Genomic DNA, 42,425 nt, shown 5'->3' on the forward strand with positions numbered 1-42,425 from the left:
CATGATTCGACCATACAGCCTACACCAACAAGGTCACCGACCTCATATTTTGTCACATTTGGCCCTACGGCCAACACACGTCCAATAATTTCATGACCAGGAACTACGGGGTAATGAGGCTGTCCCCATTCTGCTCTTGCTGTATGAATGTCACTATGGCAAACACCACAATATTCAATATCAATAAAAACATCCTTATCCTGCAAATCCCGGCGTTGAATCTGATGTGGTTTTAAATCTTCGGCCTCCGAAAAGGCTGCATATGCTTTTGTACTCATCTTAGTTTGTTTTAAGTAAAAGTAGCTCTTTTAATAAAAAATCCACTCTTGTCAGGAGTGGATTTACTTTGAAATGATATTTATTTTAGTGCTTTAATTCCCATATTCCACAGGGTAAAAGCATATTTATCAGCTGTTTCATTAATCACCACTTCTGTAGAACGGCCTGCCCCATGCCCAGCTTTTGTTTCAATCCGAATGAGAACAGGACGATCACACTTCTGTTTTGCCTGTAGTTCTGAAACAAACTTATAAGAATGTGCAGGCACTACACGGTCATCATGATCTCCGGTGGTAACCAAAGTCGCAGGATAACAAACACCTTCTTTAACATTATGTACAGGTGAATATCCCTTCAGATAATCAAACATCTCTTTGCTGTCATTAGCAGTACCATAATCATATCCCCAACCTGCTCCTGCTGTAAATGTATGATAACGTAACATATCCAGCACGCCTACTGCTGGTAAAGCTACTTTTGCAATAGTTGGATCTAACGTAATGGTTGCCCCAACGAGCAATCCTCCATTTGAACCTCCAGATAGTGCAGTATAATCAGGAGAAGTATAGCCATTGCTCTGTAAATACTTTGCTGCGGCAATAAAATCGTTAAACACATTCAGCTTATTAAACTGACGGCCACCATCATGCCATTTTTGACCATATTCACCTCCACCTCGTAAGTTTGCAACAGCATATACGCCACCATTTTGAATCCAATTGGCTGTAGATACACTAAAACCAGGAGTCAAACTGATATTAAAGCCACCATAACCGTAAACAATGGTCGGATTTTTACCATCCAGCTTCAATCCCTTTTTATGCGTAATGATCATTGGAACTTTTGTTCCATCTTTTGATGTGTAGAAAACCTGTTTAGATTCAAACTCATCTGAATTGAACTTCACTTTAGGTTTAATATAAACCTCAGATTGTCCATTGTCTACATTAAATGTAAAACTTGTAGATGGGGTGATGTAATTTGAAAAACCGTAATAGATTGTTTTTTCCTTTTTCTTGCCGGAGAAACCTGCAGCAGTTCCTACACCCGGTAATTTGATCTCACGGATTTTTTTTCCTGTATAATCGTATTGCTCAATAACTGAGATTGCGTCTTTAAGATAATTAGCAAATAAATAACCGCCACCAGTCGAAACTTCAAGAACATTTTCCGTTTGAGGAATAACATCAATCCAGTTCTTCGATTCAGGTTGACGAATGTTCATCTTCACCAATTTATTATTTGGTGCATTTAAATTTGTTTGAACATAAAAAGTATCGCCATCATTATCAATGATACTTGTGTTACTGTCAAATCCACTTAAGATGTTGATGATCTTACTTCCAGGCTTAGATAAATCCTGTACATACAATTCATTGCCGGTCGTTGTATTTGCGGCAGAAATGATTAAAAACCGCTCATCATCCGTTAAGTTGGCACCGATATAACGGCGTTGAACAGCAGCTCCACCGAAAATCATTTTATCTTTTGCCTGAGCGGTACCTAGTTGATGAAAATAAACTTTATGCTGATCTGTTTTCTCCGATAATTCTGAGCCTTTCGGTTTATCATAGCTGGAGTAATAAAATCCAGTATTCCCCTTCCAGGCAATACCTGAGAATTTGATATCAATTAACGTCTCACCAATTTGTTTTTTATCAGCAGTATTCAAAATAATTACTTTTCTCCAATCTGAGCCTCCTTCTGAAATAGAATAAGCCATCAAACTACCGTCTTTTGAAAAACTTACATCTGACAAAGAAGTTGATCCATCTTTAGAAAATGTATTTGGATCTAAAAAGACCTCTTCCTTTCCACCTTTATTTGATTTTCTATATAGAACGGCGTGTTGCTGCAAACCATCATTTTTATAAAAATAAGTATAAGCACCCTCTATAAAAGGAGTTCCAACTTTCTCATAATTCCAAATATCTGTCAATTGTTGTTTCAGCTGATCGCGATATGGAATCTGAGCTAAATAATCATACGTCACTTTATTTTGCGCAACAACCCAAGATTTTGTATCCGCTGCTAAGTCATTTTCCAACCAACGGTAAGGATCTGGCACTGATTCGCCAAAGAACTGATCAACTACCTGACCTTTTTTTGTTTCTGGATATTTCAATTCTTGTGCGTTTCCAAGATGTACGGACGACATAGCTATTACTGTTAAAATTAAACTCAGTTTTTTATTCATGTTTTTTTCAAATGAGGTTATAAACAAATTTAATAAATTATAACGTGTTTCAGCGTCGCTTAAATAATTAGATTAGGCAAACATTTTTTCAACAAAATTCGTTTACTACAGAAAATATCGCAAATTGCCTAAGTATAAATTAACATCGAATGATTCATAAAATATTTTTAACGCTAAGTGTACTAACTGCTGCCAGCTTAACAACAGTATTTGCACAACCTAATCAAGCGTTACCGATCAATCAATACCGGGCCACAGAGACTAAAATCAATGATTTGGTCCATACTAAACTGAATGTAAAATTTGATTACGGAAAACGCTACCTATATGGAGAAGAATGGTTGACGCTAAAACCTCACTTCTATCCGACCGACTCTTTACGCTTAGATGCCAAGGGGATGGACATAAAAGAGATTGCATTACAAGAAGGTAATCAAAAAACACCGCTCAAATATGATTATGATGGCGAATCGCTATTCATTAACTTAGGAAAACCATTTCAAGGGACCGAGAAATACACCATTTATATAGCCTACACTTCTAAACCAGATGAATTAAAAGCCAAAGGCAGTGCGGCAATTTCCGATGCAAAAGGATTGTATTTTATCAACCCGGATGGAAAAGTTCCAAATAAACCGATCCAGATATGGACACAGGGTGAAACGGAGGCCTCTTCGGCCTGGTTTCCTACCATAGATAAACCAAATCAAAAAACTACTTCTGAAATCTCCATTACGGTGCAGGACCACTATACAACCCTTTCTAATGGAGCGTTAACAGCACAGCATAAAAATACGGATGGTACCCGAACAGATACTTGGGAAATGACCCAAGCTCATGCTCCATACTTATTTATGATGGCCGTTGGTGATTTCAAAATAACAAATGATCACTACAAATCCATTCCGGTGGATTATTACCTCGAACCAAAATACGCTCCATATGCGAAAGATATATTCGGCAAAACACCAGCAATGATGGCTTACTACAGTCAAATTTTAGGCGTAGAATATCCCTGGAATAAATATGCCCAAGTAGTTGCGCGAGACTATGTATCGGGAGCTATGGAAAATACAACTGCAACTTTACATGGTGAACCGGTACAAAAGACAACACGGGAATTACTAGATGATAATGAGGAAGGAACTATTGCCCATGAGCTATTTCATCAATGGTTCGGTGATTTAGTAACAGCCGAATCATGGTCAAATCTGACCATGAATGAATCTTTTGCAACATTCGGAGAGGTGATATGGCGCGGTCACGATGGCGGACAAGATAAAGAAGATAAATCTCGGTTTGAAAAACTGCAAAGTTATTTAAGATCGACCAAAAATGGAATAAGCCCTACCTTAGCACGCTTTCATTATAACGATAAAGAAGATATGTTTGATAATATCTCCTATTCAAAAGGATCGGTAATTCTCTATGCATTAAAAAATCAGATGGGAGATGCTGCTTTCTATAAATCGTTACAAAAATATTTAACAGACAATGCCCATAAAACAGGAGAAACGCACCAGCTTCGACTTGCTATGGAAGAAATAACAGGTAAAGATTGGAGTCCATATTTCAATCAATGGTATTATAAAGGCGGTCATCCTATTTTAAATATCCAATATACTTATGAAAATGGGACGCAGAAATTAGCCATTAAGCAGATGCAGGATGTCAGCGTACAAACGTTCACTTTACCTTTAAGCATCGATTTTTATACGGCAAATGGAAAAGAGACTAAAACTATTCTTATTAATCAGCGATCACAGGAATTTAGTTTTCCTTTTGAACAAAAGCCTGATTTTATCGATTTTGATCCTGCTAAAATATTGGTTGGTGAGGTCATCGATAATAAAACAATGTCCGACTATACGTATCAATATCAAAATGTACCGACCTATTATAACCGTATTAAAGCAATTGGATATGCCTTACACAATAAAAATACGGAAACAACAAAATTGTTAATAGAAGCATTAAACGACAAAGAAGAAGATCTTAGAGCTGCTGCAATTCAAGGATTGGATTTAACAGATCCATCCGTTAAAAATAGTGTTGAAGCAAAAATTATCTCCATGGCGCAACAGGATCCCACAACGAAAGTAAGAGCTTCAGCATTGGTCGCATTAGGAAATAGCGGTAATCATAAATACTTGCCTATTATTGAAAAAGGTCTAAAAGAACAATCCTATGCTGTATTAAGTGCATCATTGCTGGCCATAAAAAAAATCGTTCCTTCAAAATTGAATAAATCAATTGAATCATTGGATTCCGAAGCAAAAGCATATTTAGCACCATTTATCAAACAACTTAAAGAAAAACGCTGATGGTAATTTTTAATGGATGTTATTTCCATTAAAAATTAGAATTGTAAAAAACAAATTTATTGAAGTTTGAAATCCGAAGTGATTTAGGTAGTTTTGACCACATGTCAACAGGAAAAAATATCTATTTCGCTTCGGATTTTCATTTGGGATCTTATCCACAAAGTAAATCCAAAGAAAGAGAACGTCTTATTATATCTTGGCTTGATCATATTAAAGATGATGTTGCTGAATTATATTTAGTAGGTGATATTTTTGACTTTTGGTTTGAATACAGTACCGTTGTACCAAGAGGATATATTCGTTTTCTCGGAAAACTGGCAGAATTGGTGGATAAAGGAGTCAAATTAACCATCTTTAAAGGAAATCATGACATGTGGATGTTCGATTATTTTAAAAACGAACTGCAAGCAACTATTGTCGATAACGAACTACTCATAAACCGAGATCAAAAATCTTTTTATCTCCATCATGGTGATGGCTTAGGTGCGGGAGATCGTAAATATAAAATCTTAAAAAAATTCTTCCGAAGTAAGACCTGTCAATGGCTATTTGCAAGATTGCACCCAAATTTAGGAATCGGCATTGCCACACGCTGGTCAAAACACAGTCGACTTGCTAATAATGAAGATGAGCATTTTTTAGGTGAAGATCAGGAATGGCTCATTGGTTATGCAAAAGAAATGGAAGCCAAGCAGCACCATGATTTCTACATTTTCGGACATCGTCATTTACCTTATGACATCAAACTTTCGGATCAGAGCCGAGTGATAAACTTAGGTGAATGGATGAATTACCAGACCTATGCAGTCTGGGATGGTCATAAACTAAAACTTGAAAAATGGTCGAAATAAAAAAAAGTTTACGCGATTGCCTTTTGAGTTACTACCCCTTAGAAGCAGATGACATTGAGGCTATAGAAGCTATTACGACCGAAGTCCACATCCCTCGGAATACCATCATTATACAACAGGACAAACTGCAACATGATATCTACATACTATCATCAGGATTAGCACGCGTCTATTATGAAGTTCCTAATAGAGAAATCACACTTGATTTTAATGATGCAGGCTGTATGCTGATGTCGATCAATACCTACGCCCGAAATGAGCCTGGATATGAAAACATTGCTATTGTAGAAGATGCTACTTTATTTAAAATAAACTCTCCCGCCCTTTTCAGGTTATATGAAGAAAATATTCGCATTGCTAACTTAGGGAGAAAAATTGCAGAGTACGAATTTATTAAAATTGAACAGAGAGCGATGTCCAAACTTTTCAATACTGCACAAAGTAGATATATGGATCTGCTCGATAAATACCCCACTTATATCAACCGTATCAAATTAGGTTACATTGCCTCCTATTTAGGAATTTCCCAAGTCACCCTAAGCCGTATCCGCGCCAACATTCGGTAATTTTTTAACATTAGTAAAAAATAATTACGCTAATTGTATCCATCTTTGCAAAAAAAAAGGCTATGAATTGGATATTATTAATTTTAGGTGGGTTATTTGAAATTGGGTTTACCACCTGCTTAGGAAAGGCAAAACAAAGCGAAGGTTCTGCCATGTATCTTTGGTATTTCGGATTTGTCCTTTCCCTGTTTTTAAGCATGGGTTTACTAATCAAAGCAACGCAAACATTACCGCTCGGTACTGCGTATGCAGTTTGGACAGGAATTGGTGCCGTAGGAACAGTTTTAATCGGAATCTTCTTCTTTAAAGAACCTGCAGATTTTTGGCGCATATTCTTCATTTTCACTCTTATCGCATCTATTGTAGGCTTGAAGGCAGTTTCTTCACATTAAGCAATAGAACTATTATTAAATCGACAAAATTTCTTTACTTTTGTAAGCTTAAAAGCTCTTGCGCATGTCGCAGGGTTTGAATAATGTGAATTATGTTAGAAAAATTACAGGCGATAAAAGAAAGATGGGAAGAAGTGGAGGCTGAATTAAGCAATCCAGAGACCATCAAAGATATGAAGCGTTTTGCCAAATTAAATAAAGAATACAAAGATTTAGGCAAAATCGTAGATCAGTACCATATTTACAGAAATATGGTAAGCAATATCGATACCAATAAAGATATTATCAGCAATGAGAAAGATCAAGAACTTCGCGATATGGCGAAAGAAGAACTTGATGAATTATTAGTTGCAAAAGAAGAGAAGGAAGATGAAATCCGCATGATGCTGATTCCGAAAGATCCGGAAGATGACAAAAATGCAATTTTAGAGATTCGTGGTGGTACTGGTGGTGATGAAGCGGCATTATTTGCAGGTGATTTATACCGTATGTATACCCGATTCTTTGAAACCAAAGGCTGGAAAGTTGAGGTTATGGATGTAACGGAAGGAACTTCTGGTGGCTATAAAGAGGTAATCTTGAAAGTAATGGGTGAAGATACTTATGGGCAATTGAAATATGAATCAGGTGTACACCGTGTACAACGTGTTCCTGATACAGAAACGCAAGGTCGTGTCCATACTTCTGCGGCATCTGTTGCTGTTCTTCCAGAAGCTGAAGAAGTGGATGTTGACATCAACCCAGGAGATGTTGAGATGCATACGTCACGTTCAGGTGGTGCCGGTGGTCAGAACGTCAATAAGGTAGAAACAAAAGTACAGTTGACTCACAAACCTTCTGGTATTGTAGTGGTATGTCAAGTAGAACGTTCTCAATTAGCGAACCGTGAATTGGCAATGGAAATGCTTCGTACTAAACTTTACGAGATCGAATTGAACAAAAAGAACGGCGATATTGCAGCAAAAAGAAAAACTTTAGTCTCAACCGGTGACCGTTCTGCAAAAATTCGTACTTATAACTACCCTCAGGGAAGATTTACAGAGCACCGTATTGGAATGACAACATACAATTTACCAGCTATTTTGGACGGTGATATTCAGCCGATTATCGACGCATTACAGTTCGCTGAGAATGCAGAAAAGATGAAAGACGGAGCCGTAGACTAGTTTTTTTTAAAATAATATTAGCAAATAAAGAAATAAACGCTATATTTGCACACCTTCAAGAGAGAAGGTAAACGGTCTGGTAGTTCAGCTGGTTAGAATACATGCCTGTCACGCATGGGGTCGCGGGTTCGAGTCCCGTCCAGACCGCCAGAAATAAGAGAGTAATCTCGAATAGTTCTTTAACAACATTTAAAATTTGGTCCGGTAGTTCAGCTGGTTAGAATACATGCCTGTCACGCATGGGGTCGCGGGTTCGAGTCCCGTCCGGACCGCCAATTTTAAATAACATTTTACATTTTTCGGTCTGGTAGTTCAGCTGGTTAGAATACATGCCTGTCACGCATGGGGTCGCGGGTTCGAGTCCCGTCCAGACCGCCAAAAAAAGTAAAAACGGTCCGGTAGTTCAGCTGGTTAGAATACATGCCTGTCACGCATGGGGTCGCGGGTTCGAGTCCCGTCCGGACCGCTGGAATAAAAAAGCTTTCAATGCAAATTGAAAGTTTTTTTTGTTTATTAGGACTTCTCCCTAATTCACCTGTTCTTTTTTATTACATTTTCTATAGATAGCTTTTAGTATAGCTATACGAAATATGCATAACGCAAAACATGTTCAACATCTTGAACATCTAAAACCCTATTATTTTAACGCTTTTAATCTATTTTTCAAACTCAGAGATAGATCTAGCAGATTATTGTGTTAACTCGTCCCTAAATATCATTTTTGACTCATAATAGCGCAAGAAAAGCTTATCATTGGCTAACTGTCCAAATTAAATGTACAATCTAAAATTCCTATCAATATATAGATACTGACAAAAAAAGAAGCCTTAATATGCAAGGAATACGAAGGCTTCTATTTTGTTTTATTATAAAGCTATTATTCTGCGCTCACAGAGAATTCCGCAGCTGCAGCAAAGTCTTGTCCATTTTGCGAACTTAATGCTGTAAAACGAATAAAACGACCTTTTACTGACTTAGCCAAAGTTACTGTCTTCGGCTTTCCGTTATTTTCGAAATTACCTTCAGCAACTGGCTCGCTCCAATTCTTACCATCTGTACTCACTTGCAATTTATAGCCTTTAATGGTACCATTACCACCACCTTGACGTGGGGTATAGGTAAAAGCTTTAATGGTTTTAATTGCATTCGCATCAAAATCTACCCAATGCGGATATTGTGCCACAGTAACAGAATACATCGAATGCCAAATTGTACTTGGATCACCATCTAATAAATTAGAAGCTTCACCTTCCCCTGTTTCTTCACTCGAAGCAAATACAACTTGCATCGGGATACTTTCTATTTTAGGAAATTGGAAGGAAGCTTTCAATTTCTCATTGCCCTTTGCCCATGCTGTCACAATACCACCTTCACGTAAGTTAACAGGAGCTTTGTATATTTGTGGTTTTCCTTTACCAATGGTATAATATAGTTCCGCACCTACCTGCTCACTTGCGATATGCAAGTCACCGTTACGGCTTCTTGACACCGAGATCGGCACATCACCCGCTAGAGATACCTGAGACTTCTGACGATAATCCTGATTAGCAACAGGACGGATAATAAAGCCAAACGAAGTTGATTTTGCTTTCACACGATCTTGTTCCAATGGAGGTCCTTGCCCACAGCTATTTCCACCCAAACCGGTAACTGCCGCATCCACATGTAAATGTGTACCTGAGCTTTTTGGTAATTTATAGGGATGACTTGCTAAGGTAACTTCCATCTCGCTCCACGGTAGTGCAGATGTCGACATATGATCTTTGGCAATAAAGACCACACCAGACCCCGACTCATCCGTTAAAGCTGTCCAACGCACCTCTTCATTATTACTCATACTTTGAGGATTGGGCCATGGAACAAATTGGTCTTTAACCGTACTCGTATGTAACTCTATATTCTGTGCAGTTTTACGGTCTGCATAGTTATTGATCGGTCCTCTTCCGTAATACGTATAGTTGCTATATTGTTCTGGTAGCTGCAAACCATAACCTAATCGGGCTAAAGCTAACGTTTCATCATTGGATGTTACATTAGCGGCTAATTCGAGCGAACCATCTTGATATACTGTCCAGACCTGATTTGTTGTAAACTTGAAGTCATTAGCGCCAAAAGGTTTGTCTTTATGTTCTTCAATCGTATATGTTCCAGAAGTACCACCATGAATAGTCGCTGCATTAGGCGCTTGCGATTCGACCATAAATGATAAAATGATTGCTCCATCTTGTCTCTTGTAGATCGAGCTGGATAATGCTTTATGCTTCAGATTATGTAAGCCCTTTTGAAACCATTGCTGATAAGCCCAGTTATCATTATCTACTGGTGCACGGAAAGCATCTAATTTAGGTCCCTCACCGTCACGAATAACCTGTTTTCCAGCATAGTTTAGGCTATAAATACTACCATTTTCCGTATCAAACTTAATAATGAAATCTGAACCTTTAATTACTTTTAACTTTTGTTCATCAACGATGCTTAGTTTAGCATTTGTCTGAACAGCAGCTATAGTAGGTTTTTCACTTGCAGCTTTAACAAACAACTGTTCCTCCATCTGTAAATATCCTTTAGCTGCCCATAATTGATCTTTAGCTAATAAGAACTGTACTTTAACAAAGTATTCCGATTGTTTATTTAATTTTTGAAAGTCCAAAGGTAATGTAACCACTTTCTTCTCACGTGCTTCAACTGTTTCACCCTTTACTACTGAGACAGGCTTCTGTATCTCCACACCATTTTCATATAAAGACCAAACGATATCGTAATCTACTAAAGAAACAAAATAGTTCTTATTAAAGATTTCTATTTTACCCTGTGCAATATCAACAGCCTTAACGCCCACATTCTGGTAAACTTTCTTTACCTCATAATATTGTGGCTTTGGCTTCATATCTGCGAAAATCAAACCATTATTGACAAATGTTCCATCATTAGGTTTATCACCAAAATCACCTCCATAAGCAAAGAACTTTTCACCAGACTGTTTATCATAATAATACATGGCCTGATCGATCCAATCCCAAGTAGCTCCGCCCATAAAGAAATTTGTCGATTCAATTGCTTCCCAATAATCAATCAGGTTACCTGATGCATTCCCCATAGAGTGTGCATATTCGGAAATATGGAACGGGTATTTCATCTTAAACTGCCCTTTTACAGCTTGACGAACCCATTCGATCGAAGGGTATTGGTTCGACCCCATATCAACGATATTATTATTACGCTCGTACTGAACAGGACGTGATGTATCAAATTTTTTAATCGCATCATATGCCGCTACAAAGTTGTTTCCAGGGCCGGCCTCATTACCCAATGACCAGAGAACAATAGAAGGATGATTTACATTTGCATGAACCATCTCCAAGTTACGTGCTACGTGTGCATTCTTCCATTCCGGAGGGTGTGAAAGAGAAGCATCGCCATAGTAATATTCATGACTTTCAATATTAGCCTCATCTTCTAAATAGATTCCGTATTTATCACATAAGTAATACCAATATGGATCATCTGGATAATGTGAATTACGAACATGATTGATATTCGCTTTCTTCATCAAGATGATTTCCTGCTCCATCTGCTCATGTGTCACCACTTTTCCTTTCTCAGGATTTGATTCATGGCGATTTACCCCTTTCAATTTTACAGTTTTGCCATTTACAAAGAAATAACGTCCTGCCAAACCAAACTCATCATCAGAAGCCTTTGTATCTTTAATTTCCACTTTACGGAAACCAACGTAAAGAGAAGATGTTTCTATTGTACGGTTTTTACTATCTCTTAATTCAGCAACAAGTGTGTACCGGTATGGACGCTCTGCTGACCATTTATTGGGGTTTTCAACTTGAAGAGAAGCTTTCACGATAGATGAGGTATTCGGATTAACATCTACCACATCACTCGATACCAAAATAGATTTTACAGCTGTATTAACATCGCTATAAAGTTCATTCGCATAAAGACTATATTTAATCTGATGACCTTTAGCAACTTTTTTATCTTTATTTAAGATTTCAGCTTTAATACTTAAAGTTCCATTTTGATACTTTTCATCCAGATCTGGAATGGCGACAACATCACGAATCTGAACCTTCGGCTTTGCTGTTAAAGCGACAGTTCTAAATATCCCCGGAAGACGGAACATATCCTGAGCCTCAATAAAAGAAGCATCTGAATTCCTGTACACTTCTACGGCGACAACATTTTCACCTTTTTTATTCAAATAATCAGTGATATTAAAAGAAGCGACATTACGTGAATTTTTTGAGAAACCAACATACTTCCCATTGATCCATAGATAAAAAAATGAATCTACCCCATCAAAATTAATATAGATATCACGGCCGTCCCAATTAGTTGGCACTTCGAATGAGCGTCTATAAGATCCAACTTCATTTCGGTAGATATACGTTGTCCAATGCTTTGGTGGGGTACGCATAACACCTCCGCGCCAGTCATCCACTTTTACCTGATGTTGAAAAATAACAGGTTGGTTAACATAAATCGGCACACCATATTTTAGCGTACCATCTTTTTGAATGCCCGCTATATTCCAGCTCATTGGAACACCAACATTATCCCAAGCTGTTACATCTGCTTGAGGATCAAAAAAATTCTTCGGTCTTTCATCAGGAGTTTTTACCCAATTAAATTTCCAGGTACCGTTTAAAGACTTCCAATACTCACTATTTTCCGGTAATACTTTACGAGCCTTATCAGCATCTTTAAAAGAGAAAAAATAAGCATGGGGTTGCTCCTTATTGAGCGCGAGGTCTTGGGGAGACTCCCACTCTTTACCTGTTGGAATCGTTTCGACCCCATAACGAAAGCCTGCAATCGGATCACCGATTTGTGCATTCGCCTGAAAGGCCGATGCTAATAAAACTGCCATGACACAGCTTATTCGCATAGATAATGATTTGATCATATTCATTTATTAAATAGAGGTTGTCCACAAAAATATAAGCAATATAATGAAATACAAGTAGCTACAATTAATCATTCGATTGCGTAAAATTTATATATATAAAGATGGATAAGTTCCATTCTGTTCAAAAAGTTAATTAGGAAAGCTTCATAAACGGCTGAGTGCCCAAAATCAAAAATAAACTTGATGCACACGAAACCGCTATTTTTTTCGTTTAAAAAATTTACGCTTATCAAAAAAAAAGAGTAGGTTTGGCCCTACGTAGAATGGGTTTTTCTACCAAACAACACAAATATTAAACTCGTTGGGTTACTATTAGTTATATTAAGGTATTAATAGGTGAGTAAGATCAGTAAATCAAATAAGCTCGAGAATGATGAGCAAATCATAGCCGGTATTAAATCGGGTAGTAGTATTGCATTGGATGCAATATATGAATTATACTATCCATCTATTGCCCATATGATTTCTCAAAATAACGGAAGCGAAGATGAGGCAAAAGATATCTTCCAAGAGGCCGTGATTGTTCTTTATGACAAGGTTTCTAAAGGTAATTTTGAATTAAGCAGTAAACTTAAAACCTATCTATATTCGATTTGCCGAAGACTTTGGCTTAAGCAGTTAAATCGTGCAGGTTTTGGATCAGTAGATATCCGAGGTTATGAAGATTCGTTACCGGATAACGATGATATCGAGCGACATCAGGAGCTTGACAAAAAATTTGACCAAATGGAACACGCAATGTCTCTTTTAGGAGAACCTTGTAAAACCATTCTCCACGATTTCTATATCCAGAACCATTCCATGCAGGAGATCTGCGAGAAGTTTGGATATACCAATACTGACAATGCCAAAACTCAAAAATACAAATGCCTGCAAAGATTGAAAAAACTATTTTTCATGCAGTAAAGAAATTAGTATAACGAACAATGAGTATGATGAGTCAACAAGAGTTTTTTGAATTAGCAGATCGCTATCTCAGGGATGAAATGATAAAAGAAGAGCGTGCTTCTTTCCAATCTTTCTGTGCAGAAAACCCTTCTTTCTCGGCACAGCTAACGCAACACCGTCAATTTCTTGACAATCTTAAAGATACACAGTCACGTATTGATTTTAAACAGCAACTCGCACAGTCCGCTAAAAGTTATCACCAGTCGCATCAGCAGGCGAAAGTGATTCCGATGAAGCAAACAAAAGTAATCTCTTTATGGGAAAAATTGAAAGCAAGTTCATTAGTAGCTGCTTCGGTAGCCGTAGTTGCCGTATTTTCCACATTATGGATTTCAGGATATTATAAGAATATTGATAAAGCTAATACAGATTACAGTGCATTGAAGCGTGACATGAATAATGTGAAGAAAGATGTCAATGAACATAATGCTGCGCTGAAAAGTATTAATAATAAATCAACCAAAGCAAGTGAATCTTCTGTCAGTCAATATGGAGCTACAGGGTTTATGGTTTCAAATAATGGTTATGTCGTGACCAACTACCATGTTGTAAGCGGTGCAGATTCAATATACCTGCAAAATAATAAAGGGGAATCATACAAAGCACAGGTAATCCATTCGGACGCCAGCAATGATTTAGCGATACTACTAATTGAAGATGCGAACTTTAAAAGAGGCAAAACTTTACCATACACCTTTAAAACCGCAGCATCAGATTTAGGAGAAGATATTTATACGATAGGTTTCCCACGGGATGAGGCCGTGTACGGGCAAGGATATTTGAGTTCATCGACAGGATATGCCGGTGATACAATCGCTTATCAAATTTCAATCCCTGTTAACCCAGGTAACAGCGGTGGTCCAGTAATGGACACCAAAGGAAATGTTATCGGTATTATCTCCGGTAAACAAAGAGGGATTGATGGTGCCGGTTTTGCAATCAAAACAAAATCGATATTGAAAGCATTAGATGAAATACCTGCCGATTCATTGCAAGGGCAAGTAAAATTAAATAAGAAAAATATGCTCTCTGGTCTTTCAAGAACAGAGCAAATAAAAAGAATGCAAGATTATATATACATGGTGAAAGTATATTAATCATTTAAGACCCATAAAAAAAGGCATCAATTCAAATTGATGCCTTTTTTTATGAATAATATACTCCTAATTATAAATTAGGCTGTGGAGTTGTTCTTAAGTAAGGTTTGATTTCTTTAAAGCCTTTCGGGAACTTTGCAGGGATGTCTTCTGTTTTGATAGCAGGAACCACAATCACATCCTCTCCATGTTTCCAGTCCGCAGGTGTAGCTACAGAATAATCGGCAGTCAATTGTAAAGAATCAATAACACGTAATATTTCATCAAAATTACGACCGGTAGATGCAGGGTACGTTAGTGTTAATTTAATTTTTTTATCTGGCCCTATAATAAATACCGAACGTACTGTTACCGTTGCAGAAGCATTGGGGTGAATCATATCATACAATTCGGATACATGACGATCTTCGTCAGCAATAATCGGAAAATTAACAGTAGTATTCTGGGTTTCGTTGATATCCTGTATCCAATCCAAATGATCTTGAACAGGATCAACACTTAAAGCGATTGCTTTCACACCCCTTTTATCAAACTCCGATTTTAATTTCGCTGTCCGTCCAAGTTCAGTTGTACAAACAGGTGTATAATCAGAGGGGTGCGAAAAAAACACAACCCAGCTATCTTTAATAAACTCATGGAAATCAATATCTCCTATTGTCGTCTGCGCTTTAAAATTTGGCGCTTCATCTCCTAATCTTAAACTCATATCTTTCTTTTTTAAATTCGTAATACACTATATACTCTACAAATATAGTAGATTTTTATTCATAACAAAATCTAAGCTTTGTTTTTTACAAAAACCTTTTAAAAATTATTAAACTTTATTATGCAAGCATAATAATAAAATAAGTATATTTACTTACAAACCATTACCAATGTACACATTATGAATTTTGAATTAAACGAAGAATATAGCATGATTCAGGAAGCTGCTCGAGATTTCGCGCAACAGGATTTAAAACCGGGTGTCATAGAACGGGATGAGAAAGCACTATTCCCTTACGACCAGGTGAAGAAAATGGGTGAATTAGGATTTATGGGCATGATGGTCGACAGTAAGTATGGAGGTGCAGGGCTTGATGCATTAGCTTATACCTTGGTCTTGGAAGAAATTGCTAAAATCGACGCATCAGCTGCAGTGATCATGTCTGTTAATAATTCTCTCGTATGCTACGGCTTAGAAGCTTTCGGCACCGAAGAGCAAAAAGAAAAGTATTTAAGACCTTTAGCTTCTGGAGAAAAGCTAGGTGCTTTTGCCCTATCCGAACCTGAAGCGGGTTCAGATGCAACATCTCAGCACACAACAGCAATAGATCAAGGAGATCATTACCTTTTAAATGGCACTAAAAACTGGATCACAAATGGCGGTAATGCCGATATTTGCCTCATCATTGCACAGACGCATCCCGAAAAAGCACATCGTGGCATAAATGTACTGATTGTAGAAAAAGGGATGCCTGGTTTTACAATCGGACCAAAAGAGAATAAACTTGGCATCAGAAGCTCAGATACCCACTCACTCTTATTTACTGATGTTAAAGTCCCTAAAGAAAACCGCATAGGTGAAGATGGATTTGGATTCAAATTTGCCATGAAAACATTAGATGGAGGTAGAATTGGTATTGCGGCCCAAGCATTAGGTATCGCCGCAGGTGCTTATGAATTCGCTCTTGCTTATGCAAAAGAGCGAAAAACCTTTGGAAAACCAATTGCAGAGCATCAGGCTATTCAATTTAAACTCGCAGATATGGAAGTTGAAATAGAAGCCGCAAGACTATTGACATATAAAGCAGCATGGACAAAAGATCAAGGGTTGCCCTACAGCAAAGAAGCGGCAATGGCCAAACTACATGCTTCCGAAGTTGCGATGAAAACAAGTATTGAAGCCGTTCAGATCCATGGTGGATATGGCTATGTAAAAGAGTACCATGTAGAAAGATTGATGCGTGACGCAAAGATCACACAGATTTATGAAGGAACTTCTGAGATACAGCGATTAGTCATCGCTAGAGAGATACTAAAATAAAAAGATTCACAGGGCAACCGATCATGCCCTGTGAATCTTTTTATTTTCCTCTATTTTAAGGATAGCAGATTAAAAAGTGATCAAATTTTATCTGCCATTAAACAAGCTTACCATCTATTGTTGCTAAATAGCCATAATCTTCAAATGCAAAGCTAGAGGTTTCTTTCATTACATAATTTAATAACAACTTAGATCTTAGAAGTAAGATTTGCTGTTCTTGAACGTCCTTACTTTTCAAACCATCGTGCATCAGTACCAATGCTAATGGTCTTATCTGCTCCACTTCCAGATCTTCTTTCGCGTAGCTTAATAAAGCTTCATCAGTTACCGTCAAGAAAAATTGACGGCTTTTTTTAAAAAACTCATCGTAAGCTTTATCAAATACAATGGATGAAGGCTCATCAAAAACATGCTGTTCATCGACAAGTAATCTCAAAAACTTACCCATTTCATTTGTCCAATTCAACAATGAATTACTTTCAAATCTAATTCCCATACTATCTTATTTGTCCATTACCCGTTACATACCATTTTTCAGTCACTAATTTTTCTAAGGCAAAAGGTCCTCTAGCGTGAAGCTTTTGTGTAGAAATACCGATCTCAGCTCCTAAACCAAATTCTCCACCATCTGTAAATCGCGTGGAGGCATTGGCATACACTGCAGCGGCATCCACAGCATTCATAAATCGTTCCAATTTTTCCGAATCATTGGAGACAATACATTCTGAATGACGGGAGGAATAAGTAGCAATGTGCGTCAAAGCCTGTTCCAGTCCTTTTAATATTTTAATTGAACATTTAAGATCTAAAAATTCACGCCCAAAATCAACTTCATTTGCTTGTTGCAAATAAGGATATCCCAATCGCTCTAAAATAGCATAACTCCGTTCATCAGCAAAAACTTCCACCCGCTCCTTTTCAAAGGGAACGATAATTCCATCTAAAAATGAATCAGCAATCTCTTCATCTAATAATATCGTATCCAATGCATTGCAAACAGAAGGTCTGGATATTTTTGCGTTAGCAACAATAGCAACAGCCTTATCGATTGTTGCTGATTGCTCTACATAGGTATGACACACCCCAGCACCTGTTTCAATAACGGGAACTTTAGCATGCGCACGAACAAAATCAATCAATGATTGCGAGCCTCGGGGGATAATAATATCCACAAATTTTGTTGCCGTAAGTAATTCTTGTACAAATTTCCGGTCTGTTGGCAGTAATTGAACAATATTTGGGTTTAAATGATGCTGAATCAAAACTTTTTGAATGATCTCAACCAATATCTGATTTGTATGAAAAGCATCCGTGCCACCCCGCAACAGACAAACATTGCCCGAGCGAATACATAATGCAGCCACATCAATAGTCACATTCGGTCTAGACTCATATATAACCGCGACTACCCCCAAAGGAACTGCTTTCTTTTCCAACAATAAACCATTATCCAAAACCTGCTGGTTTAATAACTTTCCGGAAGGATCAGGAAGTTTAGCAACATCCAACACACTTTTTGCCAAAGCCTCTATCCTTTCGGCATTCAAAACCAACCGATCCCTTTTCGGATCATCTGCATCTAATAATTTCAGATCTTTTTCATTTTCAAATAGAATAGCAGTAACCCGTGCTCGCAATATCTCTGCCAGATCAGTTAAAATATGTGCTTTTGTATCTGAATCCAATTGATTTATATCCCTTGTTGCAGCCAATGCTGCTTCTAATTGCTCTGTGATATTTTCCATATTATAACAATACGATATCATCAGCATGTGCTAAGATAATATCTTTACGTTTTACATTCTTCATTAAATCGCCCATATCCCACTTAGATTTAGCAACAGCAATGATTTGATCATCTTCGTCAAAAATATGGAACACTTCACCTTCCTCAAACTGTTCAACACAGGTTTTAACACCAACAAGTAAGAGACTTTTTCGTTGCAAAAGTGCCTCTACAGCACCTCTATCAATAATTACTTTACCCTTAATTAAACTTCCACTTGCTAACCATTTATTGCGGGAAGAAACCTTTTTAGGTTGTGCCATGCAGATCGTACCCGTTTGACCTTCGATCGCTTTCAGCAAGGCATTTTCAGTTTGCATGCTAAAAATAACAGCCCGTATCCCCATCTGATTAGCCAACCGTGCAAAATTTAATTTTGACGTCATACCACCAAGACCGACAGAAGACTTATCTGTTCTTGCTAAAGAAAGTGCCGCCTTATCGATCACTTTTAATTCGGGGATAACTATTCCTTCCGAATCCATAACTCCGGGTACCGAAGTTGTAAATAAAATTTGCTCAGCACCAAAGCCAACTGCAATCAAAGTCGCCAACTCATCATTATCAGAAAATTTCAATTCTTTATTACTCACCACATCATTTTCATTGGCAATAGGAATAATGTTATTTTTCCATAAAGTTTCATAAGTATTTTTCAATTGCACAAATTGATTCCTATTTGCAAAATGCTGACGCTCACATAAACTTTGAGCTAAAGCAATTTTAAAGGGTCGAAAATAAGTACTATAAATTTGCAATAACAAAGGATTACCAATAGCTGCTGCAGCCTTTCTTTCTGACAAAGTCCCCGAATACCGTGTCAAAAACTTTTTTCCTGCCGCAACTGCTCCTGAAGAAACCAGAACGACATTATATTTCTGTTGTATTTGAGCAACCTGTCTTGCAATCTCCAATACGATCCGTTCATCTACCTCCCCGTCCGCTGTCGTAATAGAAGCTGAGCCAAACTTGATAACAACAATTGGCTTTTTCATATATTTTTTTGTGTTTATTTTGTTTAGGTAATTACTTATTCTTATAAAAATAAAGAAGCGTTTTGACAAAAGAAAGGTTTATGAAAAATTATCTACCAAAAAGGTATATTTTATATGGTACAATTTGTGTAGGAATACTCTCAATTCAAAACACCATCATATATGAATCGTTTACTTAACAGTATCATGGTTGCTTCGCTTTTGTTCGTTTCATGCCAACAAAAGAACAAGGAGGCTGCCCAATCCAAAGAAACAGCGACAGTGGGCGGTGATAAAGACAAGCACGGCTGTATCGCCAGTGCAGGATACACTTGGTCAACTTTAAAAGATAGCTGTGTTAGGCCTTTTGAACAGATACAATTGGATATCGTTAATAATTCAGATAGCTATGAAACAGCGGCATTTCTGATTATTGATGATAAGAAACATGCCGCAGAGGTTTTTCTAAAAGAAAGCCCAGAAAGCATTGTCTTAAAACACGTCAAAGAATATGAATATGAAAATCAGGATTACAAGTTAATTCAGGATCAGCATTGCTGGACATTAATTAAAGGCGACAAAACTTTATATAAAGAAAAAGAATAAAAAAAGGGCTTAAGCCCTTTTTTTATTTAAATCGTTCATCAAATATTTTCTCTAGGGAGAACATCTCATCTCTAAGTTTAGCGGCTTCTAAGAAGTCCATTTCTTTGGCTGCCTTTTCCATTTTCTTACGAACTGTATCGATCGCTTTTTTAAGCTCTTTCTCACCTAGGTATTGTAACACCGGATCTGCGGCAATGGCTACCGAAGGATCTGGCTCAACATATATCTTCGGCTCCAGTCCATTGAAATCAGCGACCGAGGTTTGCTCCATAATCTCCTCTTTAGTTTTTCCGACAGTTCGAGGCGTAATATGATGTTCTTCGTTATATTTCATTTGTTTCTCACGACGGCGGGTAGTCTCATCAATAGTAGCAGCCATACTATCTGTCATCCGATCTGCATACATGATCACACGCCCTTTGTCATTACGCGCAGCACGACCGATTGTCTGAATCAATGATCTCTGAGAACGCAAAAAACCTTCCTTATCAGCATCCAATATCGCGACTAATGTTACTTCAGGTAAATCAAGACCTTCCCTCAATAAGTTGACCCCTACCAGAACATCAAATTCACCAAGACGCAATCCTCTTAAAATTTCGACCCGTTCCAATGTCTTTACCTCAGAGTGAATATACCTAACTTTTATATGCAGCTTAGTCATATATTTGGTTAACTCTTCTGCCATACGCTTCGTCAACGTTGTCGCTAACACACGTCCACCGGCTTTAATGGCCTTATCTGCTTCCTCAAGGAAATCATCCACCTGATTAATCGCAGGATGAACTTCAATAATCGGATCTAACAACCCTGTCGGCCGTATAACTTGCTCAACAAAAACACCTTCCGTCTGCTGTAACTCGTAATCTCCCGGTGTTGCAGAAACATAAATCGTCTGATTCGTCAAAGATTCAAATTCAGGGAAATTCAAAGGCCTATTGTCAAGCGCTGCCGGTAACCTAAAACCATGTTCTACCAAAGCAATTTTTCTGGAACGGTCTCCACCATACATGGCCCGTAATTGCGGAATCGTTACATGACTTTCGTCTATAACAAGTAAATAATCTTCGGGAAAATAATCCAGTAAACAGAAAGGACGCATCCCAGGCTCACGACCATCAAAAAACCGCGAATAATTTTCAATTCCGGAACAATAGCCAAGCTCTCGCATCATCTCCAGATCGTAATTAACACGTTCTTCCAGACGTTTCGCTTCCAGCATCTTACCTTCCTCTTCCAACTGTGTTCTACGTTGCACCATCTCTTCTTGAATTGCCCAGATCGTTGAAGTAAACTTTTCCTTTGGTGTTACAAAGAGTGTTGCAGGAAAAAGAGCTAGATCTTCCATTCTACTTAAGGTCTTTCCTGTTACCGGATCGATTTCACTCAACTCATCAATCTCATCACCAAAAAATGATACGCGAATGGCAAAATCCAAATAGGCTGGGAAAATATCTACTGTATCTCCCTTTACACGAAAAGTACCTCTCTTAAATTCAGTCGTCGTACGCGCATACAAGATCTCAACCAAGCGATGCAAAAATGCGTTACGGGAAATCACTGTCCCAACAGCAAATCGAAAAATCGACTTGGAGAAATCTTCAGGATTACCCATACCATAAATACAGGAAACAGAAGATACAACAATAACATCACGCCTTCCCGACATCAGTGCCGTTGTAGTAGCAAGACGTAATTTCTCAATCTCTTCATTGATCGCTAAATCTTTCTCAATATACGTATTCGATGACGCGATAAAAGCTTCCGGCTGATAGTAGTCGTAGTAAGAGACAAAATAATTGACAGCATTGTCAGGAAAAAACTGCTTAAACTCTCCGTAAAGCTGAGCTGCTAATGTTTTATTATGGCTGAGTATTAAAGTCGGTTTCTGTGTTTGCTGAATCACATTCGCCACTGTAAACGTTTTTCCAGATCCAGTCACCCCTAAGAGGGTTTGGTATTGTTCTCCTTCGTTTAAACCCTGCACCAATTCTTTGATTGCAGTAGGTTGATCTCCAGTAGGCTTATATTCAGACGTAAGTTGGAACTTCATAAAATCTTATTCAAGTAATACAAATTTAATCAAAATAAATGAGGCATTTATATTATTCAATGAGTCTGCTATTCACAACTATTTTTCCGTTTAAACAAACAATAAGTAATAATATTTGTGTAAATTGGTATAATCACTAAAATCTACACGATATGCTCAATATCCTCAGCACACAGAACAGCATCGCAAATCAATACATTGCCGAACTACGTGATGTCAACATTCAGAAAGACCGCATGCGCTTCCGGCGCAATCTAGAACGCCTTGGGGAAATATTTGCCTATGAAATCAGTAAAACACTGACTTATGCACCTGTAGATGTAGAAACTCCATTGGGTGTTGCAAATACGCAGATGCTCCTTGATCAACCCGTTTTGGCAACTATTCTGCGAGCAGGATTACCCTTACATCAAGGTTTGTTGAATGTTTTCGATCACTCGGACAGTGCATTTATTGCGGCCTATCGTCACACCAAGAAAAGTGGTGAATTTGAAATCCATAAAGAATATGTAAACACCCCAAATCTGGATAACAAAATTGTCATTGTTGCCGATCCGATGCTAGCCACCGGAAAAAGCGCAGTACTATGCTGTAAGGATCTTTTAAATGATTATGCAATTAGAGAATTACATATTGTTATTGCCATCGCTTCCGAAGAAGGTATTAGACATGTGCAGGCATTCTTACCCAAAGCGACAATATGGGTCGGAGCAGTAGATAATGAACTGACAAGCAAAGCGTACATTGTACCCGGTTTAGGCGATGCGGGAGACCTTGCTTTTGGAAATAAGCATTAGTCTTTTAATAATTTAGTAGTAAAAACTTAATACAGAGAATCGCTCTTAACACATTATATATCAGTAAATTTAAACAACAAAATGAAATACGCACATACACAAACTAACTTATCTTTATATGACTTGGCAAAAATACAATGGCGAAAGCATCAAGACATCCATATGGGATGCTGTTGAAACCAACATCTTAAAAGAAATAGATCTAGGCAATAAGCTCAAAGTCTATATCGGGACAGATTCACAGATTAAAAGAGGAACTATTGATTTTGCAACCGTTATTGTTTTCCTCCGAGAACACCGAGGCGGATTTATGTTCGTACATAAAGATAAAAGAAATCACCTGATGGGCATTAAAGAACGGATGCTCCTCGAAGTTCAAAAATCCATCGACGTTGCTTATGCACTTTGTCCACTCCTAGAGCAATACCAAGTCGATTTGGAAGTCCATGCAGACATTAATACCAACCCTAATTTTCAATCTAATGTCGCATTAAAAGAAGCCATGGGTTACATTATGGGAATGGGTTTTGTGTTCAAGGCAAAACCAGAATCATTTGCCAGTACGACTTGTGCAAACAAGCAAGTACAATAAATGAAAATAGTGACTGAGCACCTTAAAGATCGTTCGATACGATAGCTCTAATAGTTCGCAATTCATCTTAAAGTGTTGATGTCCTAAAATTACTTTTGGACAAATGAACGGTTTTGCTAAATTCGTATCTTTACTTCTAAAGACATGAGAGCTATGCCAGCAATTATACAGCAGATTATACAACAATTTGCCCAGACGACCATGCTTGAATGGATCGGTACCATCACCGGTTTTTTATGTGTCTATCTCGCCGCTAAACAACATATCCTTAATTGGCCCATCAGCGTAATCAGTGTGGTGACCTATGGCTATATTTTCTATCATAGTAAATTATATGGGGACGCCGTATTACAACTCTATTTTTTAGTTACAGCCATTTATGGCTGGTATTATTGGTCAAAGAAAATCAGAGAAAACGATAAGCCTATTGTCTCCTTTACAAAACGTGAAATGCTGTTCACGATAATTACTATCGGAATCCTGACTGCTTTGCTTGGCACTTTTCTACAAAAGCTGACTGATTCAGACGTTCCATATGCAGATGGTTTTTGCACTGCCGTAAGCTTTGTTGCACAATTTTTAATGACACGAAAAGTACTGCAAAACTGGCTACTGTGGGTTTTTGTAGATATCTGTTATATTCCACTTTACTTACATAAAGGTTTATTGCTAACGGCGATTCTATATTTTGTATTTGCCGTGATTGCTTGGGGAGGCTATAGAGACTGGAAGTCCACTTATCGTACTTTTATGCAATAATGTCCAAACAAGATGCCTAACTTTATGCGCACAAATGAGTACATCAAATCCAGAATTAATGAAGATAGCTGTCGTTGGACCTGAATCAACAGGTAAATCAACGATTGCTCAGGCTATAGCAAGACATTTCAACACGGTTTGCGTTCCTGAATTTGCACGTGAATATTGTAAAAACTTGCATAATGAATACACCCTGCAAGATGAAGTTAATATGTATTATGGACAAATCGCGCTTGAAGACACTTTAATACCTTTAGCCTATAATAATATGTTGCTATGTGATACAACGATATTGACTGTCAAAATCTGGTGTGATCATCTCTTTGGTGATACACCTCCGGAAGTAAAAAACGAAATACAACAACGACCATATGACCTTTTCTTACTCATGGATATCGACCTACCATGGGAGGAAGATCCATTACGCGATTTCCCGGAGCAACGTGAACACTTTATGGAAGTGTGGAAACAGGAATTAAATCAACTCAATGCGCGATATGCCATTATTTCCGGATTAGGAGCTGAACGTTTTGAAAATGCACTTAAGGCGATTAAAAGCAAATAACTTTTTTGCCATTTGTATTAAACTGATATCGAAGCTCGTTTATAATTCATAGACTCCGGTTATAGAAATGTCAAAAGTAATATTGATCATAAAAAAGATTTTATCTTGGTAGCACCGCAAAATAAATCGTATTGTAACCTACAATAGGCTAGAGAAGAGCTACAAAAATCAATAGTTATCCATCCTCATGTCACAAAAGCTTTGGAATGGCAAAAAGAAATGAGATAAAAATAAGAAAGGCGATCTCTAATCAAGATCGCCTTTCTTATTTTTAACAAAGTGAATACTAGTAACGGTAAGCTTCCGCTTTAAACGGACCGTCAACTGTAACACCAATATAAGAAGCCTGCTCTTCAGTCAACACATCCAGTTCAACACCGATATGCGCTAAATGTAAACGAGCAACTTTCTCATCCAAATATTTTGGAAGTGTGTACACTTTATTCTCATAAGCAGCCGTATTCGTCCATAATTCCAATTGCGCTAACGTTTGGTTTGTGAACGAATTTGACATTACGAATGAAGGATGTCCCGTAGCACAGCCTAAATTCACTAATCTACCTTCTGCTAATAAAATGATATCAACACCGTCAATCGTATATTTATCAACCTGAGGTTTAATTTCAATTTTTGTATTACCATAGTTTTCATTTAACCAAGCAACATCAATTTCATTATCAAAGTGACCGATATTACAAACAACCGTTTTGTCTTTCATTGATTTGAAATGCTCAGGACGAACAATATCTTTATTACCTGTAGTCGTAACAACGATATTAGCTTCTTTAACAGCATCAGCAAATTTTTTCACTTCAAATCCTTCCATAGCTGCCTGTAAAGCACAGATAGGATCGATTTCAGTAACGATAACACGAACACCAGCAGAACGTAAAGACTCTGCAGAACCTTTTCCTACATCACCGTAACCCGCTACAACAGCAACTTTACCTGCCAACATCAAATCTGTTGCACGACGGATAGCATCCACTAAAGATTCGCGGCAACCATATTTATTATCAAATTTAGATTTTGTAACAGAATCATTAACATTGATAGCTGGTAAATGTAATGTCCCGTTCTTCATACGTTCGTATAAACGGTGAACACCAGTAGTTGTTTCTTCAGACAAACCTTTGATTTCAGCGATCAATTCTGGATATTTATCAAACACCATATTTGTTAAATCACCACCATCGTCTAAGATCATATTCAACGGTTGACGCTCTTCACCAAAGAATAATGTTTGCTCAATACACCAATTGAATTCTTCTTCGTTCATACCTTTCCAAGCATATACGGGAATCCCAGCAGCGGCAATGGCAGCAGCGGCGTGGTCTTGTGTAGAAAAGATATTACAAGATGACCAAGTCACATCAGCACCCAGTTCAACCAAAGTTTCAATTAAAACAGCTGTCTGAATAGTCATGTGAAGACAACCCGCAATACGCGCACCTTTTAAAGGTTTTGCGGCACCAAACTCAGCACGAAGGCTCATTAAACCCGGCATTTCAGCTTCCGCTAATTCTATTTCTTTACGGCCCCATTCAGCAAGGGTGATTTCCTTAACTTTGTATGGTACGTACGTACTTTCTACTGATGACATATATTATTCTTTTTAAGTTTTAAATTTATTAGCAAAAATACCATTCAATACCTTTAAATCAAAACGTTGAATTTGAAAGCTGTAAAATTCTGACATTGTTTTGAGACTAACGTCTTGACTTAGCTCCTAACAACACTTATATTTGTATGATTAAATTTAAAAAAGAAGATTATGTATCCAGAATATTTAGTAGAACCAATGCGTAAAGAGCTTACAGATGTAGGTTTCGAAGAATTAAAAACTGCTGAGCAAGTTGATGCGGCTATTGCTACAGAAGGAACTGTATTTGTGGTTGTAAACTCAGTATGTGGTTGTGCAGCGGCAAATGCTCGTCCTGCTGCTAAAGCGGCAGTAAAAAATGAAAAACATCCAACTAAATTTGTTACTGTTTTTGCTGGTATGGAAAAAGAAGCTGTTGATAAAGCTAGAAACTATATGTTGCCTTATCCTCCGTCTTCCCCTGCTATGGCATTATTCAAAGATGGCAAATTAGTTCATATGATAGAAAGACATATGATTGAAGGTCGCTCTGCCCAAATGATCGCTGATAATTTAGCAGCTGCATTTGACGAGTACTGTTAATCATTTATTTTGATTTTTGAAAAAGAAAAAGGCTGTTCGAGTTATTCGAATAGCCTTTTTTGATATTATCAAATCATTTGCTTTGCTCAAATGAGCCCTGCAGATTCAAATTAATTTCTTGGAATATAAGTCTTATTACCATTACTATTGATATAGTATTTGCCACCTTCTGGGCCAATATATACATCATGACCATTATACTTCTCTGAAGATAACTTGCCTGCAGTTGCTTTAGTAGGAGTTGCAGTCGATTTTTTCACCTTATTTGTTGAAGCTGTCACATTACTTTTAGCTTTCTCAGTTGATTTAATCGCTTTTTCAGATTCCGCTTTTGATAAAGCGCTTTCGTTCTTAACTGACTGCTTATTTACTTCCTTCGCTTTTATTGCTTCATCCTTCGCTTTTCCGGCAGCTTTAGTAGCTTTAACGGCATCTGATTTAGCGACCTTACTTTCTTTTTCAGCGACCTGTTTTGTACTTGCAGCATTCTCCTTTACTTTTTCCGAAGCTTTTACCGTTTTAATTGCGGAAACCTTCTCCTTTTTAGCTGTCTCTTTTGCTTTTACGGTATTATCCTTCACCGCTTTCTCTGTTTTTTTAACAGCCTTGTTTGGAGTAGTTTCTTGTGCAGTACTCATGGTAATACCAAACACAGAAACAAATGCAGCTAATGCTGCCATTTTTTTAAAATAATTTAAGGTATTCATAACCCAATATATTTAAGTGTAAAACTAGTTTTAAAAATCAAAACAAATGCCAAAACTCCTTAACAACAAGCACGTTAACAGATATTTAACGTTACTAATGGTTAATAAAAAAAGGGTTTTATGAGATCAGTCATAAAACCCTTTAATCTGGTTCTTTATTTACCTGGTGGCTTAGCTTTAGGCATCATTTTATTACCCTTTCTGTCAGGAGTCTTTTTTCCTGCAGTTGAATCCTTTGCCGCCTCAGGATTTTCTTTAACCGGTGCTGCTGGCTTCACCTTTGGTTCCGATTTTTTCACAGGATGCGTCTGTTGCGCAGATACTGAGGCTGCTCCATAAACCAATAAAAAGGCAACGATAGCTGCAGTTATTCCTGAAAATTTTATTGCTTTCATAATAGAAGATAGCGTTAGTTTATTTTGATAAGAATCGCTCAAACCAAGTGCCACAAAACAATCCCAAAATTATTTAACACACTTACTTACAATAAATTAAAATCAAAAATCATTTATTATTGTATTATAATAATTATGATTACAGGTAATGAAATTATTTTTAAACAGAAATCTGTAAAATATTAAAACTGTATGTTTTAACCTCCATACTTCATGCACATATCCTTATATTCATACACATCATTCAATCTCCTTAACAACTGGTGTATTCTCCTTCTTTATTTTTCGAACTTTTAAATACAATAGAACAAATGAAAGAATAAAACAAACAACAGTTGTCAAAGCCAGCGCTAAGATCGAGGACTTCACATTTGCAACTGCCCCCTGTTCTATCACTAACACCCGGAAGATCTCTAAATAATGTGTCAGCGGAATCAATTTAGAGATATAGACTACCCAATCAGGCATCTGGCTCAAAGGCCACGTAAAGCCGCTCAAGATAAAGCTTGGTGTAGCGATAACCATGAGTATCTCGGTTGCTTTAAGTTGACTCGGAATAATAATACTCACCAGTATACCGATAAAACTAACTGCGAGTAAGAAGAATACAGTTCCTAATAAAAACGGACCAATTGGTATTTCAAGAGGCATTCTATAAAAAAGTGAAAAACCATAATAAAGAAAATAAATACCTACGGACATGATCAAAAAAGGAGCTATTTTCACTAAAATCAGCAGTAGCACATTAGACGATTTAGTTACTAACTCCTTAAATGTTCCCTTTTCAAACTCTGATGCAAAACTTAATGCCAAAGCTAACATCATCACTTGTTGTAATACAGTTAATAGCACGCCCGGAAGCATGAAATATAAATAGTTTCCGCTTTTAATATGCTGTTTAATGATTGTAGTTTTAAAAGGTTCATATTGCTGATTGGCTACGTACCCCGGGACACCTTTCTTCTGCTGTGCTTTAATCTGAATCCCGGCTTTTAATGTTGCTGCACAGACATTCGCCGCCATGCTCGCATAATTAGAAGTTAATGTATTGGCTGCATTGACAAAGAGCGTCAACTCCGTAGAACGGTTATAGTTCACATCCGAATCAAAATTCTTTGGAATCTGTACCACAACGGTTGCTTCATGTTTCAATGCCTCTTGTTTTGCATTAAAAGCATCTGGCAAAACTGCTGCAACATAAATCACCTCACTCTCATTAAACATTGTGATCAGTTGCTTGCTTAGCGGACTTCTGTCTTGATCTACAACGATAATAGGTAGATGAGTCACTTTACCCTTTTGATAAACTGCACCAATTAACACCCCATATAAAATAGGTGCGCCCACAAAAAGCATCAATAACACTTTATTTTGAAAAAAGAGCCTAAATTCTCGTTTTAATAAGGATAAGAATGTGCGCATAATACTTATTTTGTGTTATCAAGATGAAGAATAAACGTCGCCTTAGTCAATAATTTATCCGAACCAACTTTTTGCACAGGTTTCAATTTTACCTCAAACAAAGATTCCTGCTGTTCAAAATCGGGATAAGCCGTAGCAATATTCGCATAAGAACTCAATGTTTTAATGGAAACCACCTCAGCTTCTATTTTTTTATTATCTAAATATGGAAATGAAAGCTGCTGCTTACTTCCTACTATCAGGTTATGTAACTGCTTTTCAGGAATTGTAACCCGGAAATAGGTACCATCCACCAAGTAACCAGAAATTAAGCTATATCCCGCCAAAGCAAGTTCCCCGACTTTTAAATTTATGGTTTCAATTGTCATATTTTGAGGCGCGATGATAAAACGTTCCTTCGTTGCAACATCCACTTCGGATACCGCCCCTATTGCTCTCTCCTTTTGCCCCAAAGCCATTTTCTGCTGTTCTATTCGTGCACCGTTTTCAGCATCCGCAAGTTCGGCCTGAACAGCTAAATATTGATTCTTTGCCCCTTGAAATTTCATATAAACTTCATCGTACTGCTGTTGAGCAACCAAAGAGTCCTTAATGAGGTTTTGCATTCTATTCAGTGATTTTTGTGCAAATTCATATTGCTCACGCAACCCATCACGCTTCGCTCGCAATTGCTTCAACTGATTATCTGTTGCTCCTTTTACAGCCATTTTGTATTGCGCTTCAGCAGACTCAAGAGCCCCTTTAGCTTGAATAGATTTGGCTTCAACCTCTGGAAACTCCAAAATCATTAAGGTGTCGCCAGCCTGCACAACATCGCCCTCACTCACTAAAATCTGATGTATTTTTCCAGGAATCTTGGTCGTTACAGCAATCTGATCCCGCTCAATCTTTCCCTCAAAAGTTTTTTTAAGAGGAGCTTCATTGCTACAGCTTTGCATTAATGCCGCGATTCCAAGTATAGATATATATTTTCTCATAATTATTTCACTAATGATTGATAAAGACTTCCTTGTGATTTTAATAATTCTAAAACAGCAGTACGCTGTAATAAAAGTTGATTATAAAAACTAAGTGACTGCTTGTAAAGCTCATTTTCTGCACTTAACCTTTCCGTTACATCTATTAATCCAGCTTCAAATTGCTTTGATGCCAATGAAAGATTATTATTTGCAATTTTTATCTGCTGTTCATGCACCGCCATTTTTTTCATCGACAACTGGTAATCCGAATTTGTCTTACGTTGCAGCAACATTAATTTATCCCGCGTATCATTCCATTTATTCTGATTCATAACCAGATCCAGATTTGCTTTTTTGATATTATTTCGATGTTGATTTCCATCAAATACATCCCACTTAACACCAACCCCTACAGCAAAACCCGGTGCCATCTGAAAATGATTAGCACTTAAATTAAGATCACCGGCAAGCGGTACATCTTTGAATTTGAACTTTGTGTCAAAGGCGTTGAAATAAAAAGCACTACCAAAAGCAAAAATCTGTGGTAATTTTGCTCCCTTTTCTTTTTTCAGTACATACTCGTACGCACGTTGAGAACTTGCCAAAGCTTGCATTTCCTTCCTGTTCTCTACAGCAGGTTGTACCGGATCTACAATCGCTAGTTCCAATGGATAACTCACTGTCTTAAGACTATCTAGAGGCATTTTAGTCAATTCCTCCAATTTAAAATATAAGAGTTCACGACTATTGGTCGATTCGGCTTTCTTACTTTCTAACTCCAGCATAGCCAATTTAATTTTATCACGATCGTAAGGTATAGCCAAACCATTCTCGATCGCTTTTACTACTTTAAGATGCTCCTTATTCAATCTTTTCTCCGAATCAGCAATCAAAGCATCAACTTCTTTCAATAACATGATCTGGTCGAAAGTCTGCACCACTTCCTGAGCAAGCCCCTCATAACCGGCTTCGGTCATCAGCTGCTGTGCTTTATACTTTTCATCCAAAGCTTTTTTCCCATTCGTAATCTGTAGACCACTAAAGATAACCTGTGTCGCATTTACACCTGCAAAGCCAACCTGAGAAGAGGTATTAAATTTTTGTGCACCTTCAAAAAGATTCAGTCCCAAGATCGGAAGGGTTTTTGTCGGAAGATCTAATTCTCCACTAGCATTGAGATATCCATACATACCCATAGCAGATATGTGGGGTAATAACTTTCCGCTCACAGAATTCTTATCTAAAAGGGTTTTCTGATTTTCTAAATAACTATTCTTAATATCGCTATTATTCTGTATTGCCTTTTGAATAAATTCTTTTAGCTGGGGACTAATACCTTGCTGTCCAAACGTTGTATTTTGAAACAGAAAAGGCATTAAAAACATAAAGCATGAAATCTTTTTAACTAACATATTCATAACTCGCATAAGGGTCGATTAGTATATTAAGTAACAATACAAAGATGCGTATGTTTTACGATTTAATTTTTAAGATATCTTAAAAAGGAAAAAATTAATCAAGTTGTCCTCTTATTACCGATAAAGTCTGTTGCGACATCCCTAAATATGAGGCAATATGTCCTAGAGAAGCATTTTTAAGAAGTTCCGAATTTTCTGTTAATAGTAATTGGTATCGTTCCATAGCCGTTTGAAACTGCATATTATAAAACCGATTGGAGAAACTGATCACCGAATCGAGTAAAACTTTTTGAATGATCTGATTCACAACAATGTGAGTCTTTGCTAATTCCAAAATATGTTGAAAAGGTATGAATGAAATTTTACATGTGGTCAAGGCCTGAAAACCAAATAAAGAAGGTTTTTGATAGAAAACACTCTCTATACCTGTACTAAATGTATTGGGTCCAAAGAAATAATGTGTAATATCCTTACCATTCTTATAGTAGAAGATCCGTGTTAAGCCAGATTCTACAAAATAAATATATTTTAAGTAGCTATCAGGTTCAAAAATTATATCTCCTTTATAAAATTCCTTTGTTTCAATAATCTGAGAAAACAACAACATTAAGTCGTCATCAATAAGATATAAGGTTTTGAAATGTTCCAATGCAGTCATAACTTAAATATGCCAATTTTAAATCAAAAAACCACAAAAAAAGCCCTTACTATTTATAGTAAAGGCTTTTCTAACATATATTTTTTCTTCTATTGCATATCAAACAAATGTTTTTCTGCATGATAAGAAGATCTCACTAATGGACCTGATTCAACATATTTGAATCCCATTTTTAAACCAATTTCTTTATATTTATCAAACTGCGCAGGTGTAACCCACTCCACTACAGGGTGATGAGCCTTAGTCGGCTGTAAGTATTGACCTATTGTTAAAATATCAACCCCTACATTAAATAAATCTTGCATTGTCTCAATAACATCTTCCTCAGTCTCTCCAAAACCAAGCATTATACCCGATTTGGTACGCAGACCAGCTTCAGAAATACGACGAAGACATTCTAATGAACGATCATATTTTGCTTGAATACGCACTTCACGAGTCAAACGTCTTACGGTTTCAATATTATGAGATACAACCTCTGGACGAACAGCAAGCACGCGATCAAGATTTTCCCATTGTCCTTTAAAATCAGGAATCAAAGTCTCTAAAGTAGTTGTAGGACTTTCTTGACGAATAGCATTGATTGTTTCTGCCCAAATGATAGAACCCCCATCTTTCAAGTCATCACGATCGACAGAAGTAATGACACAATGTTTCACCTGCATCAGTTTAACCGAATTAGCAACTCGCGCTGGTTCATCCAGTTCAACAGCTTTGGGACGCCCCGTTGATACAGCGCAAAACGAACACGAACGTGTACAAATATTGCCTAAAATCATGAATGTAGCAGTTCCTGCACCCCAACACTCACCCATATTAGGACAGTTTCCACTCTCACAGATCGTATGTAGCTTATGCTCGTCTACTAGTCCTCTTACATGTCTATATTCTTTACCAACTGGCAATTTTACACGCAACCAATCTGGCTTACGCTGTGTTTGTGTTGCAGGGATAACTGGAAGTTCAATCATGATGCAAAGTTAATGATTATAAATGTAATTTTTTATCGACATTTTGTTTGAATACTATCATAATAACCATTGTCACCACATATCATACAGTTGAACGTATTGTTTTTTTTATGATATTTGTAAAACATCATATTAAATACCAATTCACATGCGATTTAGCCATTCAGTAACTTTGGTACTTTTAGCGGGACTTTTACCCCTAAAAATATTTGCTCAGCAAAATTTTGACTTAATACCGAAACCCAGCAGTCTTACACTAGCAGTTGGTTCTTATCAAATTCCAGCTTTTCCAAAAGTTTATGTTTCAGAAGAATTCATAAATGCCAGTCAGTTACTAACGGAACATCCGGCTATAACATCTATTACGACCGAAATTGTAAAAAAGATTAAGAAAGCACCCAAAGAAGGAATTCGCATCTTAAAAGCTGAGGAAACAGATAAACTAGATAAAGCAGCCTATCGCATCGGTATTACTGATAAAGGAATTGTTATCCTAGCTCATGAAGTTGCCCCTGTCATCAATGCCATTTACACACTTGTTCAACTCGGCTACTTACAGGACGATCCTGCTCAGATAAATGCTGTGGATATCGAAGATCAACCAAGTTTTTTATATCGCGGATTACATTTAGATCCTTCACGTCATTTTATTCCTTTCCCTATTATGAAGAAATTTGTAGATGTTATGGCTCTCTACAAATTGAATAATCTGCACTGGCATTTGACTGATGGAGCGGGATGGAGATTAGAGATTAAGAAATACCCAGAATTAACCAATAAAGCGGCGTGGCGCACACATGTAAAATGGAAAGACTGGTGGAACAATGGCCGTCAATATGTGGATGCAGGAACTCCAAATGCAAGTGGTGGATTCTATACACAGGATCAAGCCCGAGAACTCGTAGCCTATGCCGCGCAACGGGGGATTAATGTCATTCCTGAAGTTGAAATGCCTGGACACTCTGAAGAAGTTTTAGCCATTTACCCCGAATTATCCTGCTCCGGTAAACCGTATACACAATCTGAATTCTGTGTCGGTAATGAGAAAACTTATGAGTTTTTAAAAAATGTACTGGATGAAGTTATTGCCATATTTCCTTCACCTTACATTCATATTGGAGGAGATGAGGCCGATAAGAAACATTGGAAAACCTGTCCTAAATGTCAAGCTTTAAAAGCAAAAGAAGGTTTAAAATCTGAAGAAGAACTTCAAAGTTACTTGATTAAACAGATGGATGAATATGTCCAATCTAAAGGTCGTAAAATTATCGGCTGGGACGAAATCTTAGAAGGAGGATTGACAAAAGGTGCTACTGTGATGAGCTGGAGAGGCGAATCAGGAGGTATCAATTCGGCCAATGCGGGACACGATGTCATCATGACCCCAGGATCCCACCTTTATTTTGATTCATACCAAACGGACCCTAGAACGCAACCTGAAACAATTGGCGGATACCTTCCTATCAGTAAAGTCTATGAATACAACCCTATTCCAGCTGCTATTCAGCAAGATAAAATTAAGCATGTTTTAGGTGCTCAGGCAAATTTATGGGCAGAATATATGCCTAATTATCAACAACTAGAATATATGGCTTTTCCAAGAACATTAGCTTTAGCTGAAGTTGTCTGGACAAAAGCTGATCTAAAAAATTGGCCGAACTTCCATAAAAGACTGCAATCACACTATAAAATTTTACAGCACTTCGATATCAATTATTATCGACCATCGTACAATGTAAAAGCTTCCGTAGATTTTGATGCAAAGAAGGCCTCAAATACGGTAACATTAACGACCGAACAATTACATGCAGATAATATCCGATTTACGATAGATGGATCAAAACCCACTTATCAAGCAACCCCTTATAACAATTCATTTGATCTCTCTGTTCCTACGATTGTTAAAGCAGCTTACTTTTTAGATTCAACTCAGGTCGGACCCATCGAAACGATCCAACTGGATGTTCATAAAGCAATAGGAAAAGCTGTTTCTTATACAAATAAATGGGACGATGGATATCCTGCACAGAAAGAACTGACATTAACAAACGGTGTTAAAGGCGGGTTAACATACCAAGATGGGCAATGGCAAGGATTTTTAAAAGATCTTGATGTTGTTGTTGATTTCGAGCGACGTGAAGAGATCAATAGTGTTGCCATGAATTTCATGCAGATTACAGGTCCTGGCGTATATATGCCTGGAGAATTTAAAGTTTTATTATCCGAAAATGGTCGAACTTTCAGAGAGGTCGGTATCGTACAGAACGACGTTTCTGATCAAGACCCAACCTTAACTTTCAAACGGTTTGAATTGAAATTAGCGAAGCCTCAACAAGCACGTTTTGTACGTGTCGTAGCAACAAATCCGAAAAAAGGATTTCTATTTGCGGATGAGCTGATTGTCTATTAAATAATGCATTCTTTACAGAGAGCAGCGGTATTAAAAAAATGTGCTGCTGCTCTCTTTTTGACTATCCTCCCGTACATAAATGATTTATCTGAAAATAAATATCGGAAAATCAAATAAAATAATGTAATTTTGCACTCCGACAAAGCGGTCGGAATATACTCTTCTCGAAGCGCATTTTTGATTGTCTTTGTTCATACTTTGAAATTTTATTTTTTGAACTAGATATAATGCCAAGAAACACCTCCATTAAATCGGTTTTAATCATTGGATCAGGTCCAATTGTAATTGGTCAAGCCTGTGAATTTGATTATTCGGGATCTCAAGCAGCCCTTTCTCTAAAAGAAGAAGGCATTGAAGTTTCCATCATCAACTCGAACCCTGCAACGATTATGACTGATAAAGTCATTGCAGACCACGTTTATTTACTTCCTTTAACTGTAGAAAGTATTGAAGAAATTCTTAAAGAACAAAAGATTGACGCCGTTCTACCTACTATGGGTGGCCAAACAGCGTTAAACTTATGTATCGAAGCTTCAAACATCGGACTATGGGAAAAATACGACGTTAAAGTTATCGGTGTTGATGTTGCTGCAATTGAAAAAACAGAAAACCGTGAAGAGTTCCGTCAATTAATGATTGATATCGGTGTAGGTGTAGCACCTTCGAAAATCGCTAACTCTTTCTTAGAAGGTAAAGAAGCAGCGCAAGAAATTGGTTATCCATTAGTGATTCGTCCTTCTTATACCTTAGCTGGTACTGGTGGCGGATTTGTACACTCGAAAGATGAATTCGACGCAGCTCTTAGTAGAGGTTTAAGTGCTTCTCCTACTCACGAAGTATTAGTTGAAAAAGCAGTATTAGGCTGGAAAGAATTCGAATTAGAGTTATTACGTGATACCAATGATAACGTAATTATCATCTGTACTATTGAGAACTTTGATCCGATGGGAATCCATACAGGTGACTCAATCACGGTTGCTCCAGGGATGACTTTATCCGACAAATGCTACCAAGACATGCGTAATCAAGCAATCCTGATGATGCGTTCTATTGGTAACTTTGCAGGAGGTTGTAACGTACAGTTCTCTGTTAATCCGGAGGATGAAGACATCATCGCAATCGAAATCAACCCTCGTGTATCTCGCTCTTCAGCATTAGCATCTAAAGCAACGGGTTACCCCATTGCAAAAATTGCTGCTAAATTAGCGATTGGTTACAATTTGGATGAATTACAAAACCAAATCACAAAAACTACGTCAGCTTACTTCGAGCCAACTTTAGATTATGTAATCGTAAAAGTACCTCGTTTCAACTTTGATAAATTCAAAGGAGCAAATACAGAATTAGGTTTGCAGATGAAAGCGGTAGGTGAAGTAATGGCAATCGGCCGTACTTTTATCGAAGCACTTCAAAAAGCATGTCAATCATTAGAAACAAACCGCGCAGGTTTAGGAGCTGATGGTCGTCAATTACGCAATTTAGAAGAGATCATGCATAGCCTTGAGCATCCAAGTGGTGATCGTCTGTTTCATATCAAAGATGCGTTTGAATTGGGGGTACCATTGGAATCTATCCGCAAAGCAACCCGTATCGATAAATGGTACTTAGTACAAATCCAAGAATTAGTAGCCTTAGAAACAGAACTTCGCCGCTACCAATTGAACAATATTCCAAAAGACTTCTTCATGACCTTGAAACAAAAAGGTTATTCAGATATCCAAATCTCTTGGTTATTAGGAAATGTAACGGAAGATGAAGTATACGACCGCCGTAAGGCATTAGGTATTAGCCGTGTTTACAAAATGGTTGATACTTGTGCTGCGGAATTCCCTGCGCAAACACCATACTACTACTCTACTTTTGAAGAAGAAAACGAATCAGTAGCTTCTGATAAGAAAAAAATCGTTGTATTAGGCTCAGGTCCTAACCGTATCGGTCAAGGTATCGAATTTGATTACTCTTGTGTACACGGTTTATTGGCCGCTAAAGAAGCAGGATTCGAAGCAATCATGGTTAACTGTAACCCAGAGACAGTTTCAACGGACTTCAACATGGCTGATAAATTATACTTTGAGCCAGTATTCTGGGAACATGTTCGCGAAATTATTGAATTAGAGAAACCAGTAGGTGTTATCGTTCAATTAGGTGGTCAGACAGCTCTTAAAATGGCTGATCAATTAGAAGCACTTGGTGTTAAGATCATCGGAACAGATTTCCAAAATATGGATTTAGCTGAAGATCGCGGTCGTTTCTCAGATCTATTGAAATCTTTGGATATTCCTTATCCTAAGTATGGTGTAGCTGAGTCGGCAGAAGAAGCAATCAAAGTTGCGAACGAAGTTGGATATCCAGTTCTTGTTCGTCCATCATATGTACTAGGTGGTCAAGGAATGAGCATCGTGATCAACGATGATGACTTAGAGAAAGCAGTCGTTAACTTATTGAAAAACCTTCCTGGAAACCGTGTCCTAATTGACCACTTCTTGGATCGTGCTGAAGAAGCAGAATCTGATTCCATCTGTGATGGTGAAGATGTACACATCATTGGTATGATGGAACACATCGAACCTGCAGGTATCCACTCTGGTGACTCTTACGCAGTACTACCTCCATTTAGCTTATCACAAGCTGTACAAGATAAAATGGCAGAGTATTCGATCAAATTAGCGAAAGCATTAGATGTAAGGGGGCTATTAAATATTCAATTCGCCGTGAAAGGTGAAAATGTCTATGTAATCGAAGCAAACCCACGTGCATCTCGTACAGTTCCTTTTATCGCTAAAGCATACGATGTACCTTACATCAACATCGCAACAAAAATCATGTTAGGCGTAAACAAATTGAAAGATTTCAAAATCGAGCGCAAATTACAAGGTTGGGCAATCAAAGAACCTGTATTCTCGTTCTCTAAATTCCCTGAAGTTGATAAACAGTTAGGTCCAGAAATGAAGTCTACAGGTGAAGCTATCCGTTTCATCAAAGATTTAAATGACCCTTACTTTAGAGATTTAGTTGCTAAAAAATCGATGTTCTTATCGAAATAAGCTTAAACTCTTATTGCATAAAAAAGCCTTCTTATTTATTTAAGAAGGCTTTTTTTATAGGATCATATTTGTTCACGAGTTAAATGTCTTTAACGCATCTAAATCCTACATTGTTTGTCGGACTATTAATCTCACCCTTTCCCCGGCTACCTGCTTTATAACGCTCACAATATTGATCATTGCAGAGAAACGATCCACCCCGTTGTACTCGTTTTACAGCCCCCGGTTCATCGGGATCATATGCATCAGTTGGACCTTTAGGATTATCGGCATTACTTTTTGCATAATAATCAGGACGATAAAAGTCAGCGCACCATTCCCAAACATTCCCTTCCATATCATACAGACCGATTGAATTTGCAGGAAAAGCTTTAACTGGCGACGTACCGATGTAACCATCTAACTTCGTATTGAGAACAGGAAACTGTCCTTGAAAAATATTAGCCAAATAACGATCATTATCCAACAATTCATTTCCCCAATAATAGGTCATCGGATTTGATGTACGAGCACGTGCTGCGTATTCCCATTCGGCTTCTGTTGGTAAACGTTTTCCTGCCCACTTTGCATAGGCTTCAGCATCTTGATAAGCAATGTGTACAACAGGAAAGTCCTCTTTACCCTCAATACTGGTATTTGGACCTTCAGGATGCTTCCAATTAGCCCCTACGACATAAGACCACCACTGCAGATGATTGGTTAAACCTTGAACCTCTTTTGGTGGTGAAAAAATAGCAGAACCTGGCTTTAACATCGCCGGATCTACACCTGGAAATTCCTTTGGATCTAACGGTCTTTCAGCCACAGTTACATAACCGGTCGCTTTTACAAATGCTTCAAATTGACCATTTGTTACTTCATGTTCATCAATTAAAAAATCATTGATTTTAACTTCATGAACTGGTTTAGCATCAACAAACTGATCCGAACCCATCATAAAATATCCACCTGTAACCTTGACCATTTTAACTTGATCAATACCAGCCCCTTCAACAATATGATGCGCAGTATCTAAATTCGAGAATCGAGAGGGAATATTTGTTGCCATATAACAGCGGGAAGAATCCTGCGAAACAAAGAGATCGGCAGTATTACCTTTCGGCTTACTGTTACTGAAGCATGAAGTCAATAAGACAAAACATGGGACACAAAAGAATATATTCCTGTACATAGGTCGGTCGATAACAAATAAAGTTACAATTTAGATATTTTTAAACAAGAAGTGAAACGATCGTCAATAAAAAAGGGAGAACAATAACCGCTCTCCCTTTCTAATAGTTAACAAAAAGATTATACGTCTAATTGAACACCGCTTACTTTACCTTCTTTTGAACGTATTTTCGTTGTACCACCACCATTTAAAGTGATATCTACAGGCTTATTCGTTTTCCATGCACCTTTAGTAAAATCAGGAATATTGACCGTTCTAGAGTTGTTTTTTACAGAATCAAAACTTAAAGGAACGATACAACTCCAAGAAGCTGCATCATAAACATCTTGATCCAATGGTAAACCATTGCGCAAACAATCTATTAATCTCCAGTCCATCATGAAATCCATTCCACCATGACCACCTACCTGTTTTGCCTGCTCACCAATAAATTTCACTAGTTCAGGTGTATATTTAGCATACAGTTCTTTCATTTTATCTTTGGAGATAAATTCATGTCCAAACGCAATATTTTCATCAGGATATTTCTGCGCATAACCTTTTGTACCGCTTAATGTATGTAATCTAGAATATGGTCTTGGCGAAGTCACATCATGTTGCAACATAATTGTCTTACCCAATTCTGTACGGATTAAAGTTGTATTCATATTACCACGGAAGTTCTTACCAACAAATTCTTGATAAAAAGAATCTTTTGCTGCCAATTCTTTCGCTTTAGCGCCCATTTGGAAATCATTTGTAGACATAGCAACTAAATGATTCATTTTATCACCACGGTTTATATTCATACATTGCGCAACCGGACCTAAACCATGTGTTGGATATAAGTTACCATTTAACTTAATATTTTCACGCAATCTCCACATATTATCGTAACCATTTTTCGCAAAATTTAAGTCCAATAAATCGTGAATATATGCTCCTTCGCCATGTAACAGCTCACCAAATAGACCTTGACGCGTCATGTTTAATGTTAGCATTTCAAAGAAATCATAGCAACAGTTCTCCAACATCATACAATGTTTTTTCGTTTCTTCTGATACGCGAACCACTTCCCAACAGTCTTTAAGAGTTAAGGCAATCGGCACTTCACACGCAACATGCGCACCAGCTTTCATTGCGCCGATACTCATGGGAGTATGATAGTCCCATGGAGAACAGATATAAACTAAATCCAATTTCTCATTTTTCAGCATGTCTTTCCATCCGTCTTCACCAGAATAAGATTTTGCATCTTTCAGCGATTTCTTACGCAGGATACCTTGAGCCCGTTCTACACGGTCTGCATGTTTATCACATAACGCAACGATCTCAACACCATCAATGTAAGACAAACGATCCACAGCACCAGGACCACGCATTCCTAAACCAATAACTGCTGCACGCACTTTATCAATCTTAGGGGCCGCATGACCGGACATGTTGAATTTTGTTGCAGCCAATACATTGGAATTTAAAGTTGGTAATGTCACCGCTACAGATGATAAGATACCCGCTTTCTTTAAGAAATCTCTTCTATTAGAATTCATATTTTGATAGATTAATTTACATACAAAATTAAAGGGGCCATAGAAAGCCCCTCTAAAATCACCTATTTTAAAACAAACTAAACAGTCTTTGAAATGATTATCAAACTTAATGATAACAGTCGTTCAATAATTAGTTATAGAATCAGCCGTAGACCTTTTCTATAACAAGAATACACTAGAAAATCGGTAATTAAAAATAAAAAAACAAAGCAATCGTTTGCTTAAAATAAACAACCGTTTGCAAAGTGACATCCAGCATTCAGATATTTATCAAATTCTAGTAACCAATTAGTTACATCTAATAATCTTGTTCATAATTAAATGAAGAAACTTCTGAATTATAATTTATAGCATCCTGAATTCTCTTATCATGAAACGCAGAGACATGTATCTGTTATTAAAATAAAAATCATTTCTGAAGTCCTTCTTTTGGATTAATAAACATCAATCTGAAGAGCTCGTTAGCATATCTTATGAATTATTAAAATATACTATGAAATAATAATGTGTTATCAAACTGAACACAATCCTAGTAATATGTTGAAGAATCAATCAACATATTAAGAGAATCTAATGCCACTATGAGGAGCAATCAATAAGTAATTATGGATTCTGAAACTAATGGGGTTATAAGCATGGGTATGTATAGCATAA

Annotated in this window: 34 protein-coding genes and 4 tRNA genes (1 of these 38 only partly in view); 20 read left to right on the forward strand and 18 right to left on the reverse strand. The window is 37.4% G+C overall.

The window, feature by feature from the left end; translation table 11 throughout:
• Together WH188_RS19040 and WH188_RS19045 are read right to left on the reverse strand one after the other, a co-directional pair.
• Positions 1–278, reverse strand: partial view of an NAD(P)-dependent alcohol dehydrogenase gene (locus tag WH188_RS19040; protein WP_339424500.1) — the 5' end (the start) only. It extends 772 nt beyond the left edge of the window; 278 of the gene's 1,050 nt are visible here — the first part of the coding sequence; it begins with the start codon at positions 276–278; its stop codon lies beyond the left edge, outside the window.
• A gap of 80 nt (positions 279–358) precedes the next feature.
• Complete coding sequence (locus WH188_RS19045) at positions 359–2,476, reverse strand: prolyl oligopeptidase family serine peptidase (RefSeq protein WP_183916139.1); 2,118 nt, start codon at positions 2,474–2,476, stop codon at positions 359–361.
• Positions 2,477–2,625: 149 nt separating this feature from the next.
• Here WH188_RS19045 and WH188_RS19050 point away from each other — a divergent pair, with 149 nt between their 5' ends.
• The 9 genes from WH188_RS19050 (at position 2,626) to WH188_RS19090 (ending at position 8,241) form a co-directional block, all read left to right on the forward strand.
• Positions 2,626–4,800 carry a M1 family aminopeptidase gene (locus WH188_RS19050; protein ID WP_339424501.1) on the forward strand — a complete coding sequence of 725 codons (2,175 nt, stop codon included), beginning with the start codon at positions 2,626–2,628 and terminating at the stop codon, positions 4,798–4,800.
• A gap of 101 nt (positions 4,801–4,901) precedes the next feature.
• Positions 4,902–5,651, forward strand: a complete 750-nt coding sequence (locus WH188_RS19055) for a UDP-2,3-diacylglucosamine diphosphatase (RefSeq protein ID WP_339424506.1) — start codon at positions 4,902–4,904, stop codon at positions 5,649–5,651.
• The gene (locus tag WH188_RS19060; RefSeq protein ID WP_132772511.1) at positions 5,639–6,217 is read left to right on the forward strand and encodes a Crp/Fnr family transcriptional regulator; all 579 of its coding nucleotides are present in this window, start codon (positions 5,639–5,641) and stop codon (positions 6,215–6,217) included. The genes WH188_RS19055 and WH188_RS19060 overlap by 13 nt, the downstream gene beginning before the upstream one ends.
• A gap of 62 nt (positions 6,218–6,279) precedes the next feature.
• Complete coding sequence (locus tag WH188_RS19065; RefSeq protein ID WP_021189301.1) at positions 6,280–6,609, forward strand: DMT family transporter; 330 nt, start codon at positions 6,280–6,282, stop codon at positions 6,607–6,609.
• A 92-nt stretch (positions 6,610–6,701) separates the two neighbouring features.
• Complete coding sequence (gene prfA / locus WH188_RS19070; protein WP_132772513.1) at positions 6,702–7,775, forward strand: peptide chain release factor 1; 1,074 nt, start codon at positions 6,702–6,704, stop codon at positions 7,773–7,775.
• A gap of 73 nt (positions 7,776–7,848) precedes the next feature.
• Positions 7,849–7,925 (forward strand) — tRNA-Asp (locus WH188_RS19075).
• Between the two features lie 48 nt (positions 7,926–7,973).
• Positions 7,974–8,050: transfer RNA gene (locus WH188_RS19080), tRNA-Asp, on the forward strand.
• A 26-nt stretch (positions 8,051–8,076) separates the two neighbouring features.
• A tRNA-Asp gene (locus WH188_RS19085) sits at positions 8,077–8,153 on the forward strand.
• Positions 8,154–8,167: 14 nt separating this feature from the next.
• Positions 8,168–8,241: transfer RNA gene (locus WH188_RS19090), tRNA-Asp, on the forward strand.
• A 411-nt stretch (positions 8,242–8,652) separates the two neighbouring features.
• On the opposite strand, the gene WH188_RS19095 is transcribed toward WH188_RS19090, so the two are convergent.
• Complete coding sequence (locus WH188_RS19095; protein ID WP_339424502.1) at positions 8,653–12,696, reverse strand: glycoside hydrolase family 2 TIM barrel-domain containing protein; 4,044 nt, start codon at positions 12,694–12,696, stop codon at positions 8,653–8,655.
• 339 nt (positions 12,697–13,035) lie between these two features.
• Between WH188_RS19095 and WH188_RS19100 the strand changes: the two genes are divergently transcribed.
• Positions 13,036–13,605 carry an RNA polymerase sigma factor gene (locus WH188_RS19100; RefSeq protein ID WP_132772517.1) on the forward strand — a complete coding sequence of 190 codons (570 nt, stop codon included), beginning with the start codon at positions 13,036–13,038 and terminating at the stop codon, positions 13,603–13,605.
• Positions 13,606–13,631: 26 nt separating this feature from the next.
• The gene (locus tag WH188_RS19105) at positions 13,632–14,744 is read left to right on the forward strand and encodes a trypsin-like peptidase domain-containing protein (RefSeq protein WP_339424503.1); all 1,113 of its coding nucleotides are present in this window, start codon (positions 13,632–13,634) and stop codon (positions 14,742–14,744) included.
• 70 nt (positions 14,745–14,814) lie between these two features.
• Here WH188_RS19105 and WH188_RS19110 read toward each other — a convergent pair whose 3' ends face one another.
• Positions 14,815–15,450, reverse strand: a complete 636-nt coding sequence (locus WH188_RS19110) for a peroxiredoxin (RefSeq protein ID WP_132772521.1) — start codon at positions 15,448–15,450, stop codon at positions 14,815–14,817.
• A 180-nt stretch (positions 15,451–15,630) separates the two neighbouring features.
• Here WH188_RS19110 and WH188_RS19115 point away from each other — a divergent pair, with 180 nt between their 5' ends.
• On the forward strand, positions 15,631–16,770 hold the full coding sequence (locus tag WH188_RS19115; protein WP_132843885.1) for an acyl-CoA dehydrogenase: 1,140 nt from the start codon (positions 15,631–15,633) through the stop codon (positions 16,768–16,770).
• A gap of 97 nt (positions 16,771–16,867) precedes the next feature.
• Here the strand turns inward: WH188_RS19115 and WH188_RS19120 are convergent, their stop codons facing one another.
• Genes WH188_RS19120 through proB form a run of 3 tightly spaced genes read right to left on the reverse strand, consistent with a single transcriptional unit; the run spans position 16,868 to position 19,551 of the window.
• Positions 16,868–17,266: a hypothetical protein gene (locus tag WH188_RS19120; protein ID WP_168128313.1), complete on the reverse strand. Its 399-nt coding sequence runs from the start codon at positions 17,264–17,266 to the stop codon at positions 16,868–16,870.
• 1 nt (position 17,267) lies between these two features.
• Positions 17,268–18,515, reverse strand: a complete 1,248-nt coding sequence (locus tag WH188_RS19125; protein WP_339424504.1) for a glutamate-5-semialdehyde dehydrogenase — start codon at positions 18,513–18,515, stop codon at positions 17,268–17,270.
• A gap of 1 nt (position 18,516) precedes the next feature.
• Entirely contained in the window at positions 18,517–19,551 is a 1,035-nt protein-coding gene (gene proB / locus WH188_RS19130; RefSeq protein WP_021192437.1) for a glutamate 5-kinase, read from the reverse strand.
• Between the two features lie 162 nt (positions 19,552–19,713).
• Here proB and WH188_RS19135 point away from each other — a divergent pair, with 162 nt between their 5' ends.
• Complete coding sequence (locus tag WH188_RS19135; RefSeq protein WP_315402768.1) at positions 19,714–20,136, forward strand: hypothetical protein; 423 nt, start codon at positions 19,714–19,716, stop codon at positions 20,134–20,136.
• A 22-nt stretch (positions 20,137–20,158) separates the two neighbouring features.
• Here WH188_RS19135 and uvrB read toward each other — a convergent pair whose 3' ends face one another.
• The gene (gene uvrB / locus WH188_RS19140) at positions 20,159–22,189 is read right to left on the reverse strand and encodes an excinuclease ABC subunit UvrB (protein WP_132772531.1); all 2,031 of its coding nucleotides are present in this window, start codon (positions 22,187–22,189) and stop codon (positions 20,159–20,161) included.
• A 152-nt stretch (positions 22,190–22,341) separates the two neighbouring features.
• Between uvrB and upp the strand changes: the two genes are divergently transcribed.
• The 4 genes from upp to WH188_RS19160 all read left to right on the forward strand — a co-directional run bounded on the left by upp (position 22,342) and on the right by WH188_RS19160 (position 24,902).
• On the forward strand, positions 22,342–22,986 hold the full coding sequence (upp, locus tag WH188_RS19145) for a uracil phosphoribosyltransferase (RefSeq protein ID WP_021190634.1): 645 nt from the start codon (positions 22,342–22,344) through the stop codon (positions 22,984–22,986).
• 118 nt (positions 22,987–23,104) lie between these two features.
• Entirely contained in the window at positions 23,105–23,578 is a 474-nt protein-coding gene (locus tag WH188_RS19150) for a ribonuclease H-like YkuK family protein (RefSeq protein WP_021190635.1), read from the forward strand.
• A 153-nt stretch (positions 23,579–23,731) separates the two neighbouring features.
• A complete protein-coding gene (pnuC, locus tag WH188_RS19155; protein ID WP_168128316.1) occupies positions 23,732–24,337 on the forward strand; it encodes a nicotinamide riboside transporter PnuC in 606 nt (201 codons plus the stop codon).
• 34 nt (positions 24,338–24,371) lie between these two features.
• Entirely contained in the window at positions 24,372–24,902 is a 531-nt protein-coding gene (locus WH188_RS19160; protein ID WP_339424505.1) for an ATP-binding protein, read from the forward strand.
• Positions 24,903–25,188: 286 nt separating this feature from the next.
• Here WH188_RS19160 and ahcY read toward each other — a convergent pair whose 3' ends face one another.
• Positions 25,189–26,505, reverse strand: a complete 1,317-nt coding sequence (gene ahcY / locus WH188_RS19165; protein WP_168128318.1) for an adenosylhomocysteinase — start codon at positions 26,503–26,505, stop codon at positions 25,189–25,191.
• A gap of 171 nt (positions 26,506–26,676) precedes the next feature.
• Between ahcY and WH188_RS19170 the strand changes: the two genes are divergently transcribed.
• Positions 26,677–27,087 carry a BrxA/BrxB family bacilliredoxin gene (locus tag WH188_RS19170; RefSeq protein WP_021190642.1) on the forward strand — a complete coding sequence of 137 codons (411 nt, stop codon included), beginning with the start codon at positions 26,677–26,679 and terminating at the stop codon, positions 27,085–27,087.
• 110 nt (positions 27,088–27,197) lie between these two features.
• On the opposite strand, the gene WH188_RS19175 is transcribed toward WH188_RS19170, so the two are convergent.
• The 7 genes from WH188_RS19175 to lipA form a co-directional block, all read right to left on the reverse strand.
• The gene (locus WH188_RS19175) at positions 27,198–27,794 is read right to left on the reverse strand and encodes a hypothetical protein (protein WP_168128319.1); all 597 of its coding nucleotides are present in this window, start codon (positions 27,792–27,794) and stop codon (positions 27,198–27,200) included.
• A 155-nt stretch (positions 27,795–27,949) separates the two neighbouring features.
• A complete protein-coding gene (locus WH188_RS19180) occupies positions 27,950–28,189 on the reverse strand; it encodes a hypothetical protein (RefSeq protein WP_168128320.1) in 240 nt (79 codons plus the stop codon).
• Positions 28,190–28,429: 240 nt separating this feature from the next.
• Positions 28,430–29,611 carry an ABC transporter permease gene (locus WH188_RS19185; RefSeq protein WP_168128321.1) on the reverse strand — a complete coding sequence of 394 codons (1,182 nt, stop codon included), beginning with the start codon at positions 29,609–29,611 and terminating at the stop codon, positions 28,430–28,432.
• 5 nt (positions 29,612–29,616) lie between these two features.
• Complete coding sequence (locus tag WH188_RS19190) at positions 29,617–30,588, reverse strand: HlyD family secretion protein (RefSeq protein ID WP_168128322.1); 972 nt, start codon at positions 30,586–30,588, stop codon at positions 29,617–29,619.
• Between the two features lie 2 nt (positions 30,589–30,590).
• Entirely contained in the window at positions 30,591–31,982 is a 1,392-nt protein-coding gene (locus WH188_RS19195; RefSeq protein ID WP_168128323.1) for a TolC family protein, read from the reverse strand.
• Between the two features lie 100 nt (positions 31,983–32,082).
• Positions 32,083–32,646 (reverse strand): Crp/Fnr family transcriptional regulator, encoded by a 564-nt coding sequence (locus tag WH188_RS19200; RefSeq protein ID WP_132772544.1) that lies wholly within the window; start codon positions 32,644–32,646, stop codon positions 32,083–32,085.
• A gap of 89 nt (positions 32,647–32,735) precedes the next feature.
• Entirely contained in the window at positions 32,736–33,617 is an 882-nt protein-coding gene (gene lipA / locus WH188_RS19205; protein WP_021190648.1) for a lipoyl synthase, read from the reverse strand.
• Positions 33,618–33,765: 148 nt separating this feature from the next.
• Here lipA and WH188_RS19210 point away from each other — a divergent pair, with 148 nt between their 5' ends.
• Positions 33,766–36,027: a glycoside hydrolase family 20 protein gene (locus WH188_RS19210; protein WP_168128324.1), complete on the forward strand. Its 2,262-nt coding sequence runs from the start codon at positions 33,766–33,768 to the stop codon at positions 36,025–36,027.
• Between the two features lie 227 nt (positions 36,028–36,254).
• Positions 36,255–39,071 carry a carbamoyl-phosphate synthase large subunit gene (gene carB / locus WH188_RS19215; protein WP_132772548.1) on the forward strand — a complete coding sequence of 939 codons (2,817 nt, stop codon included), beginning with the start codon at positions 36,255–36,257 and terminating at the stop codon, positions 39,069–39,071.
• 79 nt (positions 39,072–39,150) lie between these two features.
• On the opposite strand, the gene WH188_RS19220 is transcribed toward carB, so the two are convergent.
• Positions 39,151–40,119 carry a formylglycine-generating enzyme family protein gene (locus WH188_RS19220; protein ID WP_168128325.1) on the reverse strand — a complete coding sequence of 323 codons (969 nt, stop codon included), beginning with the start codon at positions 40,117–40,119 and terminating at the stop codon, positions 39,151–39,153.
• Positions 40,120–40,361: 242 nt separating this feature from the next.
• Entirely contained in the window at positions 40,362–41,771 is a 1,410-nt protein-coding gene (locus WH188_RS19225; protein WP_021190651.1) for a Gfo/Idh/MocA family protein, read from the reverse strand.
• Positions 41,772–42,425 lie beyond the last annotated feature (654 nt).

The organism is Sphingobacterium sp. MYb388 (assembly GCF_037479535.1).
GTDB classification, from domain to species: Bacteria; Bacteroidota; Bacteroidia; order Sphingobacteriales; family Sphingobacteriaceae; genus Sphingobacterium; species Sphingobacterium anhuiense.

Bases quoted from the DNA above. Each gene is read 5' to 3' on its own strand.
- WH188_RS19045 (WP_183916139.1), bottom strand. From the start codon at position 2,476: ATGAATAAAAAACTGAGTTTAATTTTAACAGTAATAGCTATGTCGTCC.
- WH188_RS19050 (WP_339424501.1), top strand. From the start codon at position 2,626: ATGATTCATAAAATATTTTTAACGCTAAGTGTACTAACTGCTGCCAGC.
- WH188_RS19055 (WP_339424506.1), top strand. From the start codon at position 4,902: ATGTCAACAGGAAAAAATATCTATTTCGCTTCGGATTTTCATTTGGGA.
- WH188_RS19060 (WP_132772511.1), top strand. From the start codon at position 5,639: ATGGTCGAAATAAAAAAAAGTTTACGCGATTGCCTTTTGAGTTACTAC.
- WH188_RS19065 (WP_021189301.1), top strand. From the start codon at position 6,280: ATGAATTGGATATTATTAATTTTAGGTGGGTTATTTGAAATTGGGTTT.
- prfA (WP_132772513.1), top strand. From the start codon at position 6,702: ATGTTAGAAAAATTACAGGCGATAAAAGAAAGATGGGAAGAAGTGGAG.
- WH188_RS19095 (WP_339424502.1), bottom strand. From the start codon at position 12,696: ATGATCAAATCATTATCTATGCGAATAAGCTGTGTCATGGCAGTTTTA.
- WH188_RS19105 (WP_339424503.1), top strand. From the start codon at position 13,632: ATGATGAGTCAACAAGAGTTTTTTGAATTAGCAGATCGCTATCTCAGG.
- WH188_RS19110 (WP_132772521.1), bottom strand. From the start codon at position 15,450: ATGAGTTTAAGATTAGGAGATGAAGCGCCAAATTTTAAAGCGCAGACG.
- WH188_RS19115 (WP_132843885.1), top strand. From the start codon at position 15,631: ATGAATTTTGAATTAAACGAAGAATATAGCATGATTCAGGAAGCTGCT.
- WH188_RS19120 (WP_168128313.1), bottom strand. From the start codon at position 17,266: ATGGGAATTAGATTTGAAAGTAATTCATTGTTGAATTGGACAAATGAA.
- WH188_RS19125 (WP_339424504.1), bottom strand. From the start codon at position 18,515: ATGGAAAATATCACAGAGCAATTAGAAGCAGCATTGGCTGCAACAAGG.
- proB (WP_021192437.1), bottom strand. From the start codon at position 19,551: ATGAAAAAGCCAATTGTTGTTATCAAGTTTGGCTCAGCTTCTATTACG.
- WH188_RS19135 (WP_315402768.1), top strand. From the start codon at position 19,714: ATGAATCGTTTACTTAACAGTATCATGGTTGCTTCGCTTTTGTTCGTT.
- uvrB (WP_132772531.1), bottom strand. From the start codon at position 22,189: ATGAAGTTCCAACTTACGTCTGAATATAAGCCTACTGGAGATCAACCT.
- upp (WP_021190634.1), top strand. From the start codon at position 22,342: ATGCTCAATATCCTCAGCACACAGAACAGCATCGCAAATCAATACATT.
- WH188_RS19150 (WP_021190635.1), top strand. From the start codon at position 23,105: ATGACTTGGCAAAAATACAATGGCGAAAGCATCAAGACATCCATATGG.
- pnuC (WP_168128316.1), top strand. From the start codon at position 23,732: ATGCCAGCAATTATACAGCAGATTATACAACAATTTGCCCAGACGACC.
- WH188_RS19160 (WP_339424505.1), top strand. From the start codon at position 24,372: ATGAGTACATCAAATCCAGAATTAATGAAGATAGCTGTCGTTGGACCT.
- ahcY (WP_168128318.1), bottom strand. From the start codon at position 26,505: ATGTCATCAGTAGAAAGTACGTACGTACCATACAAAGTTAAGGAAATC.
- WH188_RS19170 (WP_021190642.1), top strand. From the start codon at position 26,677: ATGTATCCAGAATATTTAGTAGAACCAATGCGTAAAGAGCTTACAGAT.
- WH188_RS19175 (WP_168128319.1), bottom strand. From the start codon at position 27,794: ATGAATACCTTAAATTATTTTAAAAAAATGGCAGCATTAGCTGCATTT.
- WH188_RS19180 (WP_168128320.1), bottom strand. From the start codon at position 28,189: ATGAAAGCAATAAAATTTTCAGGAATAACTGCAGCTATCGTTGCCTTT.
- WH188_RS19185 (WP_168128321.1), bottom strand. From the start codon at position 29,611: ATGCGCACATTCTTATCCTTATTAAAACGAGAATTTAGGCTCTTTTTT.
- WH188_RS19190 (WP_168128322.1), bottom strand. From the start codon at position 30,588: ATGAGAAAATATATATCTATACTTGGAATCGCGGCATTAATGCAAAGC.
- WH188_RS19195 (WP_168128323.1), bottom strand. From the start codon at position 31,982: ATGTTAGTTAAAAAGATTTCATGCTTTATGTTTTTAATGCCTTTTCTG.
- WH188_RS19200 (WP_132772544.1), bottom strand. From the start codon at position 32,646: ATGACTGCATTGGAACATTTCAAAACCTTATATCTTATTGATGACGAC.
- lipA (WP_021190648.1), bottom strand. From the start codon at position 33,617: ATGATTGAACTTCCAGTTATCCCTGCAACACAAACACAGCGTAAGCCA.
- WH188_RS19210 (WP_168128324.1), top strand. From the start codon at position 33,766: ATGCGATTTAGCCATTCAGTAACTTTGGTACTTTTAGCGGGACTTTTA.
- carB (WP_132772548.1), top strand. From the start codon at position 36,255: ATGCCAAGAAACACCTCCATTAAATCGGTTTTAATCATTGGATCAGGT.
- WH188_RS19220 (WP_168128325.1), bottom strand. From the start codon at position 40,119: ATGGCAACAAATATTCCCTCTCGATTCTCGAATTTAGATACTGCGCAT.
- WH188_RS19225 (WP_021190651.1), bottom strand. From the start codon at position 41,771: ATGAATTCTAATAGAAGAGATTTCTTAAAGAAAGCGGGTATCTTATCA.